Raw genomic sequence first — 57,671 nt, 5'->3', positions numbered from 1 at the left:
GGAGAAGGACTTCACGACCTTCTTTGCCCTGAGCGGCGAGGTGCTGATGTCGCTCATGGCCTTCTGTACAGCCTGTTCCGTGGACGGTGTGCAGACCCGCGATATGGGGCACACCTCTCGCAGCACCCTCGATACGGTCGAAGCGGCAATCGGATTCCACCTGCGAGACTGGTGGCAGCCGACGAAGGAAAACTACTTCTCCGGCCTGAAGCACCCGCAGATTGTGGCTGCCCTGAACGAGGCAGGACTGACGGGCGCTGCGGGAGACGCGGAGAAGATGAAGAAGGGCGACGCCGCAGCGCATGCGGAGCACTTCATGCAGCACACCCGCTGGGTTCCGGCATGGCTGAAAGGACCGGAGCCAGTCGCTGAAGCCGACGCTGATTCTGATACTGACACCACCGACACCACTGACACGGCACAGGCCGCCTGATAACGGAACGCCGCCCTGCGGGGCGGCAATAAGGAGATACCCATGCAGACTGTTCTGACCCCCGACGTTCTGAAAACCATGTCCTGTGACGAATTCGAGGACTGGCGCGACAGCGGCGAGGACTACCGCCGCGAACTGACCCACGCCGTCATGCGTGACCTGTGCTGCCCCGGCAACTGGAGCATGAACGGCGAGTACCGCAGCGAGTTTGGCGGATTTTTCCCCGTGCAGGTGCGCTTTACACCGCCGCACGGCAGCTACCACATAGCGGTGTGCAGCCCGGGAGACGTGAGTCCGGCGTGGATGGTGGTGTTCGTGCCTGCCAGCGGTCGCCCGTTCTCCGTGGTGCGTACCCTGAAAGACTATCTGCCGGAGCTGGTCAGCCACACCCTCAGCCTGACGGCGAGTCTCGATGCGGACGGCTACAGTCACGCCAGCATCATCAGCATTCTGGCATCGGAGGGTGCGGCATGATCCCTTCGCATCTTTCCCTGGTACCCTTCTGTCCGGAGCGACGCGCCGCGATGGAGGCCATTGCTGAGGTTGAGCGCAGGCGCTCGCGCGGCGCGGTGTCCACGGCGTTCCCGTATGCCAGCGCCTTTTTCCGCCGCCTGACCGGAAGCAAACGCGTCACGCTCAAAGAGATACGCCTGTTCGCGCCGGTGCTAAGTGCGCAGGAGCTGCGGGGAAGCAGGGACAGCTGGCTGAGGGCCATCGATGCCCTGATCGAGAGCCGCGGGGTCTGCTGCTGGCTGCCACTGCCCGTCAACGCAGGGGAGCGGCTCTTTCCGGAAGAAAGCTTCAGGCACACCGAACGGGCGCGCCGTCAGGACGCGATGCTTGCCGAAAAATACACCCGCCAGCGCCGCAAGGACTCCTGCCTGCGTGAACGGGCGTACCAGGCGCTGGCGGGACAGGCGGAAATCGACCTGGCCTTCCATACGCCGGAAACGGTCAGCAGCTGGAGCGCCCGCTGGTCGGGAACTGACCTGCGTCAGTTCGACCTGGAGGAGATATTCTGGCGCTGGAGCGAGCGTTTCCCGTCCCTGTCCGCACTGGACCAGAATGAGTATCACGGCGAACCGCTCTGGAGCGTGGTGTACGAAGCCAGCCTGCTGACGGAGGAGGCTCCCGCTCCCGTGCGGCAGTTGGAGCGCTGGATGGTCCCCAACAAGCTGACCGCGCGGAGTCAGGTTTGAATTGGATATACCTGGTAAGAAATAGCACTTGCCCGGTATAATCGACGTGGCGCTTGAGGCTTTTTGCCTCATGACGTTAAAGGTGGTTTGTTACCGTGTTGTGTGGCAGAAAGCAGAAAGCCCCGTAGTTAATTTTCATTAACCCACGAGGCCCCTGTATGTCTGATCAACAACAGTATGGCCTCTTACCGTGCAATTTGCAAGGAGGAGTAAACCATGAAACTGCCGCGAAACGCCCTTATCTGGTGCGTATTGATAGTGTGTCTCACACTGCTGATATTCACTTACCTGACGCGAAAATCGCTTTGCGAAATTCGCCTGAGGGACGGACAACGGGAGGTCGCTGCAATTCTGGCTTACGAATCCAACGGTAAGTAGCAACCTGGAGGCGGGGGAAACCCCGCCTTTTCAGGAGCTGAGTTGACATGATATGCCTGAAGCGCCTTTATGAAGGGGTTGCCGGTTTACCGGTAGCCCCTTTTTCCTTCCTGACGCGACCGCACGCCTGAACTTCCGGGAAGGGCAGTTCCCGGGCGTCGTCCCTGACGGGACACGGCTGTCGTGAACAGAGCCAGCGAGCTGTCTCTGCCCTCCGGGCTTCCATCCTGACGCAACACCACGGCTTGCTCCGACCGTTCCGGTCAGGCCGCCTTCACTGCACCGGCGATAAACCGCCGGTGCTCTGCTGACCGGAACGCGATTCGCCAGCGGCGATTCACGTTCCGGCGTGTGTGCATCCTCCGCCCTCCGGCGAACCACCTCCCGTGGGTTCTGCGCGGAGGGCGGAGTCGTAGCACCGTCTGGTCACACCGCAAGGGGTGAAATGCACGCCGTCAAAAACTTTTTGCAGGCAAAAACTTTCCGCCGTCGCCCCTTGCGCTGCTCCCTGTCGCCGTTGCTCCACTGCCCTTGCCGCGAAGAACTCACCGGGAGATGGAAACATCACCAGACAAGGAGAAAACCAGAATGCACACACAAAACGTCAAAACCGCCGCTTCAGAATCTACCGGAAGATGGGGTTTAAACTCAAAAATTCGTCTGGCCTGCGTTATCGCCGAACAGCGTACTTACCTGAATGAACTCTGTCAGGTCTGGAACCTGCAACTTTATCAGGACGACGAGACGGTAGAAGTCTGCAACATCCTCTGCGCCATGAGCAAAAACGTCTGGAACGAGGGTGTCCTCGACTGGATGCGCGAAAAGCCGCTCCTGTCATTCCACATCGTGCAGCCGTGGCTGGAGGCAAAAGCCCACGCCGTGCGCCTGTACGGTGATACGGGGCTGGCTGCATGGACTTATGCGAACCGTAGCCTGAAAGACTGCTTCAACTTTGAATACGCCATGCTCGCAGAGTGAGCGCGGCAACGTTAACACCCACGGCGGCAGGAGATGCCGCCAGCGACAACGGAGAAACATCATGACCAGCAATAACAGCACTTTCAGCTTCGGCGAGTGGGAAAAAAACGCGCTCAGTAACCTTGGAAGCCTGCAAATCCGCGTCAGTAAAGCCCTGCTTAAGTATCAGGGTAGCACCGATAAAACGGCGGTCGGAGAGGCTGCAACCCGCTATATGAGCGAACTCAGGGATGCAGCCAGACGCATCCGGAAAGCCACGCCAGCCATCCAGCAGAAAGTCGACGAGATTGCCGACATGCTGTGCGTAATGGCGCAATTTTCCGGCATCACGTTCGACGAATAACCACCACGGCGAAATATCAACGCCACTAACCAGAAGGAGATAAACCATGCATTTACATCTGACCGAATCCAGCGCCGAAGCGGGCATTTACGCGACCAGTGAGGCCGAGCGCGCGTACTGGCTGAGCCGCGAAAGGTCATACGTTACCGCGCCCGTTGAAATCGACGTGACCGCGTTTCACGAGGCGGCGGGACGCATGTACCCGATGAACTGGCAGTGCAACACGGCGCAGGACACGGAAACCTTCATGCTTCAGGAGATGATTTGCGGGAACGTCACGGAAATCTATGTGCGCTGCGGTCGTCGTTATTTCCGTATGCAGGACTACAGCAACACGAACCACGCCGACATCGTGCGGAAAGTTAAGGAGGTGTTCAGCCCAAAAACCACAGGCCAGAAATGAAAAAGGCAGACTTTCGTCTGCCATCTCCCGCCGGATTGATTCGCCTAGGAACGATAAATCCGGCCTTCACCAAAAGGAACAAACCCATGCATTTTAGTGAAGTCTCGATTGTCACACCGACCGCCCTGTATGTCCAGATCTGCGTGGCAGAAAATCAGCCCGCCAGAAAGCAGGTGCGGATCAAACGCGCCGAGATCGCACCGGAGGATCTCAGTCCCGAAATGCGGGCGCTGGGGCGTCATATCGCGAAGTGCCGCAAAAAAGGGCGCGCCGTTCGTATTCCCGCCATGCGCGGGAGCGAGTGGGGGCAGGTGTTACGCACGCTCGAAATGAAGCGGGCATTTAACTGACGGAGGAGCCGCCCCGCAGGGGGCGGCATTTAAGGAGAGGAACGATGTCTCAACTCACTTTTGCCAGCTACTTTGATCGGGCTAAAGAGGCCGCATCCGTAATGCCCGTTAAGCCCGCGATGCCCGCCGTGAATGCGCAGAGGATGCCGCACCGGATTATGGGCATCGAAGAAGCCCGTCGCCAGTTTGTCACCGTGTTCGGGGACATCGCCCGCAACCTGCGCCGCTGGGAGGTGTTCAGCGACTTTATCGCGCTGGCGGCCAGCGAGCTTGATATGGCACGGATAAGAACGCCGGAGAGCATAGAGCGCTGCCGTGAAATCTGCGCGAAGTACTCTGAGAGCGATATCAGCAACCTGCACGCGCTTTTCGGCCTGATGGTCTGCGCACTGGAGGCGAAATTCCATGACTTTCTCGGCGCCATCTTCATGGAGCTTGAACTGGGCGACGACCGCAACGGGCAGTATTTCACGCCCTATAACGTCCAGTCACTGCTGGCGAAGCTGCTGAGGGCGGACGTTGACGAAACGATACGCCGCGAAGGATTCGTGACGGTGAGCGATCCGGCAAGCGGTGCGGGGGGAATGATTGTGGCGTATGCGGAATATTTGCTGGAAGCGGGCTACAACCCCTCAGAGCAGATGTTCGGTAGCTGCATCGATATTGACCCGATCGCGGCGGATATGGCCTTTATCCAGCTTTCACTGCTGGGTATTCCTGCCGAGGTGGTCACGGGTAACACGCTCACGATGCAGCTTAACAGGGTGCGGTATACGCCCGTGTACTACATCAACAACTTTGAGAAGCGCCTGGAGGAACAGCGCCGTATAGCTGCCATGCGGAAATTTTTACAGGGATTAAGGGAGGCCGCATAGCTGTAAGCAGAGCAGGGGACAACCCTGCCTTTTGCACCGCGAAAAATATCACGCCCCTGCGGGGCGAACGGTACGGGCCGCGCTGACGCGCCGCCCCTCTCCGTTCTCCGTGTGTCGTTTTGCCAGCTCTCAACATCCTGGTCTGTCCGGTACATCGTCTGCCTGGTGTTCTGCCTGCTGTTCTTCTCTGTGCTCTTTCTTCTGCTGTATATCCTTAAGGGCAACAAAGGCAGAACCATGGCCCCCTTCGGCTCCCCGTCCGTTCCGGCCGGGTCGTCAGCCCGACTACGCCAGACAGCTGCTGGCGCACCTGTCAGTCTCCGCCGAACCCCTTCGGGTTTCGGGCTCTCGCTACGGTCTGATGGCGAAAAGCAACACCCGCGCTTGCAGTGTCCCTTCAGGACACGCCGCTTAAACCGTGATGTAAATCACATTTCCATCACTTTAATGACCGGAATGAGGCTTTGCCGTCGGCAAATCTTCATTCCGGACGTGCGCATTTTGCCGTCTGAAACCGTCCGTCTTCATCATTTCGCGGAGGGCTGCTTATAGCAACAGTCCCTTTTTAAATCCAGGGGTAAATAAACGCTTCGCGCCCCCGGATTTAAAAATTGCCGGTTGCTCATTGCCCTTCGCCGCTCAGTGATGAAGTCGAACCGTTTTTTTATTCAGACAGGAGAAATGAAAAATGCGCACGCAAAAGGTCAACACCGCCACTAATGAATCAGCCAAACCGTTTAATTCCGGATTTACGGAAAGCTGCCGCGTGGAAATGCCGGAAAGAAAAATGAGGATTGTTCCGTTTCTTTTTTGCTCGCCAGTGGGTGACACGCTGGCTGCGGACTGGTTACGCCGCAGTTCGGATTACGACGGCGGTAACTGGGATTATTTTTTGATCCCGAAGGGAGTGCAGGGAAAAATAGCGCCACACACGATAATTGCCACACAGGTCACGACAGGGTTTATTGCGCCAGCCGGTGAGCAGACGTTTAAAATGGATATTGCCGGAAACTATTTCAGCGCGGAGGTCAGTGCTCAGGCTGCGGGCATCATAGCCACGCTGATGGTGATGAACGGACTGTCCTGGAAATTGTCGGAAATGGGTCCGGCATATTCACGACTGTGCGAAGGATTAATTGCCCGTCAGGATGCGCTTAAAGACTATATCAGCATCATCAAACACCCTGAACGTCATTTGATATGGCGGGCGATTGACTGACCATTAAGAAGTAAAAAAAGGCTCATTAATGAGCCTTTTTTTACTTCTTAACGATGGCGCTGGATTTTTTGCTCTCCTTGATGGCCCTGTACGTTGCCTCAATTTTACGTGCGTATTCATATCTTCTCTGCGCCTGCTTCTCTGTTTTTCTGAAACCTGCATTATATGCGCCGACTGCCTGCCAGCTTACGCCCCACTTCCTGAATGCGATAGCGAGATAGTAGGCGCCTGTGTAAATATTCATGCACGGGTCCGTAAGCAGATGCTCCGGTTTTATTCCGTATCGCGCCAGTTCGTTAAAGTGCTGGGAATCGACCTGCATGAGTCCGGAGCCGAACCCCGAAACCGGATTGTATCCTTTAACGTCCGTGCGAAAGTTGGATTCATTCCAGGATATTGCGCGCAATAAATCCGGATCTATTCTGTAATCCTTCCCCGCAAGATCGAAACAGTCTGCGGCACTGAGCGAACCAGATAAAACCAGCGATATAATCAGGGTGACGATCCGTTTCATTTATTCCTCCGGGCGTTATGCCGGAAATACGTTAATCCATCCCGAAGCCGTATTCAACAAATATGCACTCCTCACCACAAAAGCACCACACCCCACGCAAAACGTACTTTTTGCTGATTGGCTTTTAAAGTCATGCACTTATAATTTTAGAATTGCACTCAATTTCACTTTGATAGTCTAAAAGATTCATTCGTGACTACTGGATGAATCTCTGGAGATTCGTTGGCGATTCATATACGATTCACAATATTATTTTCATAAAGTTACGTAATGGTGATTCGCCGGCAATCCGCCATGAGAATCGCCGACGATTCGTCATAAAACTACTGGATGAATCGCAGGCAATCCGCCTGAGTTCTGCCGGATAAACGGCGAATTTCAGGAGTAGAAATATTATCCTTCCACAGCATAAAAAAAGGATCTGAGCTATGGCAAAGATACAGGCATACGTAAGCGATGACGTGGTCAATAAAATAAATGCCATCGTCGAACAGCGGCGGGCAGAGGGTGCCAGAAAAGAAGATGTGAGCAGTTCCAGCGTTATCTCAATGCTCGTCGAGCTGGGGCTGCGGGTTTATGAGGCGCAGATGGAGCGCAAGGAGTCTCCCTTCAATCAGATGCTTTTCAATAAAACGCTTCTCGAAGCTGTCCTTAAATCACAGTTTATTTCCAGTAAACTGCTGGCCATGGAATCCATGAGTCCTCATTTGACCGGGAACGAAAAGTTTGAGTTCAGATCTATGGTGCAGAACATACGGGAAGATGTTCAGGCGATAGTAAATAACTTCTTTCCGGAAGATGTGGAAAATTCCGAGAATGATTAACTTTTTTTTGGTCTAAAAAAATAATTTTGATCTGCGGTTTTTTAATGACAATAAATGAAGGTAAAGGTATATTTTAAGTGTGACTTAACTAAAATCTGATGCGGCAATTATTGCCGATTCGCTGGTAAGGAGGGATTAGGCCCCTCCTTACCAGCTACCCACAAAACCTTCAAGGGAGGCTCTATGAGTGCGCGTGATCCTATTCCTTCGTTCTGTCCTCGTCAATCAGAAATGATGAGAGATAATTCACTTTTTTTATCTTCATTAGATTACCCTTTATGCTTAAGAAGCTCAGAGGGCCATTTCTTATATTCAAATGCAAAATTCTCTGAGGTTGTAAAAGGCCATGAATATAATGAGGATAAGTGGTTTAACAATTTACCGACTTATATACAACTTGAGTTATTAAAGTGCGAGATAGCAATTCTCAGCTCCTCGGACTGCATCGTATTAAGTAAAGCCTTCCGGGATCATTCATTTGAGTGTATCGTGCTTTTTCAAAAGGTGTTATATGAAGGCATTTTCTGCTCATCATGGTCATTCATTAAAAACGTAGTTTATAGTGATGAAGTAAGCAGGGCTGATTCAAAAAACACCTTCAAAGGTAAGCCTGTCAGGAATCCGATTTTAGTATTTGAACCTAATGTGTATCATACATTTTGCCTGTACTTTACTTGTTTTACTCACGAATTTATCGCGCGTATTTTAAGTGTCTCTGTAAATACCACAAAAAAAAGAATTTCGAAATGCTATCAAACTCTGGGGATTGATAATAAAGATGAGATGATATTGTACCTTAAGGCTGGAGGTTATTTGCAAAGTATACATGATCACGCATTCAGAATTATAAGGGAGAGGTATCGTCCAGATTTATAATTTAGTCGAAATATGTGATGTTAATTGTATGTAAAAATATTGGGTACCTTGGTGTATCGTTTTTGGTCATTCTTTGGGTTAAGATCTCCTTGTAGCAAATTTATTAGGAGGAAGTTGTGAGGCGATTTAGCAGCGCTCCTGCTACAGGAAATACAGTCAGGGTTAGGCTTGATGATGAAACCGAAGCTTTACTTTCTTTAGCAGTATCGAGAAGTGCGCGAAGCCGAAGTTTTGAGGCATTGCACAGAATAAAGGATCATCTTCGACGCTTTCCAATGTTCAGAATTATGGAAAACCCGGTTTTTTCTCATGAGAAATATCTTACGGTTCGATTCGATGATGAAACCAACCTGAAGCTGATTAATGCCAAAAATCGTAGTGGCTGGTGCAAAACCTATGAGGTACGGGAGCGATTACATGACCATCTGGTCAAGTTTCCCGATTTTTACAACGCAGATATGGTGGAGGTAATACCCAATAATTTTGACTGATTTTCAAAAGCATTGATCAGAATTTTTTATGAACTAAGTAAATAGTTAATTAAAGGACTAATGAAATGACTGATGTATCTGTAATGAATGACGTAACTTCTGCTCCGGCTAAAAAGAAATTCAGCAAGCTGGGTTTCCTTAAGGCACTGAAAGTTGCGCTGCCCGTTGCTGCCGTTGCGGCATTCTTCCCTGAAACAGTTCTGGCCGCCTCTACGGGTAAAGATCTGATGGCAAGCGGTGACGATACCGTGAAGGGCACCTTCGGTAAGGACTCCAGCGTCGTCAAATGGGTGATCCTCGCCGAGGTACTCGTCGGGGCCGTCATGTATATGACCACCAAGAACCTGAAGTTCCTTGCTGGCTTCGCAATTCTGTCGGTGTTCGTGACGGTTGGTATGTCCGTTGCCGGATATTAATCCCCCTCACGGGTTAGTACTGATCTCCATTTAATACCTGAAAAAGTATTTATGGGCGCATCGCGCTCAGGGGATTGCTTTGCCCTGAAAACGGCTGGCGGCTTATTTTGCTGCCAGCCGACATGCGGACTGAAATATGGCTGACGACTCTCTCAAAAAATACCGATTTCCGGAAACGCTGACCAACCAGAGCCGCTGGTTTGGCCTGCCCGTGGACGAGCTGATCCCTGCCGCCGTGTGTATCGGCTGGGGTTTCTGGACCCAGCACTACATCCCCGGAATTATTGCGGCGGTGCTGGCGTATCTCGCAATAAAAAAACTCAAGAAAGGGCGGGGAAGCGCCTGGCTGCGCGACCTCGTGTACTGGTATATGCCGACCGCGCTGCTGCGGGGAATATTTCACGACGTCCCGGACTCCTGCTACCGCCAGTGGATTAAATAAACGGAACCGAATACATGGAACATGGAGCTCGCCTTAGTACACAGCGCGTTATTGCCATCGGTTTTATTTCGATGGGGACGCTGCTGCTTCTGAGCAGCATCACGAACGTTATTCAGGGCGTGAATAACTATCGCCTGCAAAACGAACAAAAAACGGTGGTCACACCGATGCTGTTTCGCGCGCCGTTCGCGGTGTCGCAGAACCAGTCGGATGCCTCCTATCTGCAACAGATGGCGCTCTCGCTAATTGCCCTGCGACTGAACGTGACGCCGGAGACCGTCAACGCGTCTCACGAGCAGCTGCTCACCTACGTTCGTCCCGCCGCGCAGAACGAACTGAAAATCAAGCTTGCCGAGGACGCGAAGCGCATCAAGGACAACAACGTTAACTCCGCCTTCTACATGACCAGCGTGCAGGTGTATCCCGCCATCAGCCGCGTGGAGGTGCGCGGACAGCTGAAAACCTGGATAGGCGACTCTAAACCCTATCCGGACATGAAGCATTACGTGCTCACGTTTGAGCGCGAGGACGGCATCAGCTGGCTCAGCCATTTTGGAGAAATCACCGATGAGAAGAAATAAGCGCCACAGCCTGCCCGCGATGCTGCTGTTCGTTTGTGGCCACGGCATCGCAGCGCCTCAGGCGCAGACCGCGACGGTGGTACCGCTCTCCAACGGCGGTCAGGCCAGCATCGCGCTGAGCAATACCGATCCCAACCTCTTCACCGTGGCGGGCGATCGCGTCACGGCCCTCACCAGCCTCGACGGCGAGCTGACCCGCCAGGAGCAGACGGCCAGCGGTGGCGTTATTGTCAGCACCCTGAACAAGAAACCGTTCACCTTCATCCTTGAGACCGAGCGGGGCCTGAACTTCTCAGTGCGTGCCGTACCGCGTGCGGGTGCGGGCAGAACGGTGCGCCTGGTCAGCGAGCTGTCCGGTACGGGAGAGGCGGCACGGAGCTGGGAGGAATCCTCACCGTATGAGACCACGCTGGTCTCCCTCAGCCAGCACCTGCTGGGCGGCAGGTTGCCGGAAGGGTGGTACGAGCTTCCCGTTACCCGCGAGTCGCTGACGCCGCCGCCGGGCCTGCTGGCCAGCGCCGAGCGCGTCTGGGTCGGCAACCATCTGAAGGTGGTGCGCTACCGCGTCACTAACCGGAGCGCTGAGGTTCGCCGCGTATCTGAAAGCGATTTCTGGCAGAACGGTATCCGCGCGGTGCTCTTTGCCGAACCGGCCCGCAGCCTCATGGCTGGCGGCGCGATGCAGGTGTACATCATCAGCAGCGGGGAGGCGAACCATGGCCAGCATTAACGCCGTTGTGAAGCGCAAGCAGTTCCTCTGGCTGGGCATCGTGCTGGCCAGTGTCGGCGTGGTGGGCGGGGGCGGCTGGTATCTGGCTGACGCCCGCTATGACGGCGCCTCTGCCGCGCAGGGAGAAAACGAGCCTGCCCCGGATATGACGGGCGTGGTCGACAGCACCTTTGACGCGAAGGTGCAGCAGCACGCCACCACGGAGATGCAGGCCACCGCGTCTGATATGAAAAAACACTACGAAGAGATGCGTCGCGAGCTGGATCTGCTCAGCAAGGGGCAGGCGAGCTACCAGCGTCAGATAGACAGGCTGACCCAGGATAACGCGGCGCTTACCGCGCAGGTCAGCGCGCTGGGCGTTAACCCCGTAACTGCATCGGGCGAACCCGCGCCGCAGCCGCCGGTGCCCGCACCAGGTCCGGAGGGGGAACCTCAGCCTGTGGCCTTCCCGCCGCAGACGCAGGCGGGTGCAGTGCCTCCGCCGACCGCGTTCTATCCGGGTAACGGCGTGACGCCGCCGCCTCAGGTGCAGTACCAGCCCATTCCGGTCCCTAACCAGCTGCGCCGCCAGAGCTTTGTCCGCGAGGATAAAAAGGGCCCGTCCCTGCCGTACATCCCGTCCGGCAGCTTTGCCAGGTCCATGCTGATCGAGGGCGCTGACGCCAACGCGTCCGTCACCGGCAACGAGTCCACCGTGCCGATGCAGCTGCGCATTACGGGCCGCGTTGAAATGCCCAACAGCAAAAGCTACGACCTGACCGGCTGCTTTATCGGTCTTGAGGCCTGGGGCGACGTGTCCAGCGAGCGCGCCATCGTGCGCACCCGCAACATCAGCTGCCTGAAAAACGGCGTCACCATCGACCAGCCGATCAGGGGGCACGTCAGCTTCATGGGCAAGAACGGCATCAAGGGTGAGGTGGTCATGCGCAACGGCAAAATTCTGGGCTGGGCGTGGGGCGCGGGCTTCGTTGACGGCATCGGTCAGGGCGTGCAGAGCGCCTCCCAGCCGTCGGTCGGTCTGGGTGCCACCGCCTCGCTGGGCGCGGGTGACGTCATGAAGATGGGGATTGGCGGCGGTGCCTCCAAAGCGGCCCAGACCCTCAGCGATTACTACATCAAGCGCGCCGAGCAGTATCACCCGGTCATACCGATCGGGGCAGGCAATGAGGTGACCGTCGTTTTCCAGGACGGCTTCCAGCTGAAGATCATCGAGGAGCTTGCGCAGGAGCAGGAGAAGAGCCGGAGCAGTGCCGGAGCTGCTGACAGCAGCCCCGTGCCTGCGCCATCCCTTTCGCAGGGCAACCTCAACGGCTTCAGCACCGATCAGATGCTGAACCAGCTGGGCAAGCTTAACAAGAACCAGTTTATGCCGGACTCCGGCTCTCAGTAAGGAACCGCTTATGAACAGGACTCTCCCTTTCGCACTCTCCCTGGCCAGCGTCCTGACGCTGGCCGGCTGTGCCGGTACGGCCAGCGATTTTGAATGTAACGCCACCACGTCCGACACCTGCATGACCATTGAGCAGGCCAACGAGAAGGCCAGACGCCTTGAGGAAAGTGCGGTAAAGCCGGATGCGGCCGCGCTGCCACGCCTGGCTGAGGGCAACTTCCGCACGGCTTCCGCGCAGCCGCTGACGCCGCCTCCGGTACCTGCACCGTCCGTTGCGTCGCGAAGCGCACCGCCCGGCGGATCTCACTTCGTCGCGAATCCGTTTGCGCACTCTGCTGACGTGAAGCCCGCGAGTCAGGCCGCCCCCGTCGTGGCACCGCAGCCGACTTACGAGTCAATCGTTGACCCGCGGCCGCTGCGCCTGGGCGAGAAGACAGCCGGACTGTGGATAGCCCCCTATATCGACACCCGGGACGTCTATCACCAGCCGGGCCGCGTGTTCTTTGTGGTTAAACCGTCCGCCTGGGGTAAGCCCCGCGTTAACTGAGTTTCTTCCCGCCGCCTGACGTGGCGGCCTTTTATCAACAATCCGTCGTTATCACGCGTGCCCTGAAACGTGAAAAGGGATGGGCGGTAGCGTGTCCGGACGACACCGAGCAGGAGACGTCATGGCCGACGAACTCGATCAAATTCAGGAGCAGGAAGATCTGCTGAACCAGCTGCACATTCAGGCCGCCAGAGGGCGGGGAAACAGGGCAGCGCAGAGCCTGACTCACTGTGAAGCGTGCGGAAACGACATTCCGCAGGGACGGCGCGACGCGGTGCCCGGCGTCCGGGTATGCGTGGCGTGTCAGCAGCGGCTTGAGTTTCATTCAAAACAGTATCAGAGGTGGGGATGAGCATGAGTAGTGCCGAAAAGGGAAATTTTATGGTTGTGGGCAGCACAGGCAGCGGCAAGACAACGCTCTGTTATGAGGTGCTGAGGAAACGTCTTTCAAGGAAACAGCGCACCGACTGGCTACGCCTGCGAAACGTTGTTCAAAAAAACAGGGAAGACAAGTCATGAGCAACCCTCTGGATACCGTCACACGCACGGTCAACGCGCTGCTGACCGCGCTGAAGATGCCCGATGAGTCCTCTGAGGCCAATGACGTCCTCGGTCAGATGCGCTTCCCGCAGTTCAGCCGCCTGCTGCCGTACCGCGACTACGACGCCGAAACGGGCCTCTTCATGAACGAGAAGACGATGGGCTTCATGCTGGAGGCGCAGCCCATCAACGGGGCGAATGAGACCATCGTTTCGTCGCTGGAAAACCTGATGCGCACCAAACTTCCCCGCGAGGTGCCGGTGGCCATTCACCTCGTCTCCAGTCACCTCGTGGGCCGCGACATCGAGTATGGCCTGCGCGAGCTCTCCTGGACGGGAGAACAGGCCGAGAAGTTTAACGCCATCACGCGCGCCTACTACCTGAAGGCCGCCGAGGAAGGTTTCCCGCTTCCCGATCACCTCAACCTGCCGCTGACGCTGCGCAACTACCGCGTCTATATCTCCTGCTGCGTGCCCCGCAAGCGCGGCAGCAAGGCCAGCGTAATGGAGATGGAGAACCAGGTGAAAATCATCCGCGCCTCGCTTCAGGGGGCGCAGATTTCCACCCGCAGCGTGGATGCTGACGCCTTTATCTGTATTGCCGGCGAGATGATCAACCACAATCCGGATGCGCTGTACCCGACGGCGCGCGAGCTCGATCCGCTCAAGGACCTGAACTACCAGTGCGTGGACGATACCTTTGACCTGAAGGTGAAGGCTGACCATATGACGCTGGGGCTGCGCGAGAACGGGCGCAACAGCACTGCGCGCATCATGAACTTCCAGCTGACCAAAAACCCGGAGATGGCCTTTCTGTGGAACATGGCCGACAACTACAGCAACCTGCTGAACCCGGAGCTGTCCGTCTCCTGCCCGTTTATCCTGACGCTGGTCCTCAGCGTCGAGGACCAGGTGAAGGCGCAGAACGAGGCCAACCTGAAGTTTATGGATCTCGAGAAGAAGTCCAAAACCAGCTACGCCAAGTTCTTCCCGGGTGTGGAGCAGGAGGCGAAGGAGTGGGGCGATCTGCGCCAGCGCCTGTCGTCCGGCCAGTCCTCGCTGGTGAGCTATTTCCTCAACATGACCGTCTTCTGCCGGGATGACCAGGAGGTTGCCCTGAAGGTGGAGCAGGACGTCCTGAACAGTTTTCGCAAGAACGGCTTTGAGCTGATCTCCCCGCGCTTTAACCAGATGCGTAATTTCCTCGTGAATCTGCCGTTCATGGCGGGGGGCGGTCTCTTTAAGCAGCTGCGCGAGTCCGGCGTGGTGCAGCGCGCCGAGAGCTTTAACGTGGCGAATCTCGCGCCGGTGGTGGCCGACAGCCCGCTCGCCACTTCCGGCCTGCTGGCACCGACCTACCGCAATCAGCTGGCGTTTATCGACCTGTTCAGCCGCGGGATGGGTAACACCAACTTTAACATGGCGGTATGCGGCACCTCTGGCGCCGGCAAGACCGGGCTTATTCAGCCCCTGATACGCAGCGTCATCGACTCCGGCGGCTTTGCCGTGGTGTTTGATATGGGCGATGGCTACAAGTCCCTGTGCGAGAACATGGGCGGGGTATACCTCGACGGCGAGACGCTGAAGTTTAACCCGTTTGCCAACATCACTGACGACACCATTGATGAGATGGCCGAGCGCCTGCGCGACCAGCTGTCGGTGATGGCCAGCCCCAACGGGAACCTGGACGAGGTGCACGAGGGCCTGCTGCTCAAGGCGGTGAAGGCCACCTGGCTTGCCAAGAAAAACCAGTCGCGCATCGATGACGTGGTCGACTACCTGGTGATGGCCCGCGACAGCAGAGAGTATGAAGGCTCACCGACCATCCGCAGCCGCCTCGATGAGATTTTGGTGCTGCTGACCCAGTACACCCGCGACGGCGTCTACGGCAGCTACTTCAACTCCGATGAGCCGTCCCTGAGGGACGACGCCCGTATGGTGGTGCTGGAGCTGGGCGGACTGGAGGACAGGCCGTCCCTTCTGGTAGCAGTCATGTTCTCGCTCATTCTTTACATCGAGAACCGCATGTACCGTACGCCGCGCAGCCTGAAGAAGCTGAACGTGATCGACGAGGGCTGGCGTCTGCTGGACTTCAAAAACAACAAGGTCGGGGCGTTTATCGAGAAGGGCTACCGCACCGCGCGCCGCCATACCGGGTCGTATATCACCATCACGCAGAATATCGTCGACTTTGACTCGGATACGGCCTCCAGCGCCGCGCGCGCGGCATGGGGCAACTCCTCCTACAAAATTATCCTCAAGCAGTCGGCCAAGGAATTCGCCAAGTACAACCAGTTGTACCCGGACCAGTACTCGCAGCTGCAACGCGACATGATTGCCCGCTTCGGCAGCGCAAAGGACAACTGGTTCAGCAGCTTCATGCTCTCCGTTGAGCACCTCACGTCCTGGCACCGCCTGTTCGTCGACCCGCTCAGCCGGGCAATGTACTCCTCAGACGGCCCCGACTTCGAGTTTGTGCAGCAGCGACGGCGCGAGGGGGCAAGCATTCATGACGCAGTGTGGGAGCTGGCCTGGAAAAAGTCCGGACCGGAAATGGCCTCGCTGGAGCGCTGGCTGGAAGAGCATGAAGGGAAGAAAATCCGATGAAAAAACGCACGTTACTCACCGCCTCGCTGATTGCCGGCACGCTGGTTGCCAGCGCGGGCATCAGCTGGCTGACCTGCCGCCTCAGCATGCCCGCCGTGGCCGCCTTTGACATGAAGGCGACCGTGGATGCCCTCTTTGACAGCGCGAGCCGCCGCTCGCTCGACGAGGCGCAGACGAAGGCGCTCTCGGAGCGCTTTAACGCCTCACTGGAAGCCAGCCTGCGCGACTGGCAGGTACGTCACCGTGGACTCATCCTCGTTGCCCCTGCCGTGGTGCAGGGGGCACCGGACATCACGCGTGAAATCCAGACCGACGTGGCCCGCCGGATGAAGGAGGGGGCGTAATGCGCGCCCTTGCCCTGAGCATGATGCTGCTGAGTTCCGTTACTGCCGCGTCAGATCTCGGTACCTGGGGCGACCTGTGGCCGGTCGCGGAGCCGGACATGCTGACCGTGATTGAGCAGCGGCTTCAGGCGCTACAGCAGTCCGGCGAGATGGATAAAAAGATGGGAGACTTTAAGGAGCGGGTGGTGCGCAACAGCCAGCGCCCGCCGCCCGTGGCGGGGATCACCCGCGCGGTGCGCTATGAGAAGCGCTGGTTTGATCCGAGCGTGCGGGTGGACAGGGACCTGGCCGACGGGCACGGCAACGTCTTTGCCCGCGCGGGCCAGGTGTTTAACCCGCTGGCGGTGGTGCCCTTTAACCAGACGCTGCTCTTTATCGACGGCGACGATCCTGACCAGCTGGCGTGGGTGCGGCGCCAGAAGCCCGCCACGCTGGTTTCGCGCATTATCCTGGTGCGCGGCAATATCCCGCAGACCTCGGAGGCGCTCGACAGCCGGATCTTCTTCGATCAGAACGGCGCGCTCACCGCGCGGTTCGGCATCAGCCAGGTCCCGGCCCGGGTGACGGCAGCGCCAAGTGGGCTGCGTCTGCAGGTGGAGATGATTCCCCCGCTGCTCACGGAGCATGACGCGGGAGGCACGCCATGAGGACGCTGTTTACCGCACTCATCGGGCTGCTGCTCTGGGGTAACAGCCACTCTGCCTCGGCCGACGCGGCCTGCGACGGCAATTTCGTGAATCCGATCACCGATATCTGCTGGCGCTGCATGTTTCCGCTCTCGCTCGGCAGCACGTCGGTGACGGGCGGCGACCTGCCGGACACGAAGAACCCCGGCAGCCCCATCCAGATCTGCCCGATGACGCCTGTGGCGCGAATTGGCCTGGCCATCGGGTACTGGGAGCCGATGGCGCTGACTGACGTGACCCGATCGCCGGGCTGCATGGTGAACCTCGGCGGCTTTTCCATCAACCTCGGCAAGATGGGGATGGGAACCGCGAAGAAAGAGGACAAGGCGGTGAACGGCGCGTTCTACCACGTCCACTGGTACAAGTACCCGCTGACGTACTGGCTGAACATTATCACCTCCGTGGGATGTCTTGAGGGCGGGGACCTCGATATTGGCTACCTGTCTGAAATTGACCCGACCTGGGGGGACAGTGCCCTGACCTCCATTCTCAATCCGGAAGCGGTCATCTTTGCCAACCCCATCGCGCAGGGAGCGTGTGCGGCCGACGCGATGGCCAGCGCGGCGAAAACCGCCATAGACACGCTGTTCTGGTGTGCAGGCTCTCAGGGGACGATGTATCCCTTCAACGGCTGGGTGAGCAACGAGTCCAGTCCCCTTCAGTCGTCGGTGCTGGTCAGCGAGCGCATGGCGTTCAAGCTGCACCGCCAGGGGCAAATCATGGAGAGCATCGGTGAGGACACGAAGGTCTGCAATGAGTATCCGTCGCCGATCATCCCCAAGACCCGCTGGCGCTACCAGATGGTGAACACCCATCCGGACGTTGCGCAGTGCCATCCCTTCGGTCGGACGGTGATGCGCTGGGAAGCGGGGCGAAACCCGCCGAACACGAAGAAAAACTACGGCTATCTGCTCTGGCGCAAGCGTAACTGCGTCTTCCTCTGAGAAAAGGAAAATCCATGAATAAGATTACGGGACCGTGCGCGGGCCTGCTGATGTCGGCAGTTTGCCTTCAGGCGATGGCGGACACTGAAGCAGATCGCGCGTTCATCCGCGACCAGGAAACCTTCAGCCAGCAGCTGCGGGCGCAGGACCACGGCGCGCTGCGTGACATGCTCTCACAGCAGGTGCGGCAGAACCCGCTCCCGGCAGAGGACACCCGCTTTATCGGCGGGCTGAAGCAGCGCCAGCAGGAGGCTCAGCAGGATAAGCCGACGCACGGGGCGCTGTACTTTGTCTCCTTTGCCATTCCGGAAACCGGCCTGAAGCGCATGCTGACCGAGGCGCGGCGCTACGGCATTCCCGCCGTGCTGCGCGGGATGGTCAACAACGATATGAAAGCCACCGCTGACGCGGTCATGTCGCTGGTCCAGGAAGGCAGCGCCTCCGGCGTGGCCATCGATCCCAACCGCTATCGTGAGTACGGCATCACCAGCGTGCCGTCCCTGGTGGTGTACTGCGAAAGTGGGCACGACGTCATCCGCGGCAACCTCCGCCTGAAGCAGGCGCTCGGGAAAGTGGCGGAGCAGGGAGACTGCCGCGATGAGGCGCGGGCACTGCTGGCTAAGGGAGGCAACGCATGAAACGGCATGTACCGGTCGTCTCACTTTTAGCGCTCCTGGCTCTCACGTTCAGTGCTTACGCAAGAGCTGATGCGGACGCGCAGTATAAAGCCGGCTCCGACTTTGCAAAACAGATCAAGGGGCAGGGGGAAAGCAGCCTCAGTAACTTCAACCCGTCAGCCACGCTTCCGGGCTATACCGCCTCGCCTGCGGAGACAAAATACTACGGTGGCGTGACGGCAACCGGCGACGGGGCGCTGAAGGCAGATGCGGCCACCGGCTGGACCACCAATGAGGCCACGAAGGCGGTGACCGACGCCTTCATTAACAACCCGAAGGAGACTATCTCTCAGGACGCGCCGTTCATTACCGCCAGTAAGGACGTGCAGGGGCGCGCTGACAGCATCATCGGCCAGACCGGACAGCTACAGTGCAGCGCGCAGAACATCAGCCGCAGCGAATTCACCAACTATACCTGTGAGCGCGACCTGCTGGTTGAGCAGGCCTGTACGCGCACGGCCAGCATTACCGGCCACTATGAAGATACATCTGAAACAAAACAGATTGTTATCCAGTCTCAGAATATTTCGTTTGCTTCCTCCGAAGCGGGATACACAGGAACATGGACTGCGCCGGTGACAGGGACGGTTGTTGCTGCAACAGCTACCTATTCCTGGAATAAACGTCTGGCGTTCAGTAATCCTAACTGGTTTATGCGAGTAACCACGCCTTTCGGGTTGATTTCCATGGATAACGATACCGGTAGCCTGGTGCTGAGTAGCGGTATGCAGCTGAAGAAAGGCGCTGGGATGGTGTTTTCCATTCGTACCAGGAGAAACAATCCCACTACAGATTCAATCTGGAAGCACAGCAATATGCGCTACAGCTTCACCGTTACGCTCCAGATTGAAATTCCCGCCAAAAAATGGGTACCAGACGTGGTCTGGAACGAATCCTGTCCGTTCAGCAAGAGCGAAGGTACGCTCAAAAAAACCGAGTGCATCTCGCCGGGCAGCACGAAAACGGTGGTCGTCGACGGCATAACCTATCCGGTGACGCAGGCCTGCTGGCAGTACCGCGACACGTACATGACCCAGGCCGCCGATAACGGCAGCTGCAAAACGTATACGGATAACGCCGCCTGCACGCTGGCCTCGCGCAGCTGCGCCTTCACGGCTGAAGACGGCAGCGGCTGTCTTCATGAATACGCCACCTACTCCTGCGAAACGCGCACCGCCGGCAAGGTGATGATATGCGGCGGGGACACGTTCTGCCTCGACGGCGAGTGCGACCGCGCGCAGCAGGGCAGCAACAACGACTTTGCGCCGGTGGTCTCGGCGCTCGCGGCCCTTGCCACAGCGGGTAAGGATGCGGCTGCGATTAACAGCGTCAACGTCCGCGCCTTTACCGGCAGCGCGAAGTTCTGCAAGAAGTTTGCGGCGGGCTTCAGCAACTGCTGCAAGGATTCCGGCTGGGGCCAGGACGTCGGCCTGGCCAGCTGCAGCAGTGACGAGAAGGCGCTCGGCAAGGCGAAGGAGAAAAAGCTGACGGTAAGCGTCGGGGAATTCTGCTCGAAGAAGGCCCTGGGCGTGTGTCTGGAGAAGAAGCGCAGCTACTGCCAGTTTGATTCAAAGCTTGCGCAGATTGTGCAGCAGCAGGGGCGCAACGGCCAGCTGCATATCGGGTTCGGCAGCGCCAGCAGCCCGGACTGCCGCGGCATCACCCAGACCGAGTTACAGCAAATCAAATTCGACGCGCTGGACTTCACGAACTTCTACGAAGACCTGCAGAACAACCAGAACATTCCGGACAACGATGTCCTGACCCGGCGGGTGCAGGAAGAAATCGCCGCGCAGCTGAAGGCGCAATAAGGAGGTCCCATGAATAAACGCACCTTAATCAGCATTGCTGTGGGGCTGACGGCTGTGATGCCTGCCCTGCCGGTGTCAGCAAACGACGCGGGATGGCAGTGGTACAACGAGAACCAGAGGCGTCCTGATGCCGAAACCACGGTTACGCCGCCCGCCCCCGCACAGCAGGACATTATGGAAAAGCTCGCCACGCTCCAGCAGGCGACGAAGCGCGCCATGTACGAGGCCATTCTGTATCCGGGCGTGGAGAACTTTGTCCGGTACTTCCGGCTACAGAACTACTGGACACAGCAGGCCGGGCTGTTCTCGATGAGCGCCAAAAAGGCGATGCTTGAACATCCGGAGCTGGACTATAACCTCCAGCACAGCCACTACAACGGCACGGTTCGCAACCAGCTGGCCGCCGACTTTGCCGACCAGCGCCGCGCTATCGAGACCCTGGCGCAGCATTACGGCGTGATGTTCTTTTACCGCGGCCAGGATCCGATCGATGGCCAGCTGGCCCAGGTGATCAACAACTTCCGCGAGACCTATCACCTCAGCGTTATCCCGGTCTCGGTGGACGGCATCGTAAATCCGCTTTTGCCGGACACCCGTATTGACAGCGGGCAGGCGGCTCGCCTCGGCATCAGCCACTTCCCGGCCCTGATGCTGGCCGACCCGAAAAGCGGCACCGTCAAACCCGTTTCTTACGGATTTATCAGCCAGGACGACCTGGCGAAGCAGTTCCTCAACGTTTCAACCGATTTTGCCCCCAACTTTTAAAACAGGGAGAGTTTCCATGCGCAGATTTCGTTTTCGCCTGCCCGAGTTTGACGTGCCCGGACTCTGGGTACTGAGCCTGGGCATCTGGTTTCATATCGTGTCGCGCCTGGTGCGCCACAACCCGTCCATGGCCGTTACGCTGGCGCAGATAATCGGCCTGTCGATGGCGCTGTGGGGCAGCTACCGCATCGTTAACCGCTGGATCGCGCAGGCCCGCGAGGCAGAGAAGCGTCAGGATGAGGGCGGGCATCATGAAGGCTAACTCAGCGATCGCGGCCGCCGCGCTTATCTTCAGTATGGCCACACAGGCCTCCACGCTGGACGAGATCAAATCGTTGTGGAACCCGCAGGGCATACGTGCAGCGACCGGCGCGCAGCAGCCGGATACCGCCGCCGCACGGCCCGCGCCCGCCAGACCACCCGTCTGGTACCGCCTCAGCAACGGACAGCAGGTCAACCTGGCCGACTGGAAGGTGGTGCTGTTCATGCAGGGACATTGCCCTTACTGCCACAAGTTCGACCCGGTGCTGAAGTCGCTCTCGCAGCAGGTTGGTTTCGGGGTGATGGCCTACACCATCGACGGCCAGGGTGATGCGGCCTTTCCGGAAGCCCTGCCCGCGCCGCCGGAGGTGATGAAGACCTTCTTCCCGAACCTGCCCGTGGCAACCCCGACAACCTTTCTCGTGAACGTAAACACCCTTGAAGCCCTCCCGCTGCTTCAGGGGGCGACGGACGAACAGGGCTTTATGGCCCGCATGGACACCGTCCTCCAGATGCGCGGAGCGGGTAACAATGGCTGAACATAATAACGACCTGAAGGAACACGATATGAAGACGTCACTGACGATGCAGGGACTGACAACGCCTGAGCTTATTACGCTGAATGCGCGAAAAAATGACGCCCGTCATGCCGCTTATCTGGAATGGGCGGGCATCCTGCTTATCGCGGGCATACTGTCCCGTATCTTTTTGGTATATGTGTTTGATGCCTGCGTTGACGACTGGCTCAGGGACGGGCACCGGCAGGTAAAAGATCTGTGGAACGTGCTGATGTACTTTATTCCGCTGATTTTTTTCGCGCTGAGCGGCGGGCTGGCCGTTGCCGCCGTCGTTTATTCGGGCCTGAACGTTATTGAGACAAACCGGCGGATTTTCTTCCTGAAGCGCAAAATGAAAAAGCGCGCCCTGCTGGCAGGTCAGGAGGACGCAGATGTTCATCCGTAAACCGCTCTCCATGCTGTGTGGCCTCCTTCTCGCGTGTTCAGCGAGCGTGAGCGCCGACGTGAACAGCGACATGAACAGCTTCTTCAACAAGCTGGGCTTTGCGTCCAATACCAGCCAGCCACAGGTCTGGCAGGGGCAGGCGGCGGGCTATGCCACAGGCGGCTCGCTTTACGCCCGCACTCAGGTTAAGACCGTCCAGCTGGTCTCCATGTCGTTACCCGACATCAACGCCGGGTGCGGGGGCATCGATGCCTACCTCGGCTCGTTCAGCTATATCAACAGCGACCAGCTCCAGCGCTTCGCCAAGCAGATTATGTCCAACGCCGCGGGCTACTTCTTTGACCTCGCCCTGCAAACCACCGTGCCGGAAATCAAGACGGCCAAGGACTTCCTCCAGAAGATGGCCAGCGACATCAACAGCATGAACCTGAGCTCCTGCCAGGCCGCACAGGGCATTGTCGGCGGGCTGTTCCCGCGTACTCAGGTCTCCCAGACCAAGGTGTGCCAGGACATTGCCGGTGAAAGCAATATGTTTGCGGACTGGGCGGCATCCCGCCAGGGCTGCACCGTGGGGGGCAGCCTCGACAAGGTGCGTGATAAGGCCGGGAAAGAGGACGAAGAGCGCATCACCAAAAACATCAACATCATCTGGCATTCGCTGGGCAAGAACGGCATGTTCAGCGGGAACAAAGAGCTGAGGGAATTCATCATGACCCTCACCGGGACCCTGATTTTTGATGAGAAGGGGAACATCACGCCTCTGCCTGCCCGTACTACCGACCGCGACATCATTAAGGCAGTAATGGAGGGTGGGACGGCGAGAATTTACCACTGCAACGACAGCGAGAAGTGCCTGAAGGTGGCAGCCGACGCGACCGTCACCATCAGCGAAAAGAATGCCCTCAAAAATCAGATAAAGGACATTCTCTCCAGCATCCAGAACAAGGCCGCCACGGACACCGCACTGACCGACAAGGAGAAGGGGTTTATCTCCGGCACCACCATTCCGGTCTTCAAGTACCTGGTGGACCCGATGATGCTGGGCGTCTCGGACAGCCTCGTCTACCAGCTGACGGACTACATCGGCTACGACATCCTGCTTCAGTACATTCAGGAGATGGTGCAACAGGCGCGGGCCATGATGGCCACGGGTAACTATGACCAGGCCGTTATCGACAGCATCAATAACAACCTCAACGAAGCCACGCGGCAGATCGCGTCCTTCCAGGCACAGGTGCAGGTGCAGCAGGACGCGCTGCTGGTCGTTGACCGCCAGATGAGCTACATGCGCCAGCAGGTTTCGGCCCGCATGCTTCAGCGCTATCAGAACAACTATCACTTCGGAGGGGCACGCTGATGCAGGCCATATACGTGATTGCGGGCGGAGACTGGCTGAGCCAGACGCTGAACGCGATAGTGACTTTCATGAACACCGACAGCTGGGCCATCATCCGCCGGATCGTGACTGCGCTCTCGGTGCTGGTCGTGGCCGTCTCCTGGCTGCGCCGCCATAACATTATGGACATGCTGGGCTGGATAGCCACGATCGTTCTGATGTCCCTGCTGGTCAGCGTGCGTACGCCGGTGCAGATTATCGACAACAGCGATCTGACAAAGGTGTACCAGGTGGATAACGTGCCGGTCGGGCTTGCGCTACCGGCGTCGCTGACGACCACCATCGGGCACGCCCTGGTGCAGGGCTACGAGATGGTCTTTTCGCAGCCGGACAGCGTGACCTACAGCAAGACCGGCATGCTCTTCGGTGCAAACCTGGTCGCGCGAAGTACCGACTTTATGTCGAAGAATCCGGAAATTGCCACGCTGTTCCCGGACTACGTGCAGAACTGCGTGATGGGCGACATCTTCCTCAACGGTAAGTACACCCTTGACGAACTGATGAACAGCACCGATCCCTACACCATCATTTTCTCTAAACCCAGCCCGCTGCGTCAGGTACCGAACTATAAAAATTTTACGACCACCGGTGATAAGGGACAAACAGAGATAAAGGCATTTTTATCCTGCGCAGAAGCCGCGGTGATTCTCAAACAGAAGCTGGGCCTTGATACCCAAACTGGTGGAAAGAGTTGGAGCTACTACGCGCGCTGGATCTTTGGCGGGCGTCCGAACCCCGATCTGCTGCTAAACCAGATGCTCGGGGAAAGCTACAGCTATTTCTACAACTCGGGGGCGAGCGCCTCGCAGATAATCCGTCAGAACGTGACGATGAACGCCCTGCGCGACGGCATCATGGGCTATGCGGCACGTAACGGCGACACATCGAGCCTGCTGAACATCGCCACCACGTCCTCAATGGAGAAGCAGCGCCTGGCGCATGCGACGGTCGGCCAGGTGGCCCTGCGCTCCCTCCCGATGTCCCAGACGCTGATTGTGGGGCTGACCATCGGCATCTTCCCCCTCATGGTACTGGGCGGCATGTTTAACGCGGTCACGCTTAACGTGCTGAAGGGCTACGTCATGGCGATTATGTGGGTGCAGAGCTGGCCGCTGCTTTACGCCATCCTGAACAGCTGCATGACGTTCTATGCGAAGGCGAACGGTTCACCGGTGGTGCTCTCCGAGCTGTCGCAGGTGCAGCTGAAATACTCGGACCTCGCCACCACTGCGGGCTACCTGTCGATGCTTATTCCGCCGCTGGCGTGGGGGATCCTGAAAGGCCTGGGTTCGAGCTTCTCAAGCCTTTACAGCCACCTGGCGTCTTCAGCCATCAGCCCGGCGGCGATGGCGGCTGCGGGAGCGGTGGACGGCAACTACTCTTACGCGAATATGCAAACCGAAAACGTCAGCGGGAACAGTTTTAACACCAACAGTTCGACCCTGTTCGGCCAGATGAGTCGGCAGCTTTCAAACGGTGGAATGGGAACCCAGACTCGTGACGGTTCAATGATCTGGGATACCAGTAGCGCGATGTCGAAACTGCCGGTAGATATTAACGTCGGCCGTCAGATTGCCAGCGCACAGCAGCAGATGGCCAGAGAATCCGAGGCTCAGGCAGAAAATGCCCTGCATGGTTATAACCAGAGCGTGACGAGCGCGTGGAATACCCTAAAGCAGTTCGGTACTAATATGGGGACCAGTTCCTCGATGACGATGGGGGCTGACAGTACTGAATCCTCTCAGGATTCGATGGCCAGAAGTAAGATGTGGAACGCGGTTGTTGCTAACGCTAAGGCCCATAACATAAGTAATGAAGAGTCTTTCCAGCAGTTGATGGATGAGTCGAGGAAGGGAACGGTATCAGGTGAGATATATGGTAATGCAAAATGGAGTAGTGGTGATCAACTGGCAGGGAAACTGGGTAAATGGGCTACAGGGCTCAGTGCTGAAGGTGGGGCTAGAATCAGTGCAGGAGTGAATGCATCAAGTGGCTCTACTGACTCGACAAACGAATCTGAAAGGGAATCTCATGAAAGTAGGCATGATACCAGCAGCCAGGCGGCGAAAGACTTTAAGGAAGCATCGGATTACTTTACCAGCCGTAAAACCACCACATCAGGCAATATTACCGATAATAATGCTAGCTCGCGTGTTGACCAGTTTGCCGCGTCGCTCTCCAGTGCCAAAAGCAGCTATGACCAGTATACAAGCAGCCGGACACGCAGCCATGAGTACAGTGAAATGGCTTCGCGCACAGAGAGCATGAATGGCCAGATGAGCGAAAATCTGACTCAGCAGTTTGCAAACTATGTTCAGCATCGTGCTCCGCAAGATGCTGAGGCCATTCTGACCAACACCAGTTCTCCTGAAATTGCGGCGCAGCGTGAAGCCCTGGCGCGTGAATTCGTCAAAGAGCAGGTTGAACCCAGGATTGATAGCACGTATCAACAGGGTCGCGAAAGCATCGGTCAGAATATGACAGGGGCGGCAGGTGGTGGAGACATTGATTCGGTAATGGCCGACTACGGACAAAATTCTGGTCGTATCGATGCTATAACGCAAGAGACGGGTATTAAGGATAATGTGGATCAGAAAGTGGATGGAATGATTAAAGAGAATAAACAACAGCATCAGGAAACCCGTGAAAACATACAACAGCAAGGCGTTGATGTAAGAAAAGAGAATGCTGAATTGGAAAGAGACCACAAAACAAAAGAAAATGATTTCAAAGATACTTATAATGATAAGAAAGAACATCAAACCAGACTGCCTGGCGCGGATTCAACTAAAGAACTACTGGATAAGGCAGCTAAATTAAAAAACGAGAAATCCAAGGGATAGGGAGGAAGGGATGTTAACCCATAAAATAATACAAGGTGAAATTGAAGAGTTAAAATTAATTTTGACTGAGAAGGATTTAACGATCCCCTCATTCTGGAGTTGTATCTGGCCTGGCTTGATATGTATGTTTTGGTTTTTACTTTCTTCATATTTTTCATATGGGGTAAGTGATCTTTCTACGGGTCTTGATAGGACTGCATCAATGATTTTTGCAGCAGTTGTGGGCGTTTTTTCTATCATTGCAACCGCGAATACCCGCTCACTCTTCCTTTCTTTACCTGAATCTTTCAGGAAAAGGTCGTTGTTCTTTGGTTTTTTAGCAAAGAAATGTAAAGCTTATGGAGTGGCTATTTTTGCTATATTCCCATGCTTGTCATTTTTTTCTGCATATAACGGTATTAATGTAGTTGTTTTCATTGTTGTTACCGGTTTTAGTCTTTTGTTAACACTTATGGTGATGAATATTGACCTTGGTCGTTATCAGTTAGCTACCCTGACGTCTGTTATTGAATCGGTTAGAAATAAAGGAATTAAACTGCAATAAAATATGATTTCCTGCTCTTCACTAACCGAATTTAATCGTTCGGTTAGTGAATTTTGCGCTCCTTAGTTCTTAATTTTCAAGATTTTTTCCTCACATGAACGGTGAGCAGGTGCGAAGTTTACTTGTTCGCTTGTGAGGTGCTGCCGCCTTCGGCGGAGTCTTTTAATTTTCATTGAATCAAATTCTAGGAGATTTAAATTGACTGCTTAACGGCGTTTACTGTTCCGTTGCTCTCCATCCCCTTTTTCAATACTAACGCTTTATGGCTGCACAAATCTTTGTGCGGTCATAAAGGGTTGCCGGCAACGCCGGAATACTTTGCCTTTGCCGCCAGTGTGACGGCACACACCACCGGACCGACATCATGAGTTTTAATGCCAAGGATATGACCCAGGGCGGTCAGATCGCGAGCATGCGCATCCGCATGTTCAGCCAGATCGCCAACATCATTTTGTACTGTCTCGTTATTCTCTTCGGGATCATCGTTGCCCTGACGCTCACCGTGAAGCTGTCGTGGCAGACGTTTGTTAATGGCATGGTTTATTACTGGTGTCAGACGCTTGCCCCCATGCGCGATATTTTCAAATCCCAGCCTGTCTATACCATCCGTTATTACGGCCATGAGCTGAAGTACAACGCGCAGCAAATACTGCAGGACAAATATATCCAGTGGTGCGCAGACCAGGTCTGGACGGCCTTTATTCTTGCCGCCATCATCGCGGCCGTGGTGTGCGTTATTACCTTCTTTGTCACCACCTGGATTCTGGGCCATCAGGGTAAGCAGCAGAGTGAGGACGAGATAACGGGAGGGCGCCAGCTGACTGATGACCCGAAAGCGGTGGCGAAAATGCTCAGGCGCGACGGTCTCGCATCCGACATCAAAATCGGTGAGCTGCCGCTTATTAAGGACTCGGAGATCCAGAACTTCTGTCTGCACGGTACCGTGGGGGCCGGTAAATCAGAAGTTATCCGCCGTCTGATGAACTACGCCCGCCAGCGTGGCGATATGGTCATCGTGTATGACCGCTCCTGTGAGTTCGTCAAAAGCTACTATGATCCGGCCACAGATAAAATCCTTAACCCTCTGGATGCGCGCTGCGCTGCATGGGACCTGTGGCGGGAGTGCCTGACGCAGCCTGACTTCGACAACGTCTCCAACACCCTCATCCCGATGGGCACGAAAGAAGACCCCTTCTGGCAGGGCTCCGGGCGCACCATCTTTGCCGAAGCGGCCTACCTGATGCGTAACGACAAGGACCGCAGCTACAGCAAGCTGGTCGACACGCTGCTCTCCATCAAGATTGAGAAGCTGCGCTCGTACCTGCAGAACTCTCCGGCGGCAAACCTGGTTGAAGAAAAAATTGAAAAGACGGCTATCTCGATTCGTGCTGTGCTGACCAACTACGTCAAGGCCATCCGCTACCTTCAGGGTATTGAGCACAACGGCGAACCCTTCACCATCCGCGACTGGATGCGCGGCGTGCGCGAAGACGGGCGGAACGGCTGGCTGTTTATCTCATCCAATGCCGATACTCATGCCTCCCTGAAGCCGGTCATCTCCATGTGGCTGTCCATTGCCATCCGTGGCCTGCTGGCCATGGGGGAGAACCGCAACCGCCGCGTCTGGATTTTTGCCGACGAACTGCCGACCCTGCACAAGCTGCCGGACCTGGTTGAAATCCTGCCGGAGGCGCGTAAGTTCGGCGGCTGCTACGTCATCGGCATCCAGTCCTATGCCCAGCTGGAGGATATCTACGGCCAGAAGCCCGCGGAAACGCTGTTCGACGTGCTGAACACCCGCGCGTTCTTCCGTTCCCCTTCCAGAAATATCGCCGAGTTCGCCGCCGGTGAAATCGGCGAGAAAGAAATCCTCAAGGCCTCAGAGCAGTATTCCTACGGTGTGGACCCGGTGCGTGACGGTACGTCGGTCGGCAAGGATATGGAGCGCGTGACCCTGGTCAGCTACTCCGATATCCAGACGCTGCCCGACCTGTCCTGCTACGTCACCCTTCCCGGGCCGTATCCGGCGGTGAAGATGGCCCTGAAATATCAGGAGCGCCCGAAGGTGGCGCCTGAATTCATTCAGCGCCGTATCGATGACAAGGCCGAGCAGCGCCTCAATGCGGCGCTCGCGGCCCGGGAGGCCGAGTCCCGCAGCGTGGCCATGCTTTTCGAGCCGGATACGGAAGTCGTTGCTCCGGTGGCAGGCCCGGAGAATGCTGGCCAGCCACAGCAGCCACAGCAGCCACAGCAGCCACAGCAGCCACAGCAGCCACAGCAGCCACAGCAGCCACAGCAGCCACAGCCTGCCCCTGTTATAACGCCACGTCCTGCGCCTGTCGCAGCCAGTACCTCTGCTGCTGCGACCGCCGCCGTTGCGGGCTCCGGCGGCACCGAATCGGTGCTCGAGACGAAGGCAGAGGAGGCAGAACAGCTGCCGCCGGGCATTGATGAAAGCGGCGAAGTGGTCGATATGGCTGCCTGGGAGGCCTGGCAGGCGGAGCAGGACGAGCTGACGCCGCAGGAGCGGCAGAGGCGTGAAGAGGTGAACATCAACGTTCACAGGACGCATGACGACGATCTTGAGCCGGGAGGATACATCTGATGATGAGCATCGGCTCGGTTAAGTCTGCCGGCAGCGCGGGCAACTACTATACCGACAAGGACAACTACTACGTTATCGGCAGCATGGGCGAACGCTGGGCGGGTGAAGGCGCCAAGGCGCTGGGACTCAGCGGCAGCGTGGACGTGAAAACCTTCACCCGCGTGCTGGAAGGAAAGCTCCCCGACGGCAGCGATCTGAGCCGCGCCCAGGACGGGACCAACAAACACCGTCCTGGCTACGACCTGACGTTTTCAGCGCCCAAAAGCATCTCGGTGATGGCCATGCTGGGCGGCGACACGCGCCTCATCGACGCCCACAACCGCGCCGTGGACACGGCCATTAAGCAGATCGAGGCGCTGGCCTCCACGCGCGTCATGACCGACGGCAAAAGCGAGACGCAGCTGACCGGCAACCTGGTGATGGCGCTGTTCAACCACGATACCAGCCGCGACCAGGAGCCGCAGCTGCACACCCATGCCGTGGTGGCCAACGTCACGCAGCACGACGGAACCTGGCGCACGCTCAGCAGCGACAAAATCGGAAAGACCGGCTTTATCGAAAACGTCTACGCGAACCAGATAGCCTTTGGCCGCCTGTACCGCGCCGCGCTGAAGGACGACGTGACGGCAATGGGCTACGAGACCGAAACGGTCGGCAAACACGGGATGTGGGAGCTGAAGGGCGTCCCGACGGAGCCGTACTCCAGCCGCACTAAGGCCATACGCGAGGCGGTCGGGGACGATGCATCCCTGAAGTCGCGCGACGTGGCGGCACTCGATACCCGCCAGTCCAAGCAGAAGGTCGATCCGGAGCAGCGCATGGCCGAATGGATGGCCACCCTGAAGGAGACGGGCTTTGATATCCAGGCCTACCGTGAGGCCGCAGACCTGCGGGTACGTGAAGGTGCCGTTCCGGTGAGCACTCCGGAATCCCCTGATGCGCCCGCGGCGGTCAGCCAGAGCATTGCCATGCTGAGCGACCGGCGGGCGCGGTTTACCTACTCAGAACTGCTGGCCACCACCCTCGGCCAGCTGCCCGCGCGGCCCGGCATGATTGAGCAGGCGCGGGAAGGCATCGATGCGGCCATCAAAAACGAGCAGCTGATCCCGCTCGATAAAGAGAAGGGGCTGTTCACCTCAAACGTTCATGTTCTGGACGAGCTGTCCGTGTCGGCGCTGTCGCGCGAGCTTCAGCAGCAGGGCCGCGTGGACGTCTTTCCCGACAAAAGCGTGCCCCGCAGCCGGGCGTTCGGGGATGCCGTCAGCGTGCTGGCGCAGGACCGCTCTCCGGTGGCCATCATCTCAGGACAGGGCGGCGCGGCCGGACAGCGCGAGCGCGTTGCGGAGCTTGTCATGATGGCGCGCGAGCAGGGCCGCGACGTGCAGATTATGGCCGCTGACCGCCGTTCGGCCGCAAACCTGGCCAGGGATGAGCGCCTCAGCGGCGAGCTGATCACCGACAGGCGCGGACTGACTGAAGGGATGACGTTCATTCCCGGCAGCACGCTGATAGTCGACCAGGGCGAGAAGCTGACCCTGAAAGAGACGCTGACGCTGCTCGACGGCGCGCTGCGCCATAACGTCCAGCTGCTGATTGCTGACAGCGGCCAGCGCACCGGAACCGGCAGCGCGCTGACCGTGATGAAGGAGGCGGGCGTCAGTACGCTGGCCTGGCAGGGCGGCGAGAAAACCCGTGTCTCGGTCATCAGCGAGCCGGACAGGCGCGAACGCTACGATCGCCTGGCGGCGGACTTTGCGAAGAGCATTCGTGCCGGCAAGGAGGCCGTGGTGCAGATTAGCGGCGCCCGCGAGCAGGCGGCGCTGGCGGCCACCGTGCGCGATGCCCTGAAAGGTGAAAAGGTGCTGGGCGAGCGCGATATCAGCATTACCACGCTTGAGCCGGTGTGGCTTGACGGACGCCACCGGCAGGTTCGGGATCACTACCGGGAGGGCATGGTGATGGAGCGCTGGAATGCTGAAGAGCGCAGCCGCGAGCGCTTCGTTATCCATCGCGTCACCGCCCGTAACAACAGCCTGACGCTGCGCAACGCGCAGGGTGAAACGCAGGTGACCCGCCTGACGGAACTCGACAGCAGCTGGTCCCTCTACCGCACCGGCACCCTTCAGGTGACCGAAGGTGACCGCCTGGCCGTGCTGGGCCAGACGCAGGGCGCGCGCCTGAAGGGCGGGGACAGCGTGACCGTGACGGGCATCGATGAGAAGGGTATCCACGTCAGCCTGCCGGGGCGAAAAACGCAGGCGGTGCTGCCGGCGGGCGACAGCCCGTTCACGGCACCGAAGATCGGCCAGGGCTGGGTGGAGTCGCCGGGCCGCTCGGTGAGCGACAGCGCCACGGTCTACGCCTCGCTGACGCAGCGCGAGATGGATAACGCCACGCTGAACGGCCTGGCCCGCAGCGGTGCTGAGGTCAGGCTCTATTCCGCGCAGACGGTGCAGAAAACGGAGGAGAAGCTGTCCCGCCAGTCTGCCTGGACCTTGGTGACGACGCAGGTGAAGGAGGCCGCCGGAAAGGACTCTCTTGGCGACGCGCTGGTCCATCAGAAGGCCGCGCTGCACACGCCGGAGCAGCAGGCCATCCATCTTGCCATTCCCTCGCTTGAGGGTAACGGGCTGGCGTTCACCCGACCGCAGCTGATGGCCGCCGCGAAGGATTTCGCACAGGACAAGCTCAGCCTGGCCGCGATTGAGGATGAAATTGCGCGCCAGACGCGCAGCGGGGCGCTGATATCGGTCCCCGTTTCGCAGGGGAACGGGCTGCAACAGCTCGTCTCGCGTCAGTCCTACAACGCTGAGAAAAGCATTATCCGCCACGTTCTTGAGGGAAAGGATGCCGTCACCCCGCTGATGGGCAAGGTTCCGGACGCGCAGCTGGCGGGCCTGACCGACGGGCAGCAGAACGCCACGCGCATGATTCTGGAGTCCCCCGATCGCTTTACCCTGGTCCAGGGCTACGCGGGCGTGGGCAAGACGACGCAGTTCAGGGCAGTCATGTCGGCCATCGGCACGCTGCCGGAAGAGCAGCGGCCGCGCGTTATCGGCTTGGCCCCGACTCACCGGGCGGTGGGGGAGATGCGCGATGCGGGCGTACCCGAATCACAGACGCTGGCGGCCTTTATCCACGACACACAGCAGCTGCTGCGCGGCGGCGAGCGGCCGGACTTCAGCAACGTGCTGTTCCTCATCGACGAAAGCTCGATGGTGGGCAACGCCGACATGGCGAAGGCGTACAGCCTGATTGCGGGGGGCGGCGGCCGCGCGGTATCGAGTGGCGACACCGACCAGCTACAGTCCATCGCGCCCGGCCAGCCCTTCCGGCTGCTTCAGAAGCGCAGCGCCATCGATACGGCGGTGATGCATGAGATAGTCCGCCAGACGCCTGCGCTGCGGCCAGCGGTGTACAGCCTCATTGAGAGGAATATCGGCAGCGCCCTGACCACCCTTGAGAGCGTGGCGCCGCAGCAGGTTCCGCGCAGGCCGGACGCGTGGCAGCCTGACGGTTCGGTCATGGAGTTCAGCCGCGAGCACGAGAAGGCGATTGCCGATGCGATTAAGGCCGGAGACCTGGCGCCCGGCGGGCAGCCCGCAACGCTGCTGGAGGCCATCGTGAAGGACTACACGGGGCGCACGCCGCAGGCGCAGGCGCAGACCATCGTGATCACTGCCCTGAACGCCGACCGGCGCCAGCTTAATACGATGATCCACGACGCGCGCCGCGAGGCGGGAGAGCTGGGCGAGAAAGAGGCGATCCTGCCCGTGCTGACGCCGGCAAACATCCGCGACGGCGAGCTGCGGCGAATGGACACCTGGCAGACTCACGCCAGCAGCATGGTCCTGCTGGATAACACCTACTACAGAATAGACGCGCTGGATAAGGACGCGCACCTGGTGACGCTGAAGGACGAACAGGGCAATACCCGCAGTCTTTCACCCGCACAGGCGGCGACCGAAGGCGTGACGCTGTACCGCCAGGACGCCATCGCCGTCTCGCAAGGCGACCGGATGCGCTTTTCGAAGAGCGACAACGAGCGGGGCTTTGTGGCCAACAGCGTCTGGACGGTCAGCGACATTAAAGGTGACAGCGTCACGCTGACGGACGGGAAGCAGACCCGCACGGTCAACCCGTCGGCAGAGCGCGCGGAGCAGCACATCGACCTCGCCTACGCCGTGACGGTCCACGGTGCCCAGGGCGCGAGCGAGCCTTTCTCCATTTCACTTCAGGGCACGGACGGCGGGCGTAAGCAGATGGTGAACTTCGAGTCGGCCTACGTGGCGCTGAGCCGCATGAAGCAGCACGCGCAGGTCTACACCGACAACCGCGAGAAGTGGGTGGCCGCCATGGAAAAATCGCAGGCGAAAAGCACCGCTCACGACATCGTGGAGCCGCGCAACGACCGCGCGGTGGTGAACGCCGCCCGCCTCACGGCATCGGCAAAGGGGCTGGGCGAGGTCCCGGCGGGCCGCGCCGCGCTGCGCCAGGCCGGGCTGCGGCCTGAGACTACGCTGGCAAAGTTTATCTCTCCGGGAAGGAAATACCCGCAGCCGCACGTGGCGCTGCCTGCCTTTGACCGCAACGGCAGGCAGGCGGGCGTCTGGCTTAGCACCCTGACCGACGGGGACGGGCGGCTTCAGGGGCTGAGCGGTGAAGGGCGCGTGATGGGCAGCGGAGACGCTGCGTTTGTCGGCCTTCAGGCCAGCCGAAACGGCGAGTCGCTGATGGCGGGGGATATGGCAGAAGGTGTGCGGCTGGCGCGGGAGAACCCGCAGAGCGGCGTGGTGGTCCGTATTGGCGATGCTGAAGGCCGCCCGTGGAATCCGGGTGCCATCACCGGCGGCCGCGTCTGGGCTGACGTTGTACCCGACGGGACGGATACGCAGCACGGCGAGAAAATCCCGCCGGAGGTGCTGGCGCAGCAGGCGCTTGAGGCGCAGCAGCGGCACGAGCTGGAGAAGCGGGCCGAGGATGCGGTGCGCGAGCTGGCGCGCGGGGACGAGAAGTCGGAAGATGCTGCCGGTGCGGTCAGGGAGCTGGTGCGCGAGCTGGGCGAGGGGAAAAACCGGGAGCGTTCACCGGACGTCACGCTGCCTGAAAGCCCGGACGTTCGCGCCCGGGATGAGGCGGTATCGAGGGTGGTGCACGAAAACGTGCAGCGCGACCGCCTGCAGCAGATGGAGCGCGACACGGTGCGCGTGCTGGAACGTGAAAAGACTTTGGGAGGCGACTGATGCGTGCTGAAGATAATCCTTTTTTCCCTCTGGTCGTGGTGGCCGACTGCTGGCTCCAGCGGCTGCTTATCTGGACGCCGGGGCAGACCGACCTTATCAAAACCGTGGCGCTGATCCTGATGGTGGCCGACCACGTCAGCCTGCTGTTCGGTCTGGACAGCGAATGGCTGCGACTGGCCGGACGCGGGGCGTTCCCGCTGTTTGGCCTCGTCTGGGCGATGAACCTCGCCCGGCATCCGGTCGTTCGCCAGCGGTCGCTGAACCGGCTCTGGGGCTGGGCCGTTGTGGCGCAGGGCGGGTGGATACTGGCGGGGCTGCGTCCGGACGCGGGCAATATCCTGTTTGCCTTTGCGGTAAGCGGGCAGGCGCTGCGTCTGATGCAGGCTCACGGGCCGCAGGCGTGGCCGCTGCCTCTGATGCTGGTTCCGGTCTGGCTGCCGTTTTCGGGAGCGAGCTACGGGATTGCGGGCGTGATGATGCTGCTTCTGGCCTGCGGTGTGTTCATGACCGGGCGGCGCACCACGCGCACGGGGCTTGCGTGCTGCCTTGCCCTGACGATGCTGGCGCTGAATGCCGCAGACGGGGCGGCCATGGCCGTCGCGGGGCTCATTATCCCGGGCGTGACGCTGACGGTGCTGAGCCGCACCTGCGGCGCGGTGCCGAGGTTCTGGCCGCGTGAATTCTTTCCGCTGTTCTATGCGGTGCATCTTGCCGCGCTGGGGCTGATTGCGATGTAATCATGAGAAGTACAGGGAAATACAGGAGCTGAGATGACAGAGGAACAACGCCCTAAGCTGACGCTGCGGCGAAAGCCGGCGCCGGACGTGAAGCAAACGACGGGCGGCCCAGGCGAGCCGGTCAGGTCCGTCACGCGTAAAAAGACGGTGGTGGTGAGCCAGCCGCCCGCATGGAAGCTAAGAAAACAGGAACAGGAAGAGAAAGAGAAGGCCGGGCGGGAAGCTGCCAGAGAGGCGAAGCGGCAGGAGAAGGCCAGGCTGTGGGCCGAGCGTCAGGCGCAGGAGCGCGAGGCACGGCGGGCGGCGAAGCGCAAGCCGCCACCGGAGCCAAAGTTCCGGACCCTGATGACGCTGGAGGAGGCTGTGGCAGAGATAGCGCGCTGCTGGCCCGCCCTGGCGCTGAACGGGCTTCCCCGCCTGCTGGCGATAAACATCCGCGAGGCGATGATAGAGGACATTCGCAGCCGCAATCTGGATATGTCGGTTAAAAAGCTTAGGCGCTGCCTGAGTGCCATTACCCGCTCGGATCCGTATCTTGAGGCGATGACGGAAGGCGCGTGGCGCATCGATATTGACGGCCAGCCGGTGGCCAGGGTGACGGCAGAGGATGCGGCCTATGCCGTCAGGCGTAAGGAGCAGGAGCACGCCCGCCTTCAGCGCAAGGCTGAGTACGAGCGAAAACAGCACACGGCCTGACGCCGCCGCATGGCGTCGTTGTCCAACCCCGGGCATGGGGAAAAGCGATTTTCCCCATGCCCGGGGTTTCTGAATAACACCCTACGGTGAAAAATACTGACCAGGTGCGCGACAAGTACCGCCCTTCAGGGCGAGGAGGATGTCAAGTCCCGCAAAAAAAAACACACAAATTCTGAAAATGCACTAGTTGTCTACGAGATGCCTAAGGTCGCCAGTGCGTATCTGGCCCACTGGCAGTGCCGCTGGAGACTGGAAACTAACGTATTTACGCCCCTCAGTATTAGCCTCTGACGTGACGGAAACCGTGCGCCAACACGGCTTGCGTTCATAACTAAGTCGCTGATTTTTACAATCTGTAGTATTCTCTGCGAAAAGATCCTTGTTTGATCCTTGGGGAGGCAGAGATGTCACAGACCGGAAACGCAGGAACTTCCTCATCGAAACGTGTTTATAGGAAAGGTAATCCGTTGACTGGAGCTGAGAAACAGCGCATATCTGTTTCCCGGAAAAAAGAGACTCATAAAGCGATTAACGTCTTTATCCAGATCGAACTGAAGCATGAGCTAACTCAACTATGTAAAGATTCAGGCTTAACTCAAACAGAAATGATTGAACACTGGATTTTGAAGGAAAAGAACGCAAAGCGTAATGCGGAGTAGATGGTAACTAAGTTGCCTTCTTGAGCCTCCAGTTTGTGAGTGCTAGATCACTGATCGTTTGAAGAATTTTGGCTGGCCACGCCGTAAGGTGGCAGGGAACTGGTTCTGATGAGGTGTCTACCCGGGACCAGAAAAGCAAAAACCCCGATAATCTTCGCTAAGTTTGGCGACTGAAGAAGATTACCGGGGCCCCACATAACTGCATAGAAGCTGTTGCTCTATGCAGGGAGTATATGTGCATGCATCGGAATTATCAAGATACCGAATCTTCTCAATTACTCTTCCCGTGCAACATAAGCGCAGGAAGGCGTGACTGAGCAGCAAAAGAACACTGGTGCTGTCCTGCACTGGAGCCAGCTGTCGACCGATGACCAGAGCCGCTTCTGGCAGAATGTTGACAATGGCGGAGCTTCATCGTTTCTTACTCCCGCGGGTAAGAAGCTTACCCGTCGCCGTCGGGGCGAGCACTCCACTAAACCCAAATGCGAAAATCCTCTCTGGTTCCGTCCTGCCCGCTATAAGGCGCTCGGTGGCCAGCTGGGCCGCGCCTATAACCGTCTTGTCCGTAAGGACCCTGAAACCGGCGAATACAGCCTGCGTATGCATATGTCCCTTCATCCGTTTTATGTCCAGAGGCGGCGGCAGGCGGGGCGTAAATACGCCTTCAGGCCTGAAAAGCAGCGTCTGCTCGATGCGCTTTGGCCGGTGCTGATCAGCTTCTGTGATGCAGGCAAGCACACGGTTGGAATGTGCATCTCCAGGCTGGCCAGAGAACTCAGCCCAAAGGATGCAAAAGGGAATGTCATTGCCGGCACGGAAGTCACCGTATCACGCCTTTCAAATCTTATTGCCGAGCAAGTGCGCTTCGGCGTGCTTGGTGTTTCAGAACAGACTTCCTGGGACAAAGAGTCCCGTAAGCGCCTGCCCAAATATGTGTGGATCACCCCTGTGGGCTGGCAGCTCCTGGGCGTTGATATGGACAAGCTGATTGAGCAGCAGGTCCGCAAACTCAGGGAGTGTGAGGAGCGACGTGCGCTTATCCGGGAGGGCATTATCCGTGAGGATGAGGATATTTCAGCTCATGCGGCGAGAAAGCGCTGGTACGCGCAGCGCACGCTTGAAGCACTCAGATATCGCCGCGAGAAGGGCGCAGCACGCAAACGCGCCAACAGACTGGCCAGACTGCCCAAAGACCAGCAGATTCACGAGATGGCGGAATTCCTGCGCAAAACCATGCCAGCAGATGAACTCTACTGGTGTTCTGACGACCGCCTGCAGAAGCTGGCCGTCGATCACCTGTATCAGCTCCAGCTCTCGCTGACGTCCCCGCCGCCTCACTAGCGACAACCTGAAAACTGATTTCTTTCGCCAGCCCCTTTCGGGGCTTCTGGCGCTGGTTCCAGTTCGCGATTTTCATCCCCGAGCGTCGCCCTGACGTCAGTTCTGGCCATATCCGGCCGAATAATCCTACTCAGCCGTCGCATTTTCTCTCCGGCCGCCACAATATTCACAAAAATCCGCAAACAGATAATAGTCAGAATCAACAAACGTATATCAGGAAACCCGCAATACAGTCTAAACCCCCTTTTATTAATCCCCTAAAAATGAATCAGGGCAGTTATCTGTCCCTGAAAAATCTGTGCATAACGTAATAATGCCCGCCCTTGCAGCGGACTAACGTCCGCGCCGGTCTGAAAAAACAAGAAGTAGCACCCTCCACTACGCGTCAGGCATCTCTGATGCTTGTAGTTACAACATACATAAAACTTTGAATACCTCACCGTGCACAGCGGCAACACCTGAGTCGGGACCCACCACTGAAAAGCCGCCGCGCCCGGGCCGAAGGCCCGGAACACCGTCGCTTTTAATGATGGATGTTGTAACTAGAATTCTGAGTGGCTGTGAGTGGAGTCGCTGGAGGTTTTGAGTACACGCCCGTAAGCGGCCCTCACGGCCCGCTAACGCGGAGATACGCCCCGACGGCGGCTACGGCCTTGTCGTGACCACTCCGACGGCGCACAAATTTTTCTACTTCGCGATTAGTGGGTTATAGCTTTGCAGGGAAGGAGAGGTTGATAGCGATCCTCTGTAAATCAACCGGCTGCGCCGGGCTACGGCGCCACTAACCATCAAAGCCACATTCAGCTTCAGCTGGCGCCTTTATGCGCCTGCGGCGCATTTCTACGAGACTATCAATGCACCAAATGTCTATGTACTTCACTGGTAAACCAGGTTATGAATAATAATCACTCAAAGTTTATCAGGTGCGCCGTAAAACCTCGTCCTTCAGGGCGGGGAGGATGTCAAAAATCCTCTATATCCACTGCTTCAGCTCGCTTTGGCGTATGGGCCGCGAATAGAAATACCCCTGAAGCCAGCCAACACTGCGCTCTCGCAGCCAGTCTGCCTGCGCTTCAGTTTCCACTCCCTCGGCCACAATTTTCATATTCAGGGCTTTCGCCATTTCGATCAGGCTTAACAGCAACTGTTCTGCAGCCGCCCCCTGACCGATTCTGCTCACGAAAACCTTGTCAATTTTGATAACGTCTACCGGTATCTCGCTGAGATACTCCATGTTGGCGTAGCCGGTACCAAAATCATCAAGCGCAATTGCGATCCCCGTGGCATGGAGCCGCAACAGTCGGTTTCTCAGCGCTTCACTGTTGCCAAAGGGTTCACGTTCCGTCAGCTCAATGGTGAGGCTGATACTGTTTGGCGGGAAAGCGCCGGTAAACGAGAGGCACTCGGTAATAAAGCCTGTTTCCTGAATATGCGCCTGGGTAACGTTGAAACCAATATGCCAACATGGCTGGTTTTCCAGCAGGGAAGGCAGTTCACGTGCGGCCTGCTCCATAAGATGCCTCGTCAGAGTGATAATCAGGTCTGATCCTTCAGCCTCCGCGATAAAACTGGCTGGGGATAGTACTGAGCCATCCGGTTTTTCCCAGCGGGCCAGTACTTCCACACCGGCAATTCGCCCTGTATTGGCCTCCACTATCGGCTGGTACCACGGTACAATTTCCCCTTTACTTAGGGCCTTGCGGAGCTCCCCGTAAAGCGTTCTGCGGCGGAACAGTGTCTGCCACAGGGCCGTGGCCACAGCCGTTCCCAGTAAAGCCGACAGCAGCAGTGAAAGGGCACCATCGCGAAGGAAAAGCGGCAAAGGAATATGCCAGCTTCCTGAATATTCCACCGAAAACGGGTACAGACTGGAGTGTACGGCATACGTGTTTTTCGCCGGGGACGCTTTTAAAAGACGATTATCTTCGGTAAGCATACTGTCTGCTACGCGCAGTGAGAGTGGTCTGTTGCTATGGGGTCTCTTCAGAGCATCTGCTGTCCAGCGCGTGGCCACGCTGGCCGTAATGCTCATGTCGCCGTAACGTCGGCGCAATATCATTACCGGCTCGCCAGGAGAAATATAATCGTCTGTCGCCAGTAGCAAAGTCTGCTTGTCATCGGCCGAGATGAATTCCTGAACAGGATCTGCTCCCACGAAGGAAGAGCACGTCAAGAGATTCTGATGAAATGTATTGATCACCCGGATATGTTCCATTCCGATGGCCAACCGACTCAGCCCCACACTGACCTCGGTTGTGCAGGGCTCCGTGAGCAGGGGCTTGGCCCGGTCGATAGCGCTGCGGGTTTCGTCCAGCAGGTGCTCGGTAGAAGAAACGACTTCCCGGACGTCAGAAGCCACCCTACTCAGGTCAGTTTCTGCAACCTGATACCACGTCAGTAAGGCGCCTGCCGCCGTGATGGTCAGCCCAGCGGCAAGAGTAAGCACTATCCGTTGATACAGTTTTGCTGGCATGTTGTCTCCTTTCACTTCGCCTGACCAGGTATAACGCGTATCGACCTATTTTGCCTCATAGATACGGCAGAGGTCAGTGAGACCACAATAGCCACAAATATTACCAGGACATGCCAGTAGGTAACGATCGCTTCGCCCGCATTGAGCGAGGGTTATCGGCGGGGCTGGCTTACTTCCCCAAGCAGAAGAAGAGCTGGAGGCTATCATAATTATCGATATCCAAATTGACCCCTATCAGTTCCTTAGCGGCAGAGGCTAGAGTGGTCGGCACCGACTCCAGATCTCGGCATCTGTAAACAGCATCTGTCTTGTGACTGCTCCCCGCCCTGTCGGGTGAGGCTTCCCACTTCAATAGGCCGCTACCGTCTTTATGACGGATTTACGCTGGCCTCCATGGGCAGAAACGACGAGTCCCCCGCTTGTAATTCCAGTATGCCCCTGCGTTCAATGTTAATCGCCGCATTGATGTCGCGGTCATGTGATCCAGCTTCACCAGATGCACGCCTTTCTCTGCTGCTTTGTATTCCAGCTTTGTGATGAATCCAGACCATCCCGCATCGCCTATAGCTCGTGCCAGATGGTGGTTTTTCATCATGTTTGCTGCTTTCAGCGTTTCCACAATTACTGCTTGGCTTTCGTCAACAATTGTTCTGGAGAGTTTGTGCTGGAAGTCAGCGCGAGTATTGGCTACTCGTTCGTGCACTCCTGCAAGCTGTACGCGGGCTTTATGCCGGTTAGCGCTACCCTTTTTCTTACGGGATAACCCTTTCTGTTTACGTCGCAGGTTGCGACTGGCGTTGATGAGATAGCGGGGGTTCGGGATTTTGTCACCATTCGATTTAATGGCGTAGTGCGACAGGCCCATATCAAGGCCTGTAACGTCAGGATGTAATCCCGGAGGGCAGAGACAGCCTGGCTGGCGCAGTGCGGAGCATGACAGCCCGTCTGTAAGTATCCCGGCAAAACGGCCCATTCACTTTTAGAGATCTTCCGACATACTGATTATGTCCCCTGAGGAGATCGCCATGCGCAAAGCCCGATTCACTGAACACCAGATCATCGCCGTTCTGAAGTCCGTTGAAGCCGGACGTACCGTCAAGGATGTGTGCCGTGAGGCCGCTATTTCTGAAGCCAGCTATTACAACTGGAAAGCGAAATATGGCGGGATGGAAGCGGCCGATATTAAAAAAATCAAAGATCTTGAGGATGAGAATCGACGTTTGAAACAGATGTTTGCCGACCTGAGCCTTGAGAACCGGGCACTTAAAGACGTTATCGAAAAAAAGCTTTAAAACCAGCGATAAAGCGTGAACTCTTCAGCTATCTGACGGCACTATTTGCCATGAGTTTACGCCAGGCCTGCAGGATGTTATCGCTGAGCAGGACGTTCTATTTTTACCAGCCCGATACCCGACGTGATGAACCGGTGATCTGTGCGCTGACTGAACTGGCAGAACGCTATCCGCGCTACGGTTTTAAGAAGTTGTTCCAGCTGCTGCGCAGGTAGGGCAATACCTGGAACCACAAATGCGTTCATCGGATTTACTGCCTGCTGAAACTGAATTTTCGTCGTAAGGGAAAACAGCGACTGCCAGTGCGTAATCCAGCGCCACTGGCGACGCCGCAAGCGTTAAACCAGAGCTGGTCTATCGATTTTATGCACGACGCCCTGGTCTGCGGCAGACGATTCCGGACCTTCAATGTGGTGGATGATTTTAACCGTGAAGCACTGGCGATAGAAATCGACCTGAATATCCCGGCTCAGCGAGTCATCCGGCTGCTGGACAGGATCGTGGCAAACCGCGGCTACCCGCTGAAAATGCGGATAGAAAACGGGCCAGAACTGGTCTCGCTGGCGCTGGCACAATGGGACGAAGAACACGGCGTGATGCTCGAATTTATCAAGCTGGGGAAGTCTACACAAAACGCTTTTATCGAACGGTTCAACCGGACATAACGGACAGAAATCTTGGATTTTTACCTGTTCAGAACACTGAATGAAGTACGGGAAATTACAAAGCGCTGGCTGATGGAATATAACAACGAGCGGCCTCATGAATCCCTGAACAACCTGACGCCGGAAGAGTACCGGCTGATGGCTGAAAAAACGGAACTCTCAAAAAGTGCGTGGAACTAAAACAGGTGTGCTTACACGTCCGGACGCCCGGGTAAAAAAAAACCGGGCAAGCCCGGTTAATACACAAACGTTCAACAAATCTTTATAGACATCCACGCTATAGATGTTTCTACATCTATGTTCTCGGGGATCGCAACTGTATTCTACACTGAAGCCACACAGAGGCTAAGACTTAATTAATCACAAAATTCTGATTTTCTTTGTGATCCTGATAATTCACTTCGGCTTATCACTAGCTTCGACCATCTCGATATACCTCAGATCGTTTGCACTTGGCAGCGGAATACTGAGCATGCGGTAGTGCCGTACCCGTTCAATGAAATACTCTTTCAAATGTTCAGGCTGCGACTTCAGGCACAACGAGCATATTCATACTTCCTTTAAACGCGACAGCGGAAGCCACCAGGTGCACAGCTACTTTGTCCTGCTCATCTTTTAATTTGGCTCCAATATTGAACTGATGTTTAAAATCAACCTTAACTTGGTTTTTTCCATTTTTTCACGCGGACCCCGTTAAGCACGAACTAAAATATATAGAAAAATTAGGGGCTATAATCCTCCTGCAATCCCAATGCCTATAGCTGAATTATTAGATGAGTCCCATGATGTATTAAGGCGAATGCTAGCATTATCTGCAATTTTTAATTGGACACCGGCTGCAAGAGCATTACCATTTTGATAATTACCTAAACCAATCCCGTATGAAAAATGGCTATCATTAATATAAGGTATAGATGCCAATGCGGCAACCCCAGCTAACCCCGCATTCAAACGCTTTTCAGCTTGTTCAATTTTATTGTTTAGCCCTCTAAATTTACTATTAACATTTTTATCCATCTGTCTGAATTTTTCATCAGTATAAGCATTTGCATTTTTTTCGGAAGTTAAGGCTGCGTTTTTGGCATAGTCAATACTTTGACTATATTTGAATTCAGTGAAATTTTTAGAAACTGCTACCGCATCATTCTTCGCAGTACTGATGGTCTGGTTAATCACGCTGTTGTTCTGCTTGATTTGTTCATCTGTATAGGCACCGGATGACGCAACCGCATCATTCTTCGCAGTACTGATGGTCTGGTTAATCACACTGTTGTTCTGCTTGATTTGTTCATCTGTATAGGCACCGGATGATGCAACCGCATCATTCTTCGCAGTACTGATGGTCTGGTTAATCACACTGTTGTTCTGCTTGATTTGTTCATCTGTATAGGCACCGGATGACGTAACCGCATCATTCTTCGCTGATGTAATTTCTAATTGTAATTGATTTTTTGCATTATTTATATTTGTATCAGCATAGTTGATCGCAGAGTTAAGTGTCTCGGAAGATTTCTCATTAAGTTGATTTAAATTAATTGCATCTGTACCTTCTGTTGCAGTAGCCACATTGGTAATTTGTCTTTCGTTGCCTTTACTCCCAACAGATACAGTGTTGTCGCGGTCATTAGTGCTATTATTACCGAGTGTTACTGTATTATTGGCAGTAACTACAGTTTTGTCACCAAAAGATGAATTATTTTCGCCGTTAATTTTAGCACCAGTGCCGTACACATTCGTTCTACCATACTCCACACCTGTATCCACAACATTTCCGTCTCCGTAAATATTTCCGAAGGTGTTTTCTACTACATTACCCTGTCCTGTAACGACAACATCACTTTTATTTAATGAATTACCTTGACCAAAAACCTGGGAAGCGTTTGTATCAACAAGAGTGTTGTCGTTTCCTACGATAATCTGTGGTCTTGCTTTTGCAGGGTTTGTAACTCCACTAACGCTATTATTATTCCCTGAAAGGACCTGTGTATAAAAATCGTTACTAACATTATTAGATGCCTGTACATGAACCGAGCATGTAATGGCAACAGATAAAAGAGAAAGCTGAAATGTTTTTTTACTAATCATTTGAAGCCTTTAGCCTGGGTTTTTTAATTCTATATATGTAATGTGAAAGATTAGGGAAAAGTTGATTATGCAAATTTTCATTACTCAGTAAATTCTTTAAGCCTTTCCTTCATAACATAAATTTCTTGCAACCTTCTTATTTCCTTCTTTTTTAGCCTAACACAGTAATTTTTCAAATAAAGGGAGTCGACTGATTTTTCAGATAATGATTGATTTATTTGGCTATTGACGCGGTATTGGGGTTTAGGGAGAAACGGAACAGCAATCACCGTTAACAGGTCAATTTAGATGGTCATTAATTTATTGAGTAAATTAATGACCAGATTTTCTTTGAGAGGCCTTTTCCTCAATCGGAATGTCTAGGGCGTACTGGATACCTTCCAGTTTCGGGGATTTACTGCTTATACGGAGCCCTATCAGGATGTTCAACTTCGGAAATAATGTTCGGATTTTTTTCCGGCATAAGATCGTGGCTATGAAAAAATAAACAGGTAGGAGAACGATCATCTGGTATGGTGCGTACATGTCGCATTGCAGCTGGCTCGTCAGGAAAGGCTGATTAGCTTTGAATCGCAGGAAAATCTTTTCATCATGCGCTGGTTCGCCCTGGCCAAAAAACAGCGTTGATTCTCGCATGACCTGACCACTTACATTTGCTGGATGCTGAACCAGGGCGGGGAGGATGTCAAATATCCGATACCATTTCTTTTCGGATAATCGAAAATGGACCTTGTTAAATGAAAGCTTCAACGTAGTGAAAAATCAGAATTTTTATACCAAAAACTACTCAAGTATCCGAAGCTTTTTAGGATATGATTTCATTAGTCAGGTGCGGCCTGCATAATTACATAAAGGGATCTTACGTTGACGTTGCCAGGCAAGCCTGGCTTTTTTTTTATCGAAGAGTCGGGTAGATAGATACCGAATGCAGACTATCCCACCTTGAGCCGCCCACATTAGCGCTCTTGCTCCCCCTTCGAAAAGGAAGGGGCGAATCACCTATCAGTACAGGGAGTTTAGATTATGCAGCGATGCATTTTTTTACCGCAATCCACGATGATGCAGAAAGTCATGGGGACGGTCGTTCTGACCGTGATGCTGTCAGGCTGTGCAACGAGTCCGGTGAAAATGGAGGAACGTGAAAGATATTATGTTGACCATGCCTTTCACGCTATCGGTCAGAATAACAGGGTACGCTTTCTGGTTATGCATTATACGGCACTAAATGATAGCCACTCTCTCGAGACGCTGACCCGGGACCAGGTTAGCGCGCATTATCTGATTCCGCAGGAGCCGAAATCCATAAAGGGTAAGCCCGTGGTCATACAGCTGGTTAACGAAAACAGGCGGGCATGGCATGCCGGCGTTAGTAGCTGGAATGGCCGGTCCAATCTGAATGATACATCCATTGGTATCGAAATAGTTAATCCAGGCTATACGGACGATATACTGGGGAGGCGTACTTGGTATCCCTACAGCGAAAAACAGATCGCCACCGTGGCTTTAGTGATGAAGGACATTATCGATCGCTATCAAATCGCGCCTGATAATGTTGTCGGGCACAGTGATATCGCTCCGCTCAGGAAACAGGACCCCGGAAAACTGTTTCCCTGGGCCCGTCTCGCTGACATGGGCATCGGTGCCTGGCCCAATCAATCGACGGTTATTAAATATCTTGCCGGTCGTTCCCCTTCTTCCCCTACAGAGGTTAGCACCATTCAAGCATTACTGAAGCAGTATGGTTATGACCAGATACCTCAGAATGGAATGCTCGATGAGGATACACGGAAAACGATCGCAGCATTCCAGATGCACTTCCGTCCAGCGGATATTCGCGGTAATGCGGATGCTGAAACCGAAGCCATTGCCCGTGCGCTGAACGAAAAATACCGTAGCTCATCGCTCCAGTCACAACCGAAAAGATAAAGCTGATGCTGACAGGTTTAACATCCTCCCCACCTAATAGACGAGGAAGATGTCAAGATTGATGCTTTTCTACAGTATAGCAAGGAACGTCTAACGGTACGCAAAACTCGCTCTGGGCAAGGCATTAAACGCAAACTGAGAAAGCAAAATTTATTGTCTGAGATCATAAATTTGTATTGACCTAAACAATAAGTATTAAAGGTGAACGAATGGTCATTATGGTCAATGCCTACGTAAGAAGTGTTGAAGCTAGGAAAGTCTGTATCCGACCTCATGGTACAGTCTGTAAGGGCTGAGGGTACTATTCAATATGATCATATTTATAAATCCGTTAGAAAAAGGATAAATCATGAAAGGAAAAATTATACTGGGTATTATGCTGGCGAGCTGTGTCTCTGTCGGAGCCACAGAAAACTCTCTGCATTGGGGTTATGAAGGCCAGGAAAGTCCTGAGCACTGGGGCAAGCTTTCACCCGATTATACACTCTGTGAAACCGGCAAAAACCAGTCACCGATTAATATCCATGGAGCTCTTAAAACGCATCCTAAAAAACCTGTTTTGGTTTTCAAACAAGGTCAACAACAAATAATCAACAATGGCCATACGATTCAGATTAACGTTAGTGATGGTAATACCCTGAGTCTGGACGACGCTTCTTTTTCACTGCAGCAATTTCATTTTCATGCACCAAGTGAAAATGAGATCGATGGCAAGCAGTTCCCTCTGGAAGGTCATTTTGTCTATAAAGATAAAGATGGTGCTCTGGCTGTCTTAGCGCTGATGTTTAAGGAAGGAAAAGCCAATCCGCAATTGGCAAAAGCCTGGCAACAGATGCCTGCTAAAGTTAATCAAGCAGCCATAATGATGCAGCCGGTGGATATCAACGGTTTGTTGCCTGAAAACAGAGCGTTCTACCGTTTTAGCGGCTCCCTGACCACGCCACCTTGTTCTGAAGGGGTAACATGGATGGTTCTGGAAGAACCTGTCAGTGCTTCCGCTGAACAAATTAGGCAATTCCTCTCAGTACTTCATCATGCAAATAATCGCCCAGTACAGCCGCTGAATGGCCGCGTTATCATTGATTGATTTCTGAGGTAACATGCAGGTCACTGTGCGTAGTGATCTGCTTTGTGACTAAGAGGGGATAAATAGTGGAATCCAAAAGCTTCACAAATACGTAAAGTGAATCGCCGCAGATAATTAAATACTTCCGATCCTTTGATAGTGTTTTTTCATATTAAGTCAGTGCATTTATTCACACGGGCCATGCCAACGATAACTGTTATATCTATTTCGATGTGGTCTTAATATCGCTGTGTGTTTCTTCACGTGTTCCGCAGATTTCTTTCTTTGTCCGTACACGATTCAGTGACTGGAAAAAAAATTTCTGTAACTGAGTTATCATAAGACGTGCCATCAACCTCATTTTTGCTCCTTGTCAATACGAATAACATTTCTCAGGGTATATTGGCAGCCATATGAAACGCGTATATAAATTCCTATTCTGGCTGTATCATTCGCAAACCATTGCTTGCATTAAAGTTATGAAGGTTATAGTAAACCTGAACATTGATAAAAATAAAAAACAAGTTCTACTAAGCAAATCAGTCAATTCAGAGTAATACTTCATTATGAAAATAACTGCCATATACAACAGTTGAATAGACAAGTCATACTTTATTAACAAGAACATTGGTAGTTCATTATACAATTTTTACCTTCTATTTTGCTGCCTTAGTAGCTATAGTAAACTACCAAGGGTTGAGGGAGATAAAGCTCAATAGAACTATCATCTACAATAAGCTTTTTATACTACTAGAAGTTGAATTGCCAACTTCACCGCAATCAGTATTTTCCATTTTTTTCCTAATTTTTCGCTCACGTCCAATGAAGGGTTTACATGTTAATTTCGTTGGCTATCATCATGGCGATGGTCATAGCGTGACGTAACATTGAAATGCTTCAAAACAATTGATTATGGCCAGCTTAAACATCATGTTAACTGTATTGAGGAATATATAGTGAAAGAGCTCAATAGTATGGAAGTGCAACAAGTGTCTGGTGCAGGTGCGTTCTCAGACGCTGGTCTGACCCTTGGTCAGAGCATCGGCGCAATTGTTGATGCTAGCATTAATAATGGAAGTAATGTAGGTGCTTCAATTGGTGCATCAATGGGTCAAAGCATTGGTGCAATAGTTGATGGAGCGCTGGATTTCTTGGCTCGCCTTTTCGGTAGGTAATAATTGCATATATGTTTACAGCTCTACGGAGCTGTAAACTATAAATAATATAGATATTAAATGTTAGAGCATCTCATTCGTGATGCATGTGTTATGTTTTTTTATTTATCTTTAACATTTAATATTATACAAACGAAAGAAACCCCATATATTTAAACTATGTTGGGTAAGCGACACTTTATATCATTCACTAAGCAATAATAGTTTTCTCATAAAATAAGGAGTGGTGGTGTTTCGCAAAGAAGCATTAGTACACAAGAAAATCAAGTGGCGCGGGAGAGCCCTTCTGATCCAAGGTATGCCAGCTTGGCTTACAGCCGTATTGTGTCTTTTTTTTATTGTTGCCTTCATCACTTTCATAAGTGCAGGTACCTATACCAGAAGGATTAATGTTAATGGCGAAGTAAGTATCTACCCACGTGCGGCAAATGTTTATTCAACAGTTCAAGGAGTGATAATTGAAAAATATGTTTCAGAAGGTCAAACAGTAAAGCTTGGCCAGCCTTTTTATCTGATTGATGTTAGCAGAAGCACGCGAAATGGTGTTATTAGCGAAAACCAACGCAAAGATATTAATAACCAGTTAATACGCATATCACAAATAATAAGTAAACTGGAAAGCAGTAAACGCGCCACCTTAGATATGCTAGAAAAACAAAAAGCACAGTACTCGTTAGCCTATTCTCGTTCGTCTGAAATCCTTCGTCAAGCGAAGGTTGGAATAGAATTAATGAAAAAAAACATGGATAATTATCGAAGTTATCAAAAAAAAGGATTAGTTAACAAAGATCAGCTTACTAACCAAATTGCTCTCTATTATCAACAACAGAACAATTTTTTGGGTTTATCTACTCAAAACGAACAAAATGCTTTGCAGATAACCTCACTTGAGAGTCAACTCCATACTCAGGCTGCTGAATTTGACAACCAAATTTATCAAATGGAACTACAACGCTATGAACTCAAGAAAGAATTACTCAATATTGACGCCGGTGAAAAAATAATAGTTCGTGCTTTAGCTGACGGAGTAGTAGATTCATTAAGCGTTTCAGTGGGTCAAATGGTTAATGTTGGAGATAGCCTTCTTCAAGTTTTACCTCAGAAGATTGATTATTATTCTCTTGTAATTTGGGTTCCTAATAGCATCATCCCTTATATATCAGTAGGTGATATGATTAATGTACGTTATGACGCATTTCCTGTAGAGAAGTTTGGCCAGTTTTCAGGCGTAATAACTTTAATTTCTAAAACGCCAGCATCATTACAAGAAATGCAGACTTATCAGAGCGCTCCAAAAGATACTCAACACTTATCCGAGACATACTACAAGGTAATTGTAAAACCATCAAAACAATCTATACAATATAACGGAAAGGATTTAAATCTTGAAAATGGAATGAAAGCACAAAGTACATTGTTTCTTGAGAAAAGAAAAATTTATCAGTGGATGATCTCGCCGTTTTACGATATGAAAATTAGTGTAACTGGACCTGTACATGAATAATCTTCCAATCAAGTATATATTAAGCAGGCTGAATTTAAACATCCTTAAACGCATGCCCCTTATTCATCAAACTGAAGCCGCAGAATGCGGTTTAGCTTGTATAGCCATGATAAGTGGATATTATGGTAAAATCATCGACCTTGTGACTTTACGTCAACAATTCAATATGTCAGCAAGAGGCACTACACTCGCTGGAGTAATTGGTATTGCAGAGCAATTAGGGTTTTTAACACGACCGTTATCGCTTGATATTAATGAATTAAGTAAAATAAAAAAACCCTGCATACTTCACTGGGAATTTAATCATTTTGTTGTCTTGGTAAGTATAAGTAAGAAATGCGCTGTAATACATGATCCTGCACGTGGGCGCAGGGAAATAAATTTTTCAGAATTATCAGATTCTTTTACCGGCGTTGCGCTTGAGGTTTGGACTGGAACTTCATTTACTGCTAATAAGACCATCCAAAAACTTAGCCTTAGAACATTAACCAGTAATATTCAAGGTCTTAAAAGGAATCTCGCCAAGATATTTTGTTTATCACTCATAATTGAAAGCATTAATTTGGCGATGCCCGTGGGAACTCAATTGGTCATGGACCATGTTATCCCAGCCGCCGATCAAAATCTACTAACTCTAATTTGTATAGGTTTAATTCTATTTCTCTTTTTGAAAACAACAGTCAGCATATTTCGCTCATGGACTTCGTTAATCATGGGGACGCTCATTAATGTTCAATGGCGGGCAGGTTTGTTCAATCATTTATTACGCCTTCCCGTAACCTATTTTGAGAGACGTAAACTTGGTGATGTACAGTCTCGCTTTAGTTCCATAGAAGTGCTAAAGGATATATTTACAACTAGCATTGTTGGTGCCATTATGGATAGCATAATGGTCCTTTGTATGCTTGTGATGATGATTTTATACGGAGGATGGTTAACGTGGGTAGTGGCTGCATTCACGGCTATATACGTTGGGATACGATTTATAACCTATAATCATTATCGGCAGATTTCCGAAGAACTATTAGTAAGAAAGGCTCGCGCAAATTCCTATTTCATGGAAACTCTTTACGGTATTTCAACATTAAAAATACAAGGAATGATTGAAAGGAGAAGTACATACTGGCTTAATCTTGAAATAGACTCCATTAATACTGACGTTCGTGTCAAGAAGTTGGACATGCTATTTGGAGGAATTAATGCTTTTATTGCATCTCTAGATCAAATATTGATTCTTTGGCTTGGTACCAGTCTTGTAGTTGATAATCAAATGACTATCGGAATGTTTGTAGCGTTCGGTTCTTTCCGTAGTCAATTCACCGACAGGATAGGTTCCTTGACCGAGTTTTTACTCCAATTACGCATGATGAGCTTACATAACGAACGTATCGCCGATATCGCCTTACACCCACGCGATAATCGAAAACCTGACATTCCATGTAAACTTCCACTGCAACCAGCAACACTAGTCGCCCATGAACTTTGCTATAGCTATGATTCTCAGTCACAACCTATTTTTAGTAATCTTAATCTCTCGATTGAACAGGGCGAAAGCGTTGCGCTGGTTGGCCCCTCTGGAGTGGGAAAAACAACTTTAATGAAAGTATTATGTGGATTATTAGTGCCAAGCAGCGGAAGTGTTGAAGTTGATGGTGTGGATATCAATAAATTAGGCATCAATAATTATCAGAAAATGATTGCTTGTGTTATGCAGGACGACAAACTTTTTTCAGGTTCTATTCGAGAGAACATTTGTAGTTTTAATGACGATATAGATGAAGAATGGATGCAGGCATGTGCGCGAGCAAGTTTTTTGCATGATGTTATTATGCAAATGCCTATGGGTTACGAAACACTTATTGGCGAACTCGGGGAGGGATTATCCGGTGGCCAGAAACAAAGATTGTTAATAGCTCGTGCTATTTATAAAAAACCTAGGATATTATTCCTTGATGAAGCAACTAGTGCACTCGATAAAAAGAGTGAAACTGCAGTAAATGAAGCGATTAAAAGTTTGAAAATTACAAGAATTATCATTGCACATAGAGAGTCAACTATTGCTTCTGCTGACAGAGTGATTAATTTAAATTTTGCAGGAAAAATCAATGGATTTGACTAAAATCTTCCAATTGTTTCCTGAGCCCTACGCCTGGCCACTTGTAATCGATGGCAGTAGAGATGTCGTATTGACGATAAAGATATTCTTTTGTCTGAATAGTGACTAATTTATCTCCGGCAGAACAAAGTGATTATACCCGCGATTGATGTTGTGGAACTAATCTGTGCGTAGACGATATTGGCGGCGATAAAACCGTGTCTCAGATTCTGAAAGCCCCGCTAACTCCGGCTCAAAAGGAGGGGGCTAGGATCGTTTACATGAGTCATTAGATAACCAGCCTTCTAGACTAACATGGCTTCTGCTATTGCCCTATTGCCGGGTAAAATTAATGGTAAGAACTTGTGCAACATATTGATCGGCTCAGTAGCATTGTATCGCTAGCATCACCTGAAGATAGAGATCGTACCATTCACCAGAACCGTTGGTAGAAACTTGTGCAGGAAGCCCAAAATGAGTAGTAAATATTTGACTAGATTTTAACCACCCAGCGACAGTAGTTTAATGAATTTGGCCAACTGAACAGAGGTGATATGCTCATCTCAATCTGGAATCCAATCTTTTATCCGCTCAATTGGTGGTCGATCAAAATTACACCGTATCTGACGCTGCCAGAGCAATGGATGCCATGACAAAATGGGGCAAACAACTGAGTGATGAGCGTCAGAGCAGAACTCCAAAAGCTCCCCGATGACTCCGGAACAAATCGAAATACGTGAGTTAAAGAAAAAGCTGTAACGTATGGAAAGAGCTATCGATGCCTTGAAGCGTAAAGAGATAAAGATCAACGAGCAACTGCTGTCGCATCTGTCTATGCCATGCTGGAAGCACACCAATATGTGAGGAGATTATGTCTGGATAAGCAACCGGATACAGGCTTCCGGTTAGCTTCTTTGGTTGAGGCCAGCTAAAATCAAATAGGTTAAAAAACTTAACGTACAATAATTTATGTTATTTAAACTGACCGCGTTTGAAACCATCTAAATTGCTCGAAGGTGTCTGCCGGATCCTTGCCGATTCAATATATTTCACACAAAGCGGTAACTTTTCGCTCTTTCCCCCCCCTACTTAAGGAGACCTAAACAGTATTGACAATTACAAACGTGAAGTCTTTTTGGCTAAATCTAATATATAACAATGAAGATAAACAAGAGGTGCTGAACGAAATTTATTGTGCTTAATGTCATTCAATGAACACTGTTAACTTCATTATTGATATTATCACCGAAAGTATATATCAACTAGGAGAGTATAAATTACATATTGACAGAAATAACTCCCAACGCAATTATGGGATTTTACTTAAAATAGTTTATTGACGGTACATGTGTTATAAGATATAAACTAAATAGATTGGATGCCTTAGATATAAAATTGATTTTTGGGTGAGTTGATTTTTTTTAGCCACTCGCATCAGTATTTTTGATAATGGATTACAAGATGGAAAAACACATAGACATTCAAAAGATGCATGACTTCTGTGATGCTATAAAAGGCAGTCAAAACTTTAAGAGTCTCGTTTCACTTCATGAGGAGTTAGTTGTCAAAGTATATTCCAGAAAACCACTTTTCTATAAAATGGTCTTCAAACATGAAAGATTCCTTTTGGCTCTTTGTATATATGGTTATCATTTTAAAATCAACAGACCAACATTGAAGCAGATAAAAAAAAGGATTGTTGATGACTATAATCTTGCAAGTCCAAGTACTTTCAGTTCATTTATCACGATGTTACATTTTACTGGAAGACTCGAACTCCTGAAAACCCCTGGTGACAGACGCTCCAAGCACTTTGCTGTTACACGTAGTGTTCTGGATGAAACATGGGATTTATTAATGACAATGATTAAGCCATATGCGTCCATTTACAGAGTCAAACGCATAGAACAACTGGCATTTAGCGAGTCCATAATAGAAGATTTTTTCTCAAAATATATAGATTTTATAGAAAATGATATAACGATAATAAAACAATTCAATGAGCTAGAACTATTTCTGAATAGAGACGGTGGGCACATGATCATTTTGAGGATTTATATTGAGTATATTAGAAAGGAGACATTAAGCATAGATTTAGCACCTAAAGAACTTGCAAGTTATGCAAGTGTGTCTATGATGCATATCAATAATATATTGCATAGCGCGGCTAAATCGGGTCTCCTTAGTGTAGAAAGACGCACAGGGATAAGAATAAATGAGAAGTTTGTAAGCTTGTTCGAAAATTATTTTGCATTTTACTTATCTCAAATCCTTTATTGTATGAATTGTCTTCCTGAACATAATTAATGGTACATATGGTTTTCAGTAGTTCTTCTTAGTGAACCATACGATCTTAAACCTGCGTCATTGCAAAAAAAATTATTTTATTCTGCGGGTGCAAATTAGGTAGTTTATATAGTAGAGGTTTCAATCATTATCAGTAATGGATTTAACGAGCTAAATATTGCCTACGGATCAATGTAGAATTACTTAGCTAAATATCTTAGGAACCTATGAACATAATATGTTTTTTTTCAAATTCTTTAAGCATTAATGCAAAAAAAGCATTAACCATAAAGTTTGAGTCTTTTTGTCACATTTGATGCATCCGGCTAAGTGTTACTCAAATGTGGAGACCACTTAGTCGGACATGCCGAACAATGTGGCTTTCATTAAGGTAAAGACCAAAATTTATCATGAGAAAGACATCAGCTATTTTCTAATATACTTGTTATCCATCTTAAAGGATGGTACTTAATAATAACATTAATACAAATTTGCTGTTTAATCGATGGCAATTGTGGCCAGAAAGGTATTCGTTGAATAACATTTTGTGCAACGTTTATAGCATACAGGCTAACCACAATTACAGTCATACGATTCAGTCACAAGCTCCTTAAAGCCCACATGAATTCAAAGATTAATACCTGAATATTCTACATGCGGTATTGAAGTGATTAACTTTGATGTTGCGACTATTCCTAAAGTGTTGTAGATGACATCTCTCTCAAAGACAATAAAGACCAGCAATAAACCATTGATGAAAAAGGGTATTTTACTTTTTTCGGAATTTAATGCTGATATGTCTATTTATACAGATGAATATCTTCATGTTGCCATTATGTCAAAAATTAACTTGAGTGTGTTACAGCTTACTTACATTTAGGTTTGTATTTTACATTCCACGTCACCCCTAGTATTTTCTTCTTTTATTTTTGTATGTCATGGTTTTTTATTTTTATAAAACTGTCTTGTTGTTAAGCTCTTCTTGTTAAAATAATATTCTTTCGCATCAAGTAACCGAAATCATTATCAATAAGTCTATAGTTATGATGCATAATGAGATGGAACAATCTAATTGTTTTCTTTATGGATATAGTATTTTTCAATGTCTGGAGTACAGGCTTTTTACGAGAACGCTAATTAATACAAAAAATGGTCGTATCAAAAGATTTGGACCCACAAAAGCCAGACTTTTCGAGTATTTACTATCTGAAATGGACTCGGGTGTTGTGTATGATGAAAATATTATCATTCATGTATTTTATGATAATGGATTACGCTGTTCAAAATCATATTTATTGTCGATGGTAAAGAAAATCCAGCTTGCATTTAACAGTGTTGGATTTGAAAGGTATCCATTCTCGAGACTGGGCGGAAAAGCATACAAAATAGAACAGGGTGCTTTGGAACGTATATGTATGTTCAAAGCAACATCTTGTAATGTCGTTTAATGATAGGTTAGTGGATTTGATGGCTGTATTGGTTTTTACAAAAAATTTTGCCGTACGAAAAGCAATAAAGTCACTATACGCTGAAGAATGTCGAATTTATTTCTTTAACAATCGCCTTGCATTTTTAGTTAGTGCAACCGTTTTTGACAAACCTTGCATCTTAATCGATACGGTACATGAAACGAGTGATAATATTCGTTGGATTTACACGCGTTTGTCCAAAAGAGGATTAGCTCGCCTAACACATTTTATTGCACCAAAAAATGTTACAGCTCATAGTTTTTTGAGTGTCTTTCGGCTAGTTACATCAATCAAAGAATTAAAGAGGATCTTCAACCACGCCTCAAAAGTACAGGCTAGGGAAATGCCTTGCAATTTTCGAAACGCATTGTTTGGCGAATTAAAGAAAAATTTATCAGAGATTCACATTGAATTTCTGATGAACATTTACAACCCTGTAAATAAAGCCTTTAGATGTAGTAATAGAAGTGATATTAATAAATTATACTATTTACGATGTCGGCTTTTACTAGGTACCGGGATAGAGTTGAAACAACTTATTTTGATGCTAACAACCAATAAGATTTCGCCCTAATTTTAGAATGTTAAATTCATCTATCAACAGGCTTTTGATGCTTTTTATTAATTGATTTGTAGTGGCTTTTTTAATGAGCGGTTTTAATCTATCACTCCCAGGAAGAATATAGTCCGCAGTAGGTGTTTGTTCAATCATAAGGATATATAGCTATGCAAAATATAATGCCCCGTCTTGTTCGCAATGTGCTGGTAGCTACTGTCGTCACCGGTATTTCCTTTGCGGCTCAAGCTGCCGATGGGAAGGTTAATTTTACCGGAAATATTCTGGATACGGCGTGCACGGTTAGCACAGGTACTGCCACCCAGACTGTTGACCTCGGACAAATTCCCAGGAGCTCATTCAGCGCAAAAGGCGATGTAGCGGCAGCAACTCGCTTTACTATCGTGCTTGATAATTGCCCGACGGCGG

Annotated in this window: 51 protein-coding genes and 6 pseudogenes (1 of these 57 running past the window's edge); 51 read left to right on the top strand and 6 right to left on the bottom strand. The window is 52.8% G+C overall.

The window, feature by feature from the left end:
- The 11 genes and pseudogenes from A3466_RS05755 to A3466_RS05710 all read left to right on the top strand — a co-directional run.
- On the top strand, nt 1–433 hold the final stretch of the coding sequence (locus tag A3466_RS05755) for a ParB/RepB/Spo0J family partition protein (protein ID WP_063449779.1). It extends 1,568 nt beyond the left edge of the window; the window shows 433 of its 2,001 coding nt (coding positions 1,569–2,001); the start codon falls outside the window, past its left edge; the stop codon is at nt 431–433.
- Nucleotides 434–475: 42 nt separating this feature from the next.
- Complete coding sequence (gene psiB / locus A3466_RS05750) at nt 476–907, top strand: conjugation system SOS inhibitor PsiB (RefSeq protein ID WP_063449778.1); 432 nt, start codon at nt 476–478, stop codon at nt 905–907.
- Complete coding sequence (locus tag A3466_RS05745) at nt 904–1,632, top strand: plasmid SOS inhibition protein A (protein WP_063449777.1); 729 nt, start codon at nt 904–906, stop codon at nt 1,630–1,632. The genes psiB and A3466_RS05745 overlap by 4 nt, the downstream gene beginning before the upstream one ends.
- Before the next feature lie 158 nt (nt 1,633–1,790).
- A pseudogene (locus tag A3466_RS23630) lies at nt 1,791–1,943 on the top strand (DUF5431 family protein); the annotation flags it as partial.
- Complete coding sequence (locus A3466_RS05740) at nt 1,885–2,010, top strand: type I toxin-antitoxin system Hok family toxin (RefSeq protein WP_224753136.1); 126 nt, start codon at nt 1,885–1,887, stop codon at nt 2,008–2,010. The pseudogene A3466_RS23630 and the gene A3466_RS05740, both read left to right, overlap by 59 nt.
- A 588-nt stretch (nt 2,011–2,598) precedes the next feature.
- A complete protein-coding gene (locus A3466_RS05735; RefSeq protein ID WP_063449775.1) occupies nt 2,599–2,988 on the top strand; it encodes a hypothetical protein in 390 nt (129 codons plus the stop codon).
- Between the two features lie 61 nt (nt 2,989–3,049).
- Entirely contained in the window at nt 3,050–3,331 is a 282-nt protein-coding gene (locus A3466_RS05730; RefSeq protein ID WP_063449774.1) for a hypothetical protein, read from the top strand.
- 46 nt (nt 3,332–3,377) lie between these two features.
- A complete protein-coding gene (locus A3466_RS05725; RefSeq protein WP_063449773.1) occupies nt 3,378–3,734 on the top strand; it encodes a hypothetical protein in 357 nt (118 codons plus the stop codon).
- A gap of 86 nt (nt 3,735–3,820) precedes the next feature.
- A complete protein-coding gene (locus A3466_RS05720; RefSeq protein ID WP_063449816.1) occupies nt 3,821–4,084 on the top strand; it encodes a hypothetical protein in 264 nt (87 codons plus the stop codon).
- A gap of 44 nt (nt 4,085–4,128) precedes the next feature.
- Entirely contained in the window at nt 4,129–4,959 is an 831-nt protein-coding gene (locus A3466_RS05715) for an N-6 DNA methylase (RefSeq protein WP_063449772.1), read from the top strand.
- Nucleotides 4,960–5,647: 688 nt separating this feature from the next.
- Complete coding sequence (locus A3466_RS05710; RefSeq protein WP_063449771.1) at nt 5,648–6,178, top strand: antirestriction protein; 531 nt, start codon at nt 5,648–5,650, stop codon at nt 6,176–6,178.
- Nucleotides 6,179–6,218: 40 nt separating this feature from the next.
- Here A3466_RS05710 and A3466_RS05705 read toward each other — a convergent pair whose 3' ends face one another.
- The gene (locus tag A3466_RS05705; RefSeq protein ID WP_063449770.1) at nt 6,219–6,692 is read right to left on the bottom strand and encodes a transglycosylase SLT domain-containing protein; all 474 of its coding nucleotides are present in this window, start codon (nt 6,690–6,692) and stop codon (nt 6,219–6,221) included.
- A gap of 428 nt (nt 6,693–7,120) precedes the next feature.
- Between A3466_RS05705 and traM the strand changes: the two genes are divergently transcribed.
- The 28 genes from traM (at nt 7,121) to A3466_RS05570 (ending at nt 37,309) form a co-directional block, all read left to right on the top strand.
- Complete coding sequence (traM, locus tag A3466_RS05700; RefSeq protein ID WP_063449769.1) at nt 7,121–7,516, top strand: conjugal transfer relaxosome DNA-binding protein TraM; 396 nt, start codon at nt 7,121–7,123, stop codon at nt 7,514–7,516.
- A gap of 183 nt (nt 7,517–7,699) precedes the next feature.
- The gene (locus A3466_RS23310) at nt 7,700–8,392 is read left to right on the top strand and encodes a hypothetical protein (RefSeq protein WP_131797703.1); all 693 of its coding nucleotides are present in this window, start codon (nt 7,700–7,702) and stop codon (nt 8,390–8,392) included.
- 116 nt (nt 8,393–8,508) lie between these two features.
- On the top strand, nt 8,509–8,883 hold the full coding sequence (locus A3466_RS05695; RefSeq protein WP_063449768.1) for a TraY domain-containing protein: 375 nt from the start codon (nt 8,509–8,511) through the stop codon (nt 8,881–8,883).
- A gap of 65 nt (nt 8,884–8,948) precedes the next feature.
- Entirely contained in the window at nt 8,949–9,299 is a 351-nt protein-coding gene (gene traA, locus A3466_RS05690) for a type IV conjugative transfer system pilin TraA (protein ID WP_046622497.1), read from the top strand.
- A 136-nt stretch (nt 9,300–9,435) separates the two neighbouring features.
- Complete coding sequence (gene traL, locus A3466_RS05685) at nt 9,436–9,741, top strand: type IV conjugative transfer system protein TraL (protein WP_063449767.1); 306 nt, start codon at nt 9,436–9,438, stop codon at nt 9,739–9,741.
- A 14-nt stretch (nt 9,742–9,755) separates the two neighbouring features.
- The gene (gene traE / locus A3466_RS05680; protein WP_063449766.1) at nt 9,756–10,322 is read left to right on the top strand and encodes a type IV conjugative transfer system protein TraE; all 567 of its coding nucleotides are present in this window, start codon (nt 9,756–9,758) and stop codon (nt 10,320–10,322) included.
- Entirely contained in the window at nt 10,309–11,052 is a 744-nt protein-coding gene (traK, locus tag A3466_RS05675; protein WP_063449765.1) for a type-F conjugative transfer system secretin TraK, read from the top strand. Before traE ends, traK begins: the two co-directional genes overlap by 14 nt.
- Nucleotides 11,039–12,442: an F-type conjugal transfer pilus assembly protein TraB gene (traB, locus tag A3466_RS05670; protein WP_063449764.1), complete on the top strand. Its 1,404-nt coding sequence runs from the start codon at nt 11,039–11,041 to the stop codon at nt 12,440–12,442. Before traK ends, traB begins: the two co-directional genes overlap by 14 nt.
- A 10-nt stretch (nt 12,443–12,452) precedes the next feature.
- On the top strand, nt 12,453–12,989 hold the full coding sequence (gene traV, locus A3466_RS05665; RefSeq protein ID WP_063449763.1) for a type IV conjugative transfer system lipoprotein TraV: 537 nt from the start codon (nt 12,453–12,455) through the stop codon (nt 12,987–12,989).
- Between the two features lie 121 nt (nt 12,990–13,110).
- Nucleotides 13,111–13,341, top strand: a complete 231-nt coding sequence (locus tag A3466_RS05660; protein WP_063449762.1) for a TraR/DksA C4-type zinc finger protein — start codon at nt 13,111–13,113, stop codon at nt 13,339–13,341.
- Between the two features lie 163 nt (nt 13,342–13,504).
- Nucleotides 13,505–16,135: a type IV secretion system protein TraC gene (traC, locus tag A3466_RS05655; RefSeq protein WP_063449761.1), complete on the top strand. Its 2,631-nt coding sequence runs from the start codon at nt 13,505–13,507 to the stop codon at nt 16,133–16,135.
- Nucleotides 16,132–16,479 (top strand): type-F conjugative transfer system protein TrbI, encoded by a 348-nt coding sequence (gene trbI, locus A3466_RS05650; protein WP_063449760.1) that lies wholly within the window; start codon nt 16,132–16,134, stop codon nt 16,477–16,479. Before traC ends, trbI begins: the two co-directional genes overlap by 4 nt.
- A complete protein-coding gene (gene traW, locus A3466_RS05645) occupies nt 16,479–17,126 on the top strand; it encodes a type-F conjugative transfer system protein TraW (RefSeq protein WP_063449759.1) in 648 nt (215 codons plus the stop codon). Before trbI ends, traW begins: the two co-directional genes overlap by 1 nt.
- On the top strand, nt 17,123–18,109 hold the full coding sequence (gene traU / locus A3466_RS05640; RefSeq protein WP_063449758.1) for a conjugal transfer pilus assembly protein TraU: 987 nt from the start codon (nt 17,123–17,125) through the stop codon (nt 18,107–18,109). The genes traW and traU overlap by 4 nt, the downstream gene beginning before the upstream one ends.
- Before the next feature lie 14 nt (nt 18,110–18,123).
- A complete protein-coding gene (trbC, locus tag A3466_RS05635; RefSeq protein ID WP_063449757.1) occupies nt 18,124–18,747 on the top strand; it encodes a type-F conjugative transfer system pilin assembly protein TrbC in 624 nt (207 codons plus the stop codon).
- Complete coding sequence (traN, locus tag A3466_RS05630; protein ID WP_063449756.1) at nt 18,744–20,597, top strand: type-F conjugative transfer system mating-pair stabilization protein TraN; 1,854 nt, start codon at nt 18,744–18,746, stop codon at nt 20,595–20,597. The genes trbC and traN overlap by 4 nt, the downstream gene beginning before the upstream one ends.
- 9 nt (nt 20,598–20,606) lie before the next feature.
- Nucleotides 20,607–21,362 carry a type-F conjugative transfer system pilin assembly protein TraF gene (gene traF / locus A3466_RS05625; RefSeq protein WP_074160942.1) on the top strand — a complete coding sequence of 252 codons (756 nt, stop codon included), beginning with the start codon at nt 20,607–20,609 and terminating at the stop codon, nt 21,360–21,362.
- 16 nt (nt 21,363–21,378) lie between these two features.
- A complete protein-coding gene (traQ, locus tag A3466_RS05620) occupies nt 21,379–21,624 on the top strand; it encodes a type-F conjugative transfer system pilin chaperone TraQ (protein ID WP_063449755.1) in 246 nt (81 codons plus the stop codon).
- Entirely contained in the window at nt 21,614–22,162 is a 549-nt protein-coding gene (gene trbB / locus A3466_RS05615) for a type-F conjugative transfer system pilin assembly thiol-disulfide isomerase TrbB (protein ID WP_063449754.1), read from the top strand. Before traQ ends, trbB begins: the two co-directional genes overlap by 11 nt.
- 28 nt (nt 22,163–22,190) lie before the next feature.
- Nucleotides 22,191–22,586, top strand: a complete 396-nt coding sequence (locus A3466_RS05610) for a conjugal transfer protein TrbF (RefSeq protein ID WP_245167732.1) — start codon at nt 22,191–22,193, stop codon at nt 22,584–22,586.
- On the top strand, nt 22,573–23,943 hold the full coding sequence (gene traH, locus A3466_RS05605; protein ID WP_063449752.1) for a conjugal transfer pilus assembly protein TraH: 1,371 nt from the start codon (nt 22,573–22,575) through the stop codon (nt 23,941–23,943). Before A3466_RS05610 ends, traH begins: the two co-directional genes overlap by 14 nt.
- Complete coding sequence (traG, locus tag A3466_RS05600; protein ID WP_063449751.1) at nt 23,943–26,825, top strand: conjugal transfer mating-pair stabilization protein TraG; 2,883 nt, start codon at nt 23,943–23,945, stop codon at nt 26,823–26,825. The genes traH and traG overlap by 1 nt, the downstream gene beginning before the upstream one ends.
- A gap of 10 nt (nt 26,826–26,835) precedes the next feature.
- Nucleotides 26,836–27,369 carry a hypothetical protein gene (locus tag A3466_RS05595; protein ID WP_063449750.1) on the top strand — a complete coding sequence of 178 codons (534 nt, stop codon included), beginning with the start codon at nt 26,836–26,838 and terminating at the stop codon, nt 27,367–27,369.
- A gap of 364 nt (nt 27,370–27,733) precedes the next feature.
- Complete coding sequence (gene traD / locus A3466_RS05590; protein WP_063449749.1) at nt 27,734–29,974, top strand: type IV conjugative transfer system coupling protein TraD; 2,241 nt, start codon at nt 27,734–27,736, stop codon at nt 29,972–29,974.
- A complete protein-coding gene (traI, locus tag A3466_RS05585) occupies nt 29,974–35,217 on the top strand; it encodes a conjugative transfer relaxase/helicase TraI (protein WP_063449748.1) in 5,244 nt (1,747 codons plus the stop codon). The genes traD and traI overlap by 1 nt, the downstream gene beginning before the upstream one ends.
- Complete coding sequence (traX, locus tag A3466_RS05580; RefSeq protein ID WP_063449747.1) at nt 35,217–35,954, top strand: type-F conjugative transfer system pilin acetylase TraX; 738 nt, start codon at nt 35,217–35,219, stop codon at nt 35,952–35,954. The genes traI and traX overlap by 1 nt, the downstream gene beginning before the upstream one ends.
- Nucleotides 35,955–35,987: 33 nt before the next feature.
- Complete coding sequence (finO, locus tag A3466_RS05575; protein ID WP_063449746.1) at nt 35,988–36,650, top strand: fertility inhibition protein FinO; 663 nt, start codon at nt 35,988–35,990, stop codon at nt 36,648–36,650.
- Between the two features lie 404 nt (nt 36,651–37,054).
- Nucleotides 37,055–37,309 (top strand): replication regulatory protein RepA, encoded by a 255-nt coding sequence (locus A3466_RS05570; protein ID WP_063449745.1) that lies wholly within the window; start codon nt 37,055–37,057, stop codon nt 37,307–37,309.
- 47 nt (nt 37,310–37,356) lie between these two features.
- Here A3466_RS05570 and A3466_RS23800 read toward each other — a convergent pair.
- A pseudogene (locus A3466_RS23800) lies at nt 37,357–37,506 on the bottom strand (replication protein RepA).
- Between the two features lie 112 nt (nt 37,507–37,618).
- Here A3466_RS23800 and repA point away from each other — a divergent pair.
- Nucleotides 37,619–38,650, top strand: a complete 1,032-nt coding sequence (gene repA, locus A3466_RS05565; RefSeq protein WP_063449744.1) for a plasmid replication initiator RepA — start codon at nt 37,619–37,621, stop codon at nt 38,648–38,650.
- A 973-nt stretch (nt 38,651–39,623) separates the two neighbouring features.
- On the opposite strand, the gene A3466_RS05560 is transcribed toward repA, so the two are convergent.
- Together A3466_RS05560 and A3466_RS05555 are read right to left on the bottom strand one after the other, a co-directional pair.
- Nucleotides 39,624–41,123: an EAL domain-containing protein gene (locus A3466_RS05560; RefSeq protein WP_063449743.1), complete on the bottom strand. Its 1,500-nt coding sequence runs from the start codon at nt 41,121–41,123 to the stop codon at nt 39,624–39,626.
- A 348-nt stretch (nt 41,124–41,471) separates the two neighbouring features.
- Nucleotides 41,472–42,021, bottom strand: a pseudogene (locus A3466_RS05555) (RNA-guided endonuclease InsQ/TnpB family protein); the annotation flags it as partial.
- A gap of 127 nt (nt 42,022–42,148) precedes the next feature.
- Between A3466_RS05555 and A3466_RS22770 the strand changes: the two are divergent.
- Nucleotides 42,149–43,260, top strand: a pseudogene (locus A3466_RS22770) (IS3 family transposase).
- Between the two features lie 337 nt (nt 43,261–43,597).
- Here the strand turns inward: A3466_RS22770 and A3466_RS23855 are convergent.
- Nucleotides 43,598–43,672: a hypothetical protein gene (locus tag A3466_RS23855; RefSeq protein ID WP_432416598.1), complete on the bottom strand. Its 75-nt coding sequence runs from the start codon at nt 43,670–43,672 to the stop codon at nt 43,598–43,600.
- 137 nt (nt 43,673–43,809) lie between these two features.
- Entirely contained in the window at nt 43,810–45,165 is a 1,356-nt protein-coding gene (locus A3466_RS23035; RefSeq protein ID WP_120286577.1) for a YadA-like family protein, read from the bottom strand.
- 1,059 nt (nt 45,166–46,224) lie between these two features.
- On the opposite strand from A3466_RS23035, the gene A3466_RS05530 reads away from it, so the two are divergent.
- The 10 genes and pseudogenes from A3466_RS05530 to A3466_RS23510 all read left to right on the top strand — a co-directional run.
- Complete coding sequence (locus tag A3466_RS05530; protein ID WP_063449813.1) at nt 46,225–47,091, top strand: N-acetylmuramoyl-L-alanine amidase; 867 nt, start codon at nt 46,225–46,227, stop codon at nt 47,089–47,091.
- Nucleotides 47,092–47,440: 349 nt separating this feature from the next.
- Nucleotides 47,441–48,178: a carbonic anhydrase gene (locus tag A3466_RS05525; RefSeq protein ID WP_063449741.1), complete on the top strand. Its 738-nt coding sequence runs from the start codon at nt 47,441–47,443 to the stop codon at nt 48,176–48,178.
- A 935-nt stretch (nt 48,179–49,113) separates the two neighbouring features.
- Nucleotides 49,114–49,332 carry a hypothetical protein gene (locus A3466_RS05515; RefSeq protein ID WP_063449739.1) on the top strand — a complete coding sequence of 73 codons (219 nt, stop codon included), beginning with the start codon at nt 49,114–49,116 and terminating at the stop codon, nt 49,330–49,332.
- Between the two features lie 229 nt (nt 49,333–49,561).
- Nucleotides 49,562–50,836, top strand: a complete 1,275-nt coding sequence (locus A3466_RS05510; RefSeq protein ID WP_063449738.1) for an HlyD family secretion protein — start codon at nt 49,562–49,564, stop codon at nt 50,834–50,836.
- A complete protein-coding gene (locus tag A3466_RS05505; protein WP_063449737.1) occupies nt 50,829–52,955 on the top strand; it encodes a peptidase domain-containing ABC transporter in 2,127 nt (708 codons plus the stop codon). Before A3466_RS05510 ends, A3466_RS05505 begins: the two co-directional genes overlap by 8 nt.
- Nucleotides 52,956–53,057: 102 nt before the next feature.
- Nucleotides 53,058–53,432 (top strand): annotated as a pseudogene (locus A3466_RS23625) (Tn3 family transposase); the annotation flags it as partial.
- A gap of 67 nt (nt 53,433–53,499) precedes the next feature.
- Nucleotides 53,500–53,687: pseudogene (locus tag A3466_RS22760) on the top strand (transposase); the annotation flags it as partial.
- Between the two features lie 705 nt (nt 53,688–54,392).
- The gene (locus A3466_RS05495; RefSeq protein ID WP_063449736.1) at nt 54,393–55,238 is read left to right on the top strand and encodes a hypothetical protein; all 846 of its coding nucleotides are present in this window, start codon (nt 54,393–54,395) and stop codon (nt 55,236–55,238) included.
- Nucleotides 55,239–56,654: 1,416 nt separating this feature from the next.
- On the top strand, nt 56,655–57,260 hold the full coding sequence (locus A3466_RS23305) for a hypothetical protein (RefSeq protein ID WP_165602744.1): 606 nt from the start codon (nt 56,655–56,657) through the stop codon (nt 57,258–57,260).
- Between the two features lie 152 nt (nt 57,261–57,412).
- A partial coding sequence (locus tag A3466_RS23510) for a fimbrial protein (protein ID WP_245167731.1) occupies nt 57,413–57,671 on the top strand: 259 nt, incomplete at its 3' end.

The sequence above is a fragment of the Enterobacter genomosp. S genome (assembly GCF_001631805.1).
In the GTDB taxonomy this organism is placed as follows: domain Bacteria; phylum Pseudomonadota; class Gammaproteobacteria; order Enterobacterales; family Enterobacteriaceae; genus Enterobacter; species Enterobacter quasihormaechei.
Note: the sequence above shows the minus strand (reverse complement) of the source record. Positions and strands in the feature narration are given on the sequence as shown.

Coding starts and splice junctions, on each gene's coding strand:
- psiB (WP_063449778.1), top strand. CDS start 476: ATGCAGACTGTTCTGACCCCCGACGTTCTGAAAACCATGTCCTGTGAC.
- A3466_RS05745 (WP_063449777.1), top strand. CDS start 904: ATGATCCCTTCGCATCTTTCCCTGGTACCCTTCTGTCCGGAGCGACGC.
- A3466_RS05735 (WP_063449775.1), top strand. CDS start 2,599: ATGCACACACAAAACGTCAAAACCGCCGCTTCAGAATCTACCGGAAGA.
- A3466_RS05730 (WP_063449774.1), top strand. CDS start 3,050: ATGACCAGCAATAACAGCACTTTCAGCTTCGGCGAGTGGGAAAAAAAC.
- A3466_RS05725 (WP_063449773.1), top strand. CDS start 3,378: ATGCATTTACATCTGACCGAATCCAGCGCCGAAGCGGGCATTTACGCG.
- A3466_RS05720 (WP_063449816.1), top strand. CDS start 3,821: ATGCATTTTAGTGAAGTCTCGATTGTCACACCGACCGCCCTGTATGTC.
- A3466_RS05715 (WP_063449772.1), top strand. CDS start 4,129: ATGTCTCAACTCACTTTTGCCAGCTACTTTGATCGGGCTAAAGAGGCC.
- A3466_RS05710 (WP_063449771.1), top strand. CDS start 5,648: ATGCGCACGCAAAAGGTCAACACCGCCACTAATGAATCAGCCAAACCG.
- A3466_RS05705 (WP_063449770.1), bottom strand. CDS start 6,692: ATGAAACGGATCGTCACCCTGATTATATCGCTGGTTTTATCTGGTTCG.
- traM (WP_063449769.1), top strand. CDS start 7,121: ATGGCAAAGATACAGGCATACGTAAGCGATGACGTGGTCAATAAAATA.
- A3466_RS23310 (WP_131797703.1), top strand. CDS start 7,700: ATGAGTGCGCGTGATCCTATTCCTTCGTTCTGTCCTCGTCAATCAGAA.
- traA (WP_046622497.1), top strand. CDS start 8,949: ATGACTGATGTATCTGTAATGAATGACGTAACTTCTGCTCCGGCTAAA.
- traL (WP_063449767.1), top strand. CDS start 9,436: ATGGCTGACGACTCTCTCAAAAAATACCGATTTCCGGAAACGCTGACC.
- traE (WP_063449766.1), top strand. CDS start 9,756: ATGGAACATGGAGCTCGCCTTAGTACACAGCGCGTTATTGCCATCGGT.
- traK (WP_063449765.1), top strand. CDS start 10,309: ATGAGAAGAAATAAGCGCCACAGCCTGCCCGCGATGCTGCTGTTCGTT.
- traB (WP_063449764.1), top strand. CDS start 11,039: ATGGCCAGCATTAACGCCGTTGTGAAGCGCAAGCAGTTCCTCTGGCTG.
- traV (WP_063449763.1), top strand. CDS start 12,453: ATGAACAGGACTCTCCCTTTCGCACTCTCCCTGGCCAGCGTCCTGACG.
- A3466_RS05660 (WP_063449762.1), top strand. CDS start 13,111: ATGGCCGACGAACTCGATCAAATTCAGGAGCAGGAAGATCTGCTGAAC.
- traC (WP_063449761.1), top strand. CDS start 13,505: ATGAGCAACCCTCTGGATACCGTCACACGCACGGTCAACGCGCTGCTG.
- trbI (WP_063449760.1), top strand. CDS start 16,132: ATGAAAAAACGCACGTTACTCACCGCCTCGCTGATTGCCGGCACGCTG.
- traW (WP_063449759.1), top strand. CDS start 16,479: ATGCGCGCCCTTGCCCTGAGCATGATGCTGCTGAGTTCCGTTACTGCC.
- traU (WP_063449758.1), top strand. CDS start 17,123: ATGAGGACGCTGTTTACCGCACTCATCGGGCTGCTGCTCTGGGGTAAC.
- trbC (WP_063449757.1), top strand. CDS start 18,124: ATGAATAAGATTACGGGACCGTGCGCGGGCCTGCTGATGTCGGCAGTT.
- traN (WP_063449756.1), top strand. CDS start 18,744: ATGAAACGGCATGTACCGGTCGTCTCACTTTTAGCGCTCCTGGCTCTC.
- traF (WP_074160942.1), top strand. CDS start 20,607: ATGAATAAACGCACCTTAATCAGCATTGCTGTGGGGCTGACGGCTGTG.
- traQ (WP_063449755.1), top strand. CDS start 21,379: ATGCGCAGATTTCGTTTTCGCCTGCCCGAGTTTGACGTGCCCGGACTC.
- trbB (WP_063449754.1), top strand. CDS start 21,614: ATGAAGGCTAACTCAGCGATCGCGGCCGCCGCGCTTATCTTCAGTATG.
- A3466_RS05610 (WP_245167732.1), top strand. CDS start 22,191: ATGAAGACGTCACTGACGATGCAGGGACTGACAACGCCTGAGCTTATT.
- traH (WP_063449752.1), top strand. CDS start 22,573: ATGTTCATCCGTAAACCGCTCTCCATGCTGTGTGGCCTCCTTCTCGCG.
- traG (WP_063449751.1), top strand. CDS start 23,943: ATGCAGGCCATATACGTGATTGCGGGCGGAGACTGGCTGAGCCAGACG.
- A3466_RS05595 (WP_063449750.1), top strand. CDS start 26,836: ATGTTAACCCATAAAATAATACAAGGTGAAATTGAAGAGTTAAAATTA.
- traD (WP_063449749.1), top strand. CDS start 27,734: ATGAGTTTTAATGCCAAGGATATGACCCAGGGCGGTCAGATCGCGAGC.
- traI (WP_063449748.1), top strand. CDS start 29,974: ATGATGAGCATCGGCTCGGTTAAGTCTGCCGGCAGCGCGGGCAACTAC.
- traX (WP_063449747.1), top strand. CDS start 35,217: ATGCGTGCTGAAGATAATCCTTTTTTCCCTCTGGTCGTGGTGGCCGAC.
- finO (WP_063449746.1), top strand. CDS start 35,988: ATGACAGAGGAACAACGCCCTAAGCTGACGCTGCGGCGAAAGCCGGCG.
- A3466_RS05570 (WP_063449745.1), top strand. CDS start 37,055: ATGTCACAGACCGGAAACGCAGGAACTTCCTCATCGAAACGTGTTTAT.
- A3466_RS05560 (WP_063449743.1), bottom strand. CDS start 41,123: ATGCCAGCAAAACTGTATCAACGGATAGTGCTTACTCTTGCCGCTGGG.
- A3466_RS23035 (WP_120286577.1), bottom strand. CDS start 45,165: ATGATTAGTAAAAAAACATTTCAGCTTTCTCTTTTATCTGTTGCCATT.
- A3466_RS05530 (WP_063449813.1), top strand. CDS start 46,225: ATGCAGAAAGTCATGGGGACGGTCGTTCTGACCGTGATGCTGTCAGGC.
- A3466_RS05525 (WP_063449741.1), top strand. CDS start 47,441: ATGAAAGGAAAAATTATACTGGGTATTATGCTGGCGAGCTGTGTCTCT.
- A3466_RS05505 (WP_063449737.1), top strand. CDS start 50,829: ATGAATAATCTTCCAATCAAGTATATATTAAGCAGGCTGAATTTAAAC.
- A3466_RS05495 (WP_063449736.1), top strand. CDS start 54,393: ATGGAAAAACACATAGACATTCAAAAGATGCATGACTTCTGTGATGCT.
- A3466_RS23305 (WP_165602744.1), top strand. CDS start 56,655: ATGTCGTTTAATGATAGGTTAGTGGATTTGATGGCTGTATTGGTTTTT.